Raw genomic sequence first — 57,671 nt, 5'->3', positions numbered from 1 at the left:
TGGGAACTTTGCCAAACCGTACGTGACCTTTGTATTCCTCATCAGGGGAGTGCGAACAGCGGCATTATTACTATCAGTATCGGCGGTATTATCTGTAAACCGACACCGGATACCCAACCAAACCAGTTGCTTGAATCAGCCGATCAATGCCTCTATAAAGCCAAGCGCGCTGGCAGAAACCGCGCCGAACTTAAGCGCTACAGTGTATACACCGAAGAAATAATGTAGTGTCAGTCAATCGCGATTCAAGGGCAGTCATTCACTGCCCTTTTCTTTTTATTTCATAACTTTATTCCATACCACCACATCTTAGTGACGCTTTTTCACGCTTTGTCTCTTAAATCAGAAACTCTGAATTTCCCAACTATGCAAACATGAGTCATCGATAAACCGCATGTGCAAGGGGTTCAGTATGGTGCCTGTCAAATCACCCAGACAAATTTGCCATATCGTCAGTTCGCTGAACGATACAGCGCAAAATGATCTGGTTTTTGCCAACATCCGTCAGTTTCCTCATCCTCACTATGAGCACACGTTGGTTGTTTTGAAGAAGTCAAAAGTGCAGCCGGTCAAACTGCCGCGTCAGGTCAGCTGTTTGGAATTGGCATTAAAAGGCTCATTGCCCCGCCGCCTTCGTACGTGCAATAAAGCGCTCACTGCGCTCAAACCGGATATTTGCCAAACCTATGGCGACACGACGTTTCCGATACAGTGGTTGGCACACCGTCTCGATATTCCAGTAAAACTGCATATTCACAGTAACAGTGGCAGCCATTGTGGTTTTTGGCGTGAGCTTCTGCGACCTTGGAAATACCGCTTACTCGCTCACTCGGCAGATTTTGTCATTACACCTGAAGATGAAAGCCTGAATTGGCTTGAGGAAAAGGTAGGACTGGAATCAGGTAAGGCGCACTTAATCCGCACAGGTATTGATAACCGTCATTACTGCCCGCCCCTACGCGAGATAGACCCCAACATCACTAATCATTTTATTGGGACAGTCCCTATCCCGACACAACGTTTTGTTATCGGTGTTCCGGTTTCCGGTTTCTGCAAATCGACCGTGCTGGCCTTTCTTGATGAATACATGGCAGCGAGAAAACAGTCACCGGCATTTGCCCGTGATTGTCTGCTGTTGTTGCTGGGCAATAGTCCAAACCTTCGTGCTTATCGTAACGTTTTGGACAGTTTCAAGATCACCGAGGAGAATGTTCGGTTTTATAGCCATCTTTCAGACAATGAGCGTTTCTATAGTCATATTGATGCTATTGTCAGCTTGAATGATGACACCCACACGCCGGTCTCTTTGCTGGAAGCGATGTCGATGGGACTCCCTGTGATCACCCATCGTTCTGACATTGACAATTCAGATGAGGAACATCCGCTTCGCTGGCAAGTAGCAAACAGCGAACCGCTGATTCAGCATCAGCTCCTCACCCTGTTTTCCGATAGTCATTTTCGCCTCAAACTCGGCCAGGCTTCCCGCGCTTATGTGATGAACAAACATAACCACCACGAACACAGAATCCGCTACCGAGCGCTCTACGAAATGGCTCAGCGTAGGGTTGTTCACGAAGAAGATGTGCCAGCAGCGCCTACGATCGCGCCCTCTCAACTCAATCGCTGAACGATCATCTTCAGGTTATTTGGGCATTTAACAACCTCGACGCATTCATTGTCGCAAATTCAAGAATATGTGAACTATTATTTAGTCAGGCTCGTGATTAAAGGCAGCGACTGACGATGAAAATTCTGGTTGTCGACGACATGACTTCCATGCGACATGTAATGCTGAACCTGCTTCGAAGCATTGGGTATTTGGATTTGGAGGAAGCCACCAACGGTTGGCAAGCCTTCCAAATGCTGCAAAAAACACCCTACGATTTACTGATCACTGACCTCAACATGCCAAAAATGGATGGCCGTGAGCTGCTGCAAGAAGTACGTGGCAACGAAAAGCTCGCCAAAACCCCCGTATTGATAGTCTCTTGCGAACAAGACAAAGATAAGGTGAAAGAGCTAATCCAACACGGCGTTAACGGCTTTGTGGTCAAGCCTTTCAATGGCGTCACCCTGCAGAAACAAATCAATCGCATCGAACGCCAACAGACGATGCAAAAAGAAAAAACAGACGAAAAGAAGAGTTGGATTAACGGAGAGTAAATGCTGCCTCCATTTCCAGCTCAATCGCACTGCATCGCCAATACTCAAATACCACTTCCTGCGCCACGCCCGACTCATCAACATTCACTTTGGTGATTTTTATTGCCGGAGAACCCGTGGTTGAGCGGGTAGCGAGTGCGACATCTTGGTCAAAAGTGGTCGACACAACACGGTACTTTGCCTCAGTGACCTTGAGTTGCCATTCGCTTTGATAAAGTTCAGACAAATCTCCCTCCAAAGCATGCTGCAACAGGTTAGGCACACGTTCTGCGCGAATCACATGTTCTGCATACATAACCGGCCTGCCGTCCAGGCTGTGGACTCTTTCAAATCTAAATACGTCAGAGAATGGAGGAAGGGACAGTGCCTCAGTGCTTTCTTTGTTCGCCATCATACTATCGCTAGAAAGCACTTCTGTAGTGGGTTTTCGCCCTAGAGACAAAGCGACTGATGAGAACTCATAAGGCTTGGACAGATTGATCACCAGAGGCCGCTGGGAAATAAACCAGCCGCGACGATCTTCGCGGAAAATCAGTCCATCCGCTTCCAGCAATGACAGTGCCTCTCTCAAGGTAACACGGGTTGTCTTGAATGCTTCTGCCAGCTTTCTTTCTGATGGGAGTTTAGTGCCAGCAGCAAGCTGGCCACTTTGAATTTGTTCGCGGATAGCGTCAGTGATTTTGATGTATTGCAAGTGCAGCCATTCGAAAGCAATCAGAGATAAACCTCAGCATACCTCACTAACCATGAGAATACAGCCAGTTATCCCCAAACGACCTGAAGATACGCTTACGAATACTTTGAAGTTAGCGCCAGCGAACACCCGCCAAAGAGATAATTTCCATACGCTCCAGCTCTCGCAGCAGATTACGGGCATATTCAGGTTCACAGACCGAGAGCGCTGACAGTGCAGCACCGAGTGGCAGTTTTTTTTCAAGCAAAGAAAGGAACACACTGGTAGCACTGTCGCAGACCATTACGTCGCCATTGGAAGGGCTGAAAAGTACCATCTGGTCGCCAGATTCGTAGCTACATACATCCAACGAGAATCCTTCTGCAAGACAGACTTCGACATCCGCTTTCAGCACCAGATTATTATCTATTAGCTCGGTCATTCTCATCGTTACTACTCCACTACATATACCCAAGCTATCTATCCAGACTCGAGATAATGCAGATAGCTTGGGTATAGTCACTTTGCATCACATTAGACGTCATCATGAGCAAGCGACAATTTAACTGTATATGCAGAAGACCTATTCCCGCAGGTCATTCAGGGGTATTTTTTGTCGGGTCGCAATATTGACACAAAGCAACGACCGCTGCACCACGAGGGCGCAGCGGGCTTTCCATTGCTTCATACAGCGTTAACGCTGGAGAGAGTATTTTTCGATGAGGGTATAGAGGGTCGGACGTGACACACCGAGTAGATTGGCGGTTTGAGACATGTTGCCTTCCGCTCGTGCCAACGCTCTTGTCACTGCATGGCGTTCAGCTTCTTCACGCACCTGACGAAGATTGAGCGGTAAACCGCTGTCTTTGCGGTGCTCCTTCGTCAAAGCAAGATCCATGGCTGTAATTTGAGTACCATCAGCCATGATCACAGCAGAGTGAACCTTGTTTTGAAGCTCTCTGACATTTCCCGGCCATGAATAAGACATCAGTGCTTCCACCGAATCTTCCGTAAAGCCTACCAAGTTGCGGTTCATGGTTTGATTGAACTGTAACAGGAACGTCTTAGCCAACAACAGGGTGTCGTCTTCCCTTTCGCGAAGTGGTGGGATGGTAATTGTCACTTCACCGAGTTGGTGGATCAGATCTTCGCGGAATTTGCGATCACCCGAGCGATGATTCAGATCCTGATGCGTCGCAGCGACCACTTTCACATCCACTGCAATGGCTCGCTGACCGGCGATTCTATCTACCATTCTCTCCTGCAAAAAGCGCAGAACTTTGGCTTGAATCGAAGGCGGCATATCCCCAATTTCGTCAAGAAAGAGTGTGCCGCCATTCGCCGCTTCGATTTTGCCAATTTTCACCTGACGGGAATCAAAATTACCTTTCTCTACACCAAAGAGTTCACTGTCGAGCAGATCTTCAGGTATCGACGCACAGTTGACGGTAATAAAAGGACCATTGCTTCGAGGGCTGCGATCATGAATCGCACGTGCCAGCAGCGCTTTACCCGTGCCGCTTTCACCATAAATCAGGGTATTCACTTCAGTGTTGGCGACGCGATCAACCATACGTAAGGTTTGTACCATTGGTGGACTGCCGCCAAGGATAGATTGTTGCTGACGCTCATAAGCCCTCAAACGCTCGACTTCATGCTCTAGCTTGGCAGTATGTCTCGCTCGCTTGACCATCATGCGAAGCAGTTCATCACTGAAGGGGCGTTCTATCACATCGGTTGCGCCGGCCTTGAGAGCAAGGATGGCATCGCCGTCATTTTCGCTGTTTACAATAACCAGAATTTTCGTTCGGGGAGCAAAAGCGTGGATTTCCCTAACCAAGTTAATCGCGACAGCATCACTGCTGCCCATTACGACCACAGAGGTCAGCATTTGATTCAGTGCCGTTGCCACGCTTTGCATGGGCGCAGCCACCACGGAGGTAATGTCCTCCAAAATTTGGCTAAGTTGTCGTTGAGACGTTGAATCGTCATCAATAATGAGCAGTGCGTCCTGACGTTTCGTGGTCAGGCTTGGTGCGGTATCAACCATGTATCTCCCCTTTGGGTATTCACACCGTGTATTGAACATGCCTCAGGCCATCAACGAGCGGAGACCCACCCGTTCCGGAAGCAACACGGAAATCCGTGTTTTTTGCCTTTTTGGCGTTACAGATCCAACGGATACCGGTAAAGATGTTGTTGTTTAGGGCACTGATTTTTCAGTCAACAACTGTCTTTTACCAACCGGAATCTTTAAAAGTCACGGTGCTTTCGAACGTACTTACGCAGCATTCACTAACCCAAATGAAGCAAGGCCCTGTCTCGCAATTCAATTTGCTGCGCGTCGATAAATCACGGCAATTCATGAAAACACACGGTGACGACACGTATTGAGGAAAATCAGTCAGGCGGGGGGAGCCAAGCTATTGTTATTAGGATCGGTTCAACGTCTCTTCGATACAGATTCAAATCCACAAGGACAGACATCGGGCGTCCCGAACTGTTTCTTTTCGCTCGTGAGTTACTCTAGCAGCGCGATTTGGAAACGTTTCCGATAAAGGTAGGAATTGCATTTAATTCTTATTTTGTAGGCACATTCTCTGAATTTAACAGGATAAATTGTGCTCGTACTGACATAAGTATTAGCCCCATTTTGTTCTCTCCCTTGTTGTTTTCCCCTGCTCCCCAATAGCTATCGCAGGGCGAGTTTTCAATCAAAATAGCCGGTGCAGTTTCTGTTAAAAGTTGACGCAAATTTGGGTGCTGCAAAAACTTCTCCATCACCACGAAATGCATGATGTCGTAACGCACAAGCGCCCAGTCCTTGCGGACATGAGCCTCCAGTTCACGGCTGAGTTTGAAAGCATCACATGGCGTTTTAGCGGATAAAATTTTCTGTTGTAAGGCCACATCAGCAAACTTTTGGGCGTGGTACGCGTGTTCGGTCGATGACCAGTGTTCACCATCAATGACAATAGATGCTGGAAAGAAATTAGACAGGAAGCCATATGACTCGTCAGGCTCATAAAAGCGAATTTCATTCACTGACATTTGGCGATACCTTTATTGACCTTGTTGAGATCATCTTAGTCAAAAGACTGAATTTTGGCTTAGTCAACAGATTGATTTTACGTTAAACCTCTGGAATTCAACCACCCATTTGCCTGCTTTGCGTAACTTCTGTCTTCCGGCTGACAGTTTTCTATCATAAGATTGTTTCATTAGCATGAAGGGAAAACGCGCTCGACGGAGTGAAAATATGAAATTGGCTGCCATGCTTGCCATTGCCATGATCTGTGCGGTGTTGTTTGTTCCTGTTCATGCCGTTATTCCTGTCAAAGGCGCGGACTGCAATGACTGGAATGCAAAGACCTTCTGGTTTGAGCCTTGGGGAAGCTCTGGTGTACATAAAGGCATCGACATTTTTGCCCAATCTGGAACCACGGTAATGTCTGCGACAACTGGCTTGGTGCTCTATACAGGTGAAGTGGCTAAAGGTGGCAAAGTGGTTGCCATTCTTGGGCCAAAATGGCGTTTACACTACTATGCACATTTGGATGAAATCGCGCCGGACACGTCAGGATGGCTGACACAAGGTGAATCGATTGGCACGGTCGGCAGCACGGGTAACGCCATTAACAAACCTGCTCATCTTCACTATTCCGTCATGTCACTGCTCCCTTATCCTTGGCTGTTCAGCACAGAAACTCAAGGTTGGAAGAAGATGTTTTATCTCGACCCAGCCGCCCAGTTTTCCCAGTGCGTCAGCGATTAATCAGAGAACCAAGTAACACGACTCCCTCTCGGATTTCCCTGAGAGAGCTATTACCGAAGCCAGCCACTAATGCTCGTTCTGTCGCTACTGACCGATGACTTTTATCTTCCTGATGGCAATAGTAATCCAACGTTCGAATGGTATATCCTTCCGCTTCAAACGCCGATTTAACCTCTACTGCTGTCGGTCCCCCTTTCCAGCTAAAGGTCACATGTAACCCCGCGGCCTGACTCAGTATCTCCACCTGATCGCCACAAGCATGGGTTAACAATTCGACAAAAAGCCTCTGTTTCTCCTGATAAAGGCTACGCATTTTACGGATATGTCTAAGGTAATCGCCTTCGGTAATAAAGGTCGCCAGCGCTTCTTCTATATGTATTGGAGTATCGCCACCAATAGCATCCTTAATTTGTAAGCATGATTCCACCAGAGCTTCCGGTACGACAAGGTAACCAACACGCACTGAAGGCAGAAACGCCTTACTGAATGTCCCGATATAAATCACCCGCGCATCTTCGCCATGCAATTGCGTCGCGAGCCCCTGAAGCGAAGGATAAGGTCGGTTGGCAAACTGGAATTCACTGTCGTAATCATCTTCGATGATCCAACGGGCTTTCTGGCTTGCCCACTCAATGCAGCGCATTCGCTGCGAAGTATTCAGGCTAGTGCCCATGGGATATTGATTGCTCGGCGTCAGGTAAACAGCTTGACCTTCGAACTGCTCAATCTTCTCGACATCCGCGCCGGACTTCGGCAAAACCGGCAGCTCCTCAATCTTCATTCTGCTTCGCTTAAGCACCTTCCGCATTTGCACATAGCCAGGGTTCTCCATCATCACGCTATCACCGGCCTTCAAAATGGCATTCGACGCGATGTAAAGCGCTTGCTGCGCGCCAGAGGTGACAATAATCCGATGCGCGGGTGCTGAAACAGATCGGCTGACAGAAAGGTATTCACTCAGGGCTTTTCTAAAAGTCAGGCTTCCCTGAATATCATTTTGCCCCGCAATGAAACTTCGCTGATATTGAAGCTGCATCGCTCTCGCCCATTTCTTGTAGGGGAAATGAACCAGATCAGGTACGCCCGGTGCAAAGGCACGGTTTCTTTTTTGGGTGTCGAAAGCTTCTGGTACTGCAGCCACTTCATCAGAGCGTGATGGTATGGTTGGTGACTGGCTATCTTCCGCCTGAAGGAATTGCTCAGGTGTCGAAACATTAACGAAGTAGCCCGCGCCACGTCGGCTTTCCAAATACCCTTCTGCTTTCAGCTGCTCATAAACCGCTGTCACCGTGTTTCGGCTCAACCCCAACTCCTGCGCCATAAAACGGGTAGCAGGAAGCCTGCCATGATGAGGCCAACGGCGATTCAGGATCTTTTCCTGAATCGCGGCATAAAGTGCGCTTTGCTTTGAACTTTTTTCACTGGCGAGCTGCAAATCACCAATGTCGATCGGCTGCATATTGGATCCATTAACTTATCTAAACTGGCTCTATTTGTAGAGCCATTTATCACTACACTACAGGAATGAACGACGAAGAAGCAATGAACAAACAAGGAAGACGTTTATGACGCTAGGCAACACCCAACGGACAACAGTAAAAAAAGCCGCTCACAAAGCAGTTAAAGACAAAGAAGCGCTTTACAGCATTATTGATGAATCCAAACTTGCCCACGTGGCTTTCAGTGATGAGCGCGGCCCAACAGTGATTCCTATGCTGGCATGGCGTGAAGGCGACAACATTTACATTCACGGCGCCAGAAACAGCAAGATGCTTAAACACTTGAAAAACGGCGCGGATTGCTGCGTGACTTTTACCATTCTGGATGCTTGGGTGTTAGCGCGTTCCGCTTTCCACCACAGCGCACATTACCGCTGTGCGATGGCATTTGGACGCTTTGAAGTCGTTGAAGATAACGCCAAAAAAGCGGCGGCTTTTGATGAGTTCCTGGAGCAAATCGCACCGGGAAGAAGCAAAGAAGCTCGTCCCGGTAATGAAAAGGAACTGACAGCAACAGAGCTTTTGGTCATGCCACTCGCTGAAGCTTCAGTCAAGATTGGCCGTCATGGCGTGAATGATGATTTGGCCGATATGAATTTACCCGTTTGGGCAGGAATTCTTCCTTTCCGCACAGTAGCAGGGCCTTTGGAGCCAACCGCTGATAATGGTGTCAACAAAACACCAGACTATTCATCTGCCTACCCGGGCAGATGGTGCGAATAAAAATTCATTCCCCAAGGGGCTTTGTCTCTTGGGGATTGTGTAGCTCCCTGATATATTGAATTTTCGTCTATCAGGAGAGGACAAGGATGAGCACATTCAATCGGGTAGCCATTGTTGGCGGTACCCACGGGAACGAATTCAGCGGTATTTATCTTCTTAAAAAGTGGCAGGAAAGCCCTGCACTTATCAGCCGCCCCACCTTTGAAACAGAAACCCTTTTTGGCAACCCAAATGCATTCCGCGATAACAAACGTTATCTGGATTGTGATTTGAACCGCCAGTTCATCCCTGCCGATCTTGCAAATCCAGAACTGGGTAATTACGAGCAAAGCCGAGCTAAAGCCATCAACCTTCAATTAGGGCCAAAAGGCAACGCCCGCACCGATCTCATCATCGACCTGCACAACACCACCAGCAACATGGGACCAACCCTGATACTGCTGAAAAACGATGCCTTCAATACTCAGCTCGCCGCTTACGTGGCCGAGCGCATGGACAATGCAGTGATTCTGTTTGAAGACCACTGTTCAATGGAAGAGCATTACTTCCTTTGTTCCATCGCTGATCAGGGCATCATTATTGAAGTGGGTCCTCAGCCGCAGTCTGTTATTCGTCAAGACGTACTGGAGTGGATGGATGATATGACACGCCACATCCTCGACTTTGTAGAGCTGTTTAATAAAGGCGAAGTCCCAACGCTACCAGAGACTGTTTCGGCATACCGCTATGTGGAAACCTTGAAGCTGCCTGAAAACGAACAGGGCGAACGTATCGGTATGGTGCATAAAAATGTGCAGGACGCTGACTTCACACCACTGCGAAATGGCGACCCTATCTTCACCAAGTTCGATGGCACAGAAGTGTATTGGGATGGCGACTACGAGGCCTACCCGCACTTTATCAATGAAGCCGCTTACTACGATAACAACCTTGCCATGTCGTTGGGTGAGAAGGTTGATATCCCTGTAATTAAATAATCGCAATACATATACCCAAACCAGCGGTTACCGATCAAAAACGCCCTCAAAATTGAGGGCGTTTCCATACAATTCAACCCTGCTTGTCAGGATTGGGTTTCCCCTGCAATCACTGAAGGGTCACCTTCGACCACCGGCATATCGCCGATTTCAGCCGAGCCTGAAACCTGTGTAGGCACTGGGACGCTGGGGTCTGCCAAGGTCAGGCTAGTGCACTGCCCTGTTGCGGATTGCATAGTCTGTTCAATCTCTCGCGCTTTGATCACATACTGGTTGGAACTTCCCATGGCAACGCCATCGTTGAGAGAAAATGCTGGCGTGTACTTGCCGCTATCCTGCTCATAAGGAACCCCCCAAAAGTCACCGTTTCCGCCATAGTTGAACAGGAACGTTTGTCCCGCGTATGTGCCCGCGGAGCCAGAGCGGTCATTGGCATTGCTGTGGGTGTAAGTGAACTGCAAAGGACGATCGAAACTCACCACATCCCCGCTACCATTTTTAACTGCCGAAAGCTGATTCCATGACTGGATACCCGTTTCCCAGACATAAAATTCAGTCACAATGGATGAGTCATAAATGTCATAAGGATTGGTTACCGTCGATGTCACCATAGGCCCGCTTCGCACGCCCCAACTGTGTGGCGTTGCATCTATATCGTTCTGTGTGAGTGAAGCGTTGTATCGGACAGGCTCAGAACTATTCACACTCACCAGTGTTAACGCATTACCACCAGAGGTACTGAAAGTGAAATTGTGCGGGCCACTCGTCGTTTCAAACGGGCTGCTGGCGCCACTCCAATTCACTAAATCACCACTATCCAATGTACCAATCGGACAGTTGTCATAACAGTACAGCGTGACTGAACCACCATTCAGCAGTTCACCTGAACCCGTTTCGCTTCCGTTAATAAAGCTTTGCTCGTAGTAGGTCAGCGACGTTTTCCCTTCCAGATACTTGACTTCGCCCCCCAATTGTTCGGAGTACATGTAGAGCGATTCATTTGTGGTAAGGGTAATTTGCACTGGGCTGATCGTCGCCACAGAAGGACCGTTCTCACCCCAGCTCAACTTACCGGTTTTATAAAAACCGTCTGAGCCTACACTATCCTGTGCAGCCGTGAGATAATTCACCACCCATTGGTCAAAAGAACCATCGCTAAAGACGGTGCTATCCCAATAGCCAAACTGAATACCTCTTGCTTGAGAAAGGCTGAGCGTTTTCACTTCATTTTTAATCAAACGCCCAGGCGCAGTCACATAGGTATAAGAGGTTTGCGCGCCGCCATCATTTCTAACAACGGTTTCGCCATTGGTCACAGCACCTTCAACTTCGGTCCAAAGGCCCCAGTAACCCACATATCCGTAGCTATCATAATTACTGTTATTAGCACTTGAATAGAGGATAGGAAAACCAGCATTTACCCTGACTTCGGCACCTGATGATGCGTTATATAAGTCATATCTATGCACGTAGCTGTCAAACTGGGTTCGGCTCAAACAGGTACCTGAATTGCTGCCGGACTTATAAGGTAAGCTGTCGAAATCTGACGCGTTTTGCAGCAAAACGTTATCGCTATTAAACGCCAAAGCATAAGCTCCCGATTGATCAGAGGAGGTCAGTGCCACACCTGTCGAACGATCACTACTCATCACCACACTGGCACTTTGCGTATAGCTGCTGGCACCCTGCTGGCTGGACTCATAAAGCGTAAAACCTATCGAACCAGGTTCGCTGTCCAAAGTGATTACTTCACCTCCACCTAATTGGTTGAGGTTGGTGAAATTGTCATAGAAATCAAAATTGAACGTAAACTGCCCGAAAGGGTTAGAATCAGAAGCCCCTTCGCTAATCACAGCCTGAAATTTTATCGCCTGATTACCGCCTCCCCCTTCCATTTCGGGGATCCACACGTTGACAATCAAGGGATCAAGATCAGAGGCCCGGGTGACGTTTGCTACCGCTTTCAAATAAGACGGTGTATTCGCAGCGCCAGATGACTGCCCTGACGAGCCGTCATCTTCTGAGTCAAAACAAGCTGCTTCATCCGCCAGTACTAAATAGGGACCCGCGTTGGCAAACTCCGTGACATTGAACTGCGCCGTGAAACAGAGAATGCTGTTTACCAATTCGATGGGTTGTAACGCCTCATTCCAAACATAAGATTTGGTCTGCGCGTTCGAGTAGTCTGTGCCAGCGTCGTTGAATGCTGCATGAGCAACACCCGAAGATAAAGCCATCGATGACAACAGCCATACAGTTTTAGTCATTTTCATTGGTCACGACCTCCAACTGTTGGGGAAGTTGTAAACTACTGGTAGAAGTCGCAGATCCTGCACCGTCGCTATCACTGCATCCCAAAAGACCGATAGAAAACAGGCATATACAGCCCAACTTTATTAACCCTTTCATTACACCCTCACCTCATCATCCGTTTCTAAAGAGATAAAAGTCTCAACTTCAAGACTTCATATACACATAGTTTTAGTGTGGAAAATAACCGTTGTCAGTTTTGTGCCTAAATCAAAGGTAAGGGACATATCCCATTGAAATCATTTACTTAAATCCGGTATGACGTACTGACAGAAAGAGGGAATTACGTTGAAAAATAAGGAGTTAAACGCAAGCTGAGACAAATTTCCGGTTGGATGCTCATAAATATATAATGTGACCCAAATCACTTATTCAACATTTTTGGTAATCAATAAGCAAAAACCGAAATAGAAACGTAGTGAATGTGATCTCGATCTGCTGAAGGGTGTTGAAGGTTCCCTAGACTGGAGCCAGAAACATTAACAGTAATGACACATAAATTAAAAAAATATTGCTGTTTTTCAATGCAAACACAGAGGGATACATTAATGAGCGAAGTTTTATTAGCAGTTTTTGCTGGTGCAATTGTTGGTTTTTTCTTTAGCGCCGTGAAGTTGCCTCTCCCCGCCCCACCAGTGATATCTGGAATCATGGGTATCGTTGGGATCTATCTTGGCGGCATGGCCTATCAAACAATTGTCACGAGATTCTTTTCATAGTCTCTCCCACATTCTTTACCCCAAGCGCAGAAATTTAATGCGCTGGAATTTCATATTTTATTTACGACGTAGAAAATTCGAGGAGGACTGGTGTCTACAGGGAAGCTACCGCCGGCGGCAGATGGATTACAACTCAACTTCTGTAAAACATTGGCGTGTCGAAACTTTGGATTGAGTGATGAGAAGTATTATTTGCTTCAAGATTCGGATCCGTCTCGTCCCGGTTTGGTGTGCCGAGAGTGTGGTGCCTTTCCTCCTCTCCTTAACAACAGGGGCGTTATTGAAGAACTGAGTCGTCTAAAACAGCAAGACTCAGGTAATCTCGCCGCGTGCAATACCGAAGGCTGTGAGGCATTTGGTAAGCCTGTGCTCACCCATCGTGAGCATTATCATGCGTTTGGTTACAGTGGTGAGCGTCAGCGCTACCGTTGTAAGCATTGCCAAGCGACTTTCGTGGATAAATGGTCGAATGCCAACCCTAAGTTGGATGTTCAGCAACGTCTGCTGGGATTGCTTTTCACCGGACATCCGGTTCGGGAGATTTGTAGAAAACTGCATATCAACCCAAAGACTTTTTACGATCACCTCGAGCAAATCGCTGCGCGCTGCCGAAATAAACTGGCAAGCGTGGACGCTCGATTCCTGCAATTATCGAAGGAAAACCCACTGGCTTCATCGCTCACGACGTTGCAGCCGCGCAGTGACAATGGCGTGATGTGGTTGACCACTGGTGATGCAGAACATGGCTACGTGTTGCTGCAAAATATCAACTACTCATCTGACGAAGAAAAGCCAGATGAAGTGGGTGATGTGTACGCTGAAAAAGCGAGGTTGATGCCGGATAATTTCATCCACTTCACAGACTCCTTTGAAGCGAATCCTGAAGGCTTACTGAATCAGGTCAACGAGAAGTACAAAGAAGTTCTTTCACGCAGCAATGTGGAAGACCTCTATACGCGACCAATACATGTTGATTACCCGTCAAAAGGTTGTTTGATTCGACCCCAGTACGCGGCGTATGCGCAGTATCTTCGTTTGAAAGAGTTGACTGAAGAGTGGCAAGACCTCACGGTCTATCTCCCTCAAGAGCCATTGCTACGCTCTGCGATCATCAGTGTGTTTAGGGAACGCCTTCAAGAGAAACAATGCCATCCAATCTACGTGGTGCAGAATGCGCATTGGCTGGAACACGATAGTGCCGATAACATCGACATTATGCTCTTGAGTTGGTGGCGTGACCGCTGGGCATTCACCCAGAAAGGACAAGCAGAGAAAGCCATCTGTCACTTAGGGAAAGAGACAGGTCTGGAAGCTGCTTGGTTGGAAAGAGCAACGACAACAGCACTGGAAGATTATCAGGATCGCTTTCACCTGCATTTTCGCTCCCTGATCGATGAGCCAAGACGTCGGTTGCGCCCAGGAGGCCTGCTTCCATTACTGGATATCTTCCGGGCATGGAACAACCTTTGCCATCAAAACAGCGAAGGGATTACCCCTGCGCAGGCTTTGGGACTGGCGCGCCACCCTTACACATTGGCGAATTTGTTAGCATAATCATTAGGGTGCGATAGGTTTATTTGGCTCTGCTTGCACCTCAATTGCTATGAAAAAACAAAAAAGCGAGCTTAAAGCTCGCTTTTTTGATGCATTCAAAACCGATTACTCGTCAGCTTCTGCTTCAGAGTAGTCTTCCGCTGCACCACCACGCGAAGTGGAGCACAGATTGTAAACGACATGCTTGTGGTTGATCTCTTTCAGGTACTTCAACCAGCACAGAGCATAGGCTGATTCAGCTGCACGACGACCATTCACTTCATCAACAAATTTCTGCTGCTCTTCGTCTTGTGGAACCATTGCACCTTCAAACAGTGCTTTCATGGTGCGTCCACAGGTTTCCAAAAGTTGTGCTTCTTTGATGGTGAAATAGCCTGATCGAGCAAAACCTTTTGGAAAATGCTTGTCATCAAAAAACTTTTGACCACTAAACATTATTTAGCTCCTTAACAAATTTGCGCAATATTCTTCATTAAACCATTAAGGTGTAAAGCAAAATATTGTTGATCTGACGATTAAGAAAATTAATTCTTACTGCGGTTTATAGCGGTGATTTCGTATTCTGTCGAGAGTTTAACGATAATTTCATGATGAATTTTGCACGTAACTTATCCGAGAAGTAGCCCTAGGTCGAGACCACCGAAAGTAAGCCTTTGTAACAATGTGAAAAATGTCAAAAATTAAGAAAAACTTTTATCAACTGCCCAGAAACGCTCACCAGTAGTGCAGAAAAATCTCACACAATAACTGGGCTCAACCTCACATATCTACTGCGATGTAGCGATGTCAGTTCACAGTCAGGAACAGAATCGCTTTCCTTTTTCATTAACCATAACATACTGATAAGATTCTTTTCGTAACAATCGAAATTTCTAATTGATGACAGCGAATTTTTTCGTTTTATTTAATCAATCTGCTGGATTTATGCTTGGGTGGAATTGGTGTCACAGTTATGCCAAGGAAACTTCATCAATAAGTCACATAACTTCGGCTATATTTGATGAGACAAAGGCTTAGCAAGAAACGCAATGTCCTTTGATGCAATGAAAATTATTCCGAAGTATTGTTAAACGAACAGGGTAAATAAAATGGCCAAGTGGGAACAGTGGCTGAAAAACGACACAAACCGTAAAGAGAAGTTTAATTCCAAATTCAATGACGAATTTGACGATCGACCTCAACGCGACAAGAAGGCTCGCCGCAAGGCAAAACCAAGCCGCTCATCTCAAGAGGATTACCCGTTCGATTGATGACAAAAAGCCAGCGTCTCAGCGCTGGCTTTGATATCTCTGGTGTTAACGTAACATCAGAAAAACATTTGGTAGGTGTACCCCGTCAGTATCGCCATGCCCAATACCACCGCCAAAAAGGCCAGAATCATCTGGTTGCGGAACATGGACTTGAGCATGATAACTTCAGTCAGGCTCGCTCCTGCACTACCAATAACCAGCGCCATTACCGTACCCACGCCCATGCCTTTTGCCATTAAGGGCGCACTCAGCAAAATCACAGCCTCTGCACGGATGTATAGCGGAATGCCTATCACAGCCGCCAAAGGTATTGCGAATGGGTTATCCTCGCCGGCAATAGAAGCAATCCATTCCGCAGGCATTGCACCGTAAATCAATGAACCCACACCAACACCGATGAAAATGTATGGCATCGCCGTTTTAAAGTCTTTCCACACGCCACGCCAAATCTTCAGCCACTTATTCTCTTCTACCTGTTTCGCACCACACGTGGTGCCACAACAGCTCTTTGCAGGTTCTTCATAAGTAGATGGTTTGAGGTACTTCTCGAAACCCAACTTTTCCAGCAGGTAACCCGCCACCACCGAAATAACCAGTGCCGAAGCGAAGTAGTACGCCGTGACTTCCAAACCAAAGGTCACTGCAAACAAGCCAATGATCATCGGGTTAAGCAAAGGGCTTGCGAACAGGAACACCATCATGGTGCCAAAGCCTGCCTGTGCGCGAATCAGACCTTTTAAGAAAGGAATTGTCGAGCACGAACAAAAAGGCGTGATGGCGCCTAAAAACGCAGCCATGACGTAACCTTTGCCGTTTTTGCTGCTCAGAATGCTGCGAATCTTTTCTGGCGGTATGTATTGCTGCAATACGCCAACCAGATAACTGATCACAAGGAACAGCACTGTGATTTCAGCGGCAAGGAAGGCAAACATGCCCAGCGTTGATTGGAGGGTCTCCATGGTCATCATTAATTTCTCTATATTTCTAGAATGTTAGAAATATAGAGTTTTGATTTCTCCTCTGCAAGATATTTCTGGTAATATCGAAATATTATTTTTATCCAGGAAGCACTATGGAACTCGAAACTGTCGCTAAGGCATTGAAAGAACTGGGACACCCAACCCGGTTAGCGATATTCAAGAGGCTGGTCAAAGGTGGGCATGCCGGTATCGCTGTGGGTGTGGTTCAGGAGGAATTGAACATTCCTGGCTCAACTCTTTCCCACCATTTGTCGAGTTTGGTGTCTGCTAACCTCATTGAGCAGCGGCGTGAAGGACGAACCCTTTTCTGTGTTCCCAAGTACGAGCAACTCGATGGTGTTTTATCCTTTTTGCGTGAAGAGTGCTGTGCGGACGAATCCCTCGACGAGACAAAGACTCGTGGGTAAAGAAAAAGCAGGGCGATTGCCCTGCTTCTGATTTGATTAGCTTTGCTTTTCCTGCCACTCGGCGTGTCTTTGTTCCACACGCTTTTTCACGTCTCGCCACTTTTCAGCGCTTTGCAGGTCGCGCACCGAGAACTGATGCTTCTTCGCCAGTGATGAAGCCTGCGGTACGTCAATGATTGGCAGGTTGTCTAAGGCCTCAATTGATGACTGGCGGTTGTTGCATAGCAGCAGCATATCACAGCCAGCAGCCAGTGCTTGCTGACAGCGCTCTGCCGGGCCGCCCATGACCGTCGCCCCTTCCATGCTCAAGTCATCAGAGAACACAATGCCTTTAAAGCCCAGTTGTTCCCTAAGCACTTTCTTCAGCCAGTAAGGCGACCCACTGGCTGGCACGTCATCATAGTGCGGATAGATAACATGCGCTGGCATCATAGCATCCAATACGCCTGCTTCGATTTGCGCGGTAAATATTGCCATGTCCTGTTCGAAAAGATTGTCACGCTCATCTTTCGGGCTTTCGAAATGTGAATCGGCAAGCACGGCACCATGGCCTGGGAAGTGTTTACCCGTTGTGGCCATACCCGCGTCTTTCATACCAGCCATAAACGCGGTTGAGAACTGGATTACCGTATCATTGTCCTCGCCGAATGCGCGGCTGCCAATCGCTTTGCAGTCAAAGCCACGATCCAACACCGGCGCAAAACTCAGGTCAATGTCATGGGCCATCAGTTCGGCAGCCATCAACCAGCCAGCTTCCTTCGCCAAAGTCAGGCCATCTTCCATCTGTGCGTAAGACTGCGCAGGTGGAATGATGGTGAAGTGCTCGCGAAATCGCTGAACACGGCCACCTTCCTGATCAACACCAATCAAAATAGGGCGTTTAGCCGCTTTACGAACGGACTCTGTCAGTGCTGCCAGCTGACGACTGTCGTGGTAATTACGAGCGAAAAGGATCAAGCCACCAACGCTTGGGTGTTGTAATAACTCACGCTCTTCCGCGTCCAGCTCACACCCTTCAAGATCAAGCCACAATGGCCCCATGGGTCACTCCTGTTTGAATTTCGTTTTAAGCTGGCAACATATTACGCTGACACGCACACTCTAGAAAGCCTGACACCAAATTTTGGTGCTGGGAATTGCAATCCTATGAGAAACTTAGCGATTGAAACCGTTAAAAAAGAGAGGCGAGTAAATCATGTACATCGGCATAATGTCTGGCACCAGTTTGGACGGTATTGATATGGTCGCCGCCTCTTTTTCTGACCAGAGCGTCACCTTGCATCATCAGGCTGAGTATCCCTTTCCTGAAACGCTCAAGGAAAAGCTCATCGCACTGAGCCAAGGCGTGCCAGTCACGCTGGAAGAAATTGGCACCATCGACCATTTCCTCGGTAAAACGTATGCCGAAGCGGTCAATCGCTTTCTAACCGAAAACTCGTTGAAATCAGAAGACATCACAGCCATTGGTTGTCATGGCCAGACGGTATTTCATAAACCCACAGGGCCAATGCCATTCACCATGCAGCTTGGCGATGCCAATATCATTGCAGCGCTGACAGGCATTACGACGGTTGCTGATTTCCGACGCAAAGACATGGCGCTCGGAGGTCAAGGCGCACCTCTTGTTCCTGCCTTTCACCAGTTTCTGTTTGGCACTGATTCCACCACCAAAGTGGTGCTGAACATTGGTGGCATCGCCAATATCTCAGTGCTTGCACCTAACCAAAGCGTCGTCGGTTTTGACACGGGGCCAGGCAACATGCTGATGGACAGTTGGATAAGCGAACACCAAGGCAAACCGTATGATAAAGACGGCGCTTGGGCGGCGAGTGGAGCCGTCAATCCGGCACTGCTGAATCAAATGCTCAGCGAAGGATATTTTGCTCAGCCTGCCCCAAAAAGCACAGGACGGGAGCTGTTCCATCGGGGATGGCTGGAGGCTCAACTCAACGCTTTCAATCAGCCATTGAGTCCTGAAGATGTACAAGCGACGCTACTCGCTTTCACGGTGCAATCTATCGCCAATGACGTGGCTCGCTATGGACAAGGTGAACTTCTGGTTTGTGGTGGTGGCGCCAGAAACAAAGCCTTGATGAAAGGCCTTCAAGTGGCATTACCTGATTGGCAGGTTATGACAACGGACGATAAGGGCGTTAATGGCGATTCGCTGGAAGCGTTGGCTTTTGCGTGGTTGGCACACCAAGCCTTAGAAGGAAAGCCGGGGAACTTACCCGATGTAACTGGCGCAAGCCGACTTTGCAGACTTGGCGCGATTTACTATCCCGATTAGGGCCTGTTGACCCTACCCCGGCTGGGTACCATACCTGTTAGGGCGTTTCACCGACACAGGCATATTCAGGCTGGTGCGCTTCAGATAAAGCAGGTATTGGCTGAAACTGAGTGGTCTCGAGTAGTGGTAACCCTGTGCGATATCGACACCGTAACGCTTCAATACCGAAGCGGTTTCCAAATCCTCCACCCCTTCAGCGACCACCATTAACCCAAGCGACTTTGCCATTTCCGTGGTCGCACGGACAATATTCTGTTTGCGAGGGCTATTAGTCAGTGAATTGATAAAGCTACGGTCAATCTTAAGCTCCGTAAACGGTAGCTGAGAAAGATAAGTCAATGACGAGTAGCCAGTGCCGTAATCATCAATCGAGACTTCAATGTCGTATTGGGACAGGCGATCAATCACTTCATGCAATCTGTCATAGTCTGACACCATGGTAGATTCTGTCAGCTCCAGTGACAGCGTACCCGTTGGTACATGGTATTGCTCTGCAATGTCCGCGATTTTGTCGACCAAATTAGGAATCGCGATATCAGATGCACTCACGTTAATAGAGAGGCGTCGGCTGAAACCCAGTTCGATCAGTTTGCTCTGCTGGTAGAACGCCCGTTTAATCACCCAAAGCGTCAAGTTGTTGATAAGCCCTACTTCTTCAGCCAGTTTCACAAACACTTCCGGTGACACCTGACCAAACTTGGGATGCTCCCAACGCAAAAGCACTTCTGAGCCATGTATGGACCCCGTGCGAAGATCAATCTGAGGCTGGTGATACAAATCCAGCTCGTCGTTTTCGATGGCGCGCTTCAAATCAGACACCAGCGACATATTCATGGTGCGGTTAAAGCTATTGAGCGAGTCATAAGCGTTGAATCGCTTGTCGGAAGGAGAAGTCTCCGCCACTGCCTGCATCGCTTTACGCAGCAACACATCTGTTGTCGCACCGTCTTTTGGAAACTCACTGGAACCTATCGTTCCTTGTGTGCGGATGCTGAGGTCGCTCAATTCGACGTAATGATCCACCTCATCCATCGCGCTCGACAGTAACAGATCGATCTTTTCCTTGTTGGTCGATAGAACCACAAAGCCAAACAACCCTTCTTTGATGCAGGCAATTCTGTGTTTGTCTCTATACCTCCCTTCCAGCACTTTAACAGCGTCACAGTTAAGCGCTGCATGTAAGCGGTTACACACTTCGCCAACAAAATACTGTTTTTGCTTCACGGACATGTAAGGAGAAAGAGAATTAAAGCGATCAATTTGGAAGCAGCAAAGCGTGAACTCATTATTGCGATCGATAAGTTGATCGACCACAAGCGACAAGACGTTCACGTTCGGCGAGGACGAGAGCGTGTCATGAGTGAGCTGATAAACAGACTCTTCTCTTTGTTGGCGAAAACGTTCGGCTAGCGCCATTGCCATCAACATGGCAGTCAGCACATGTCCCATCATAAAGGCATATCGGTTTGCCAACGTGTATTCAATATTTCCCGTGACCAGCAAAGGAGGAAAGACCCCGGCAATCACCAAAGGTATCCAAGAAAAAGTAAACATTGGGCTCCATTTCTTTGCCACGGCCCAACGTCGCCACACCAGCACACCAATCAGCGCATAAAAGACAGGTTGTATAGCAATCAAAAACGTCGCCGATACGTACTCAGGGATGACAAACGAAATCATCGTCAAACCCAACAGCACCATCAATGCGTAGTTCACAACCTGCCTCAACAGACTCTGTACTTTGTGAACACGCAAATAAAGATGCGCAAACAATAGAGAAAGTAAGAACAAACAGAACGTCAGTCCCACCGTGTTATTACTGAAGAAAATCTGTATTGCCGGAGGAAAAAGGTAAATTCCGAAACCATGAACTGCGCCCAGCAATACCATGCTCACACCAACATATCCGGCATAAACCAGATAGACCCGCTCTCGCAGTGAAACATATACAGCAAAGGTGTATACACCCACGGCCAACATGATCGCGGCAAAGCCCCCCCAAACTGTATGAAGAAGTTGGGTCAGAGTATGATAATCATGTTGCTCCATCAACCAGATTGGCATCGCTGGAAACCCTTCGGAGTAGACGTGCAAATACAACACCGAACGTTCAAAGCCGTCCATCATAAAGTTAACGGCAGGTGGCATGTCACCAAGGGTATAACCTCGCTCGATACTGTCACCCAATCGCCAGCGGTTAATCTCTTTGCCTTCGTGATTGAATTGGTAAATGTTGAGACGATCGATCATCGGCGTATCGAAATAAAGCGTGAGGTGGCGATGTTCAGATTCTAGATTCTGGACATCGACTTTTACCCAATAGGATTTACTCCCAAGCTCCCATGGGATCTGATTGGGATTCTCAACATAACGGAAGATAGCTGACTCATGGACATAACTGAGAATATGGCTGTTTGTGTTATCAATGAAGTAACCATAACTCACATCAACACTGTCCGGATTAGATGTCAGGGTCGGAAAAAGACCTGCAAAGCGAGAGCCACTGAGCATGCCGAGAATGACGACAAAAAGCGTCGCCGCAACCCACAACGTGCGGTTAGAGATTAGGGGCTGAAATTTCATTCATTCTCCCGGCTACATTGAATTCTTGATAGATAAGTGGAATTCGGGAAAGCAAGAGAGCTTCGTTCTAGTCATACGCCAACCAATGTGCAGCCCTTCTTATCATGTGAGGCTGCTGAAAATTCCTACAATGACATGTTTCAATCTAGATACGGATGACTACTTTTTCAAACATCAGGGTGCTTTAAAGCATAAATATTACTGATAATTTGCTGTTGAACGATGTAAGTGTGATTTTGAGCAAATGAATGACACTAGAACATTTGTTCACAGGGAGAAAACTTCGTAGACTCTGAGGCTGAATTTCCGCCGCAGGATGACGTCATGACCACGACACGAACGTTAAGCAGCAACTTTGAGAGCTTGCTTGACGACACTAACCTCCTCACTGAGATTGCCATTCTCTATTACCAACAGAATACGACGCAGGAAGAGATCTCAAAGAAATTTGGTATCAGCCGTGCCAAAGTCAGCCGTCTGCTGCGTCGTGCACGCGAAGAAGGCATCGTAGAAATTTCTGTTAAGTTCCACCCGGTGCACAGCGCACAACTGGAACAAAGGCTGATGGAAAAGTTCAGCCTCAAGCGCGCCCTGATTGCTCTTGATCAGCCAAGCGTTCAGGAGCAACGCAACCAAGTCGCGACGCTGGTTTCTTCCTTTATTGATGGTAACTTGCAAGAAGGTATGGTTGTCGCGGTAGGGCAAGGACAAAACGTCGCTGCCGTTGCAGATCATCCCGGCATTGTCTCTCATCGTAACGCCCGATTTGTATGTGCAATTGGTGGCACACATCGTAGCGGCGATATCATCAATGCAGACCATATCTGCCGCCGTCTCGCCAAGAAGTTTGGCGGCAGCAGCGAAACCCTCTATGCACCGGCTTATGTTGATACCCCGGAAATCCGTGATGTCTTCCTAAGTCACCCAAATATCAATGAGACGCTAAACCAGGCACGCAAAGCCGAATTTGCTTTGGTGGGTATCGGTGACATGGACGAGAACAGCCACATGGTGAAACTGGGCTGCTTCTCTGCGCGTGAATTCGTTGAAGCACGTGTGAACGATGGTATTGTCGGTGATATTGGTGGATTTGATTTCTTCAAACTGGATGGAAGCCGCGCCAACACCCTGATGCGTGACCGTGTTGTCGGGCTTGAAATGCGGGACTTGAGACTGATCCCAAATGTCATTGCCATGGCTAGTGAAAGTCGCAAAGCTTTGTCTATTCTCGGTGCATTGAAAACAGGCACGATAGATGTGCTGGCAACCAGCGCAAGCTGTGCCATGGCACTGCTGAACATGGTCGATAATGAAGGATGATTTTGACGCGCCAAAATCAACACTGGTCAAGGATCCAACAGCACATCAACAGATCTCGTCATAAGCAAACGTTTCTATGAGATCCCAGTGAGGTTTATCAGATCTGAGCGTTGACTTTATCGCACAAAAACACAAATATGACCCAATCATTTGCTCAGGTGTGTTGCATTTGTTCATTCAACGTCTACCCCGATGCTTTGAATGGCCAACAAAAGCACTTCTGAGCCCCCTACTAGATACAACAAAAGGTTTAAAAGATGAGCACTAAATTGGAACAATTACGCAAGCTCACAACCGTGGTTGCTGACACGGGTGATATCGATGCGATCGCCAAATACCAGCCGCAAGACGCGACAACAAACCCTTCTCTTATCCTGAAAGCTGCTGAAATCCCACAATATGCACCGCTGATTGAAGAAGCGATTGCCTACGCAAAAGCGAAAAGCCAAGACGTTGAACAACAACTGGCTGATGCGGGCGACCGTCTGGCAGTCAACATTGGTAAAGAAATCCTGAAAGTGATTCCTGGCCGCATCTCTACAGAAGTAGATGCCCGCCTTTCTTACGATTTCGAAGGCAGCGTAGCGAAAGCACGTAAACTGATCAGCATGTACAACGAAGCAGGTATCAGCAACGACCGCATCCTGATCAAGCTGGCGTCTACCTGGGAAGGTATCCGTGCTGCAGAAGTGCTGGAAAAAGAAGGCATCAACTGTAACCTGACTCTGCTGTTCTCTTTCGCACAGGCGCGTGCATGTGCTGAAGCGGGTGTATACCTGATCTCACCTTTCGTTGGTCGCATTATGGACTGGTACAAAGCGAAAGAAGGCCGTGATTTCGAAGCAGCAGAAGACCCAGGCGTATTGTCAGTATCCAGCATCTACAACTACTACAAAGAGCATGGCTACGAAACGGTGGTAATGGGTGCAAGCTTCCGCAACACAGGCGAAATTCTGGAACTGGCTGGCTGTGACCGTCTAACCATCAGCCCGCAACTGCTACAAGAGCTGTCTGACGCAGAAGGCGAAGTGGTTCAGAAACTACACGACGACGTGGAAGTGAAAGATCGCCCAGCACCAATGACTCATGCTGAGTTCCTGTGGGATCACAACCAAGATGCCATGGCAGTTGAAAAACTGGCCGAAGGTATCCGCAATTTCGCGGTTGACCAAGGCAAACTGGAAGACATGATTCGCGGTATGCTGTAACCGACAAAACAGAATTACTCAGAGCGGCTATTGCCGCTCTCTTATTTCCTATATCATTCGCTTGATTGAAATCCGCTCTGAACATAATTCAACAAGGTAAGCCCAAGATGGAACGTAAAACCCTTGCCAATGCGATCCGTGCTCTCAGCATGGACGGCGTACAACAAGCCAACTCTGGTCACCCAGGTGCCCCAATGGGCATGGCGGACATCGCCGAAGTCCTGTGGCGCGACCACATGAACCACAACCCACAAAACCCTGAGTGGGCAGACCGCGACCGCTTCGTGCTGTCAAACGGTCACGGCTCTATGCTGATTTACTCCCTGCTGCACCTGACCGGTTACGATCTGTCTATCGACGATCTGAAAAACTTCCGTCAACTGCACTCGAAAACCCCAGGCCACCCTGAGTATGGCTACGCGCCAGGTGTAGAAACAACTACTGGTCCTCTGGGTCAAGGCATCACCAACGCTGTGGGTATGGCGATTGCGGAAAGAGCACTGGCAGCTCAGTTCAACCGTGAAGGCCACGACATCGTTGACCACAACACTTATACGTTCCTGGGCGACGGCTGTCTGATGGAAGGTATCTCTCACGAAGCGTGTTCACTGGCAGGCACCCTGGGTCTGGGCAAACTGATCGCGTTCTGGGATGACAACGGCATCTCCATCGACGGTCACGTTGAAGGCTGGTTCACTGACGACACACCTAAGCGTTTCGAATCTTACGGCTGGCACGTTATCCCAGCCGTTGACGGCCACGACGCTGACGCGATTAACGCAGCCATTGAAGCGGCGAAAGCAGAAACCGGTCGTCCGACTCTGATTTGTACCAAAACCATCATCGGTTTCGGTTCACCAAACAAAGCGGGCTCCCACGACTGTCACGGTGCTCCTCTGGGCGCAGACGAAATCAAAGCGGCACGTGAGTTCCTGGGCTGGGAACACCCTGCGTTTGAAATTCCAGCTGACGTCTACGGTCAGTGGGACGCAAAAGAAGCAGGCGCAGCAAAAGAAGCGGCTTGGAACGAGAAGCTGGCTGCGTATGAAGCTGCACACCCAGAGCTGGCGGCAGAGTTCAAACGCCGTGTAAACGGCGACCTGCCTGCAGAGTGGGAAGAAAAAGCCAACCAAATCATTGCCGACCTGCAAGCGAACCCAGCGAATATTGCTTCACGTAAAGCATCTCAAAACGCGTTGGAAGCGTTTGGTGCGATGCTACCTGAATTCATGGGTGGCTCAGCTGACCTGGCGCCTTCAAACCTGACCATGTGGTCTGGCTCAAAAGCCCTGACCGGCGAAGATGCATCTGGCAACTACATCCACTACGGTGTACGCGAGTTCGGTATGACCGCGATCATCAACGGTATCGCCCTGCACGGTGGTTTCGTCCCATACGGTGCGACCTTCCTGATGTTCATGGAATATGCACGTAACGCGATGCGTATGGCAGCACTGATGAAAGTGCAGAACATTCAGGTTTACACTCACGACTCTATCGGTCTGGGTGAAGACGGCCCGACGCACCAGCCGGTTGAGCAAATCGCTTCCCTGCGCCTGACACCAAACATGAGCACATGGCGTCCATGTGATCAGGTAGAATCTGCAGTCGCGTGGAAACTGGCGATTGAGCGTAAAGACGGCCCAAGCTCGCTGATCTTCTCGCGTCAGAACCTAGCTCAACAAGAGCGTGACGCCGAGCAAGTGGCAAACATCGCCAAGGGTGGTTACATCCTGAAAGATTGTGTGGGCAAACCAGAGCTTATCCTGATTGCTACCGGTTCAGAAGTTGAACTGGCAGTTGAAGCAGCAGCACAGCTGACGGCAGAAGGCAAAGCGGTTCGCGTGGTGTCTATCCCATCGACTGACGTGTTCGACAAGCAAGATGCGGCATACCGTGAAGCGGTACTGCCATCAGACGTGACAGCACGTGTCGCTATCGAAGCAGGCATTGCGGACTTCTGGTACAAGTACGTGGGCTTTGACGGTCGCATCATCGGTATGCACACCTTCGGTGAATCTGCGCCGGCGGGTGAGCTGTTCAAGATGTTCGGCTTCACCACGGAAAACGTGGTTGAGACAGCAAAAGAACTGCTGGCATAAGCACCCAATCAACACTGAAAACCCGCCAACTGGCGGGTTTTTTATTGCCTATTTCTTTTATAAACACTCAATAACCAACTGAAATTATCAAGTACTTTCATACTGATACATTGCTTTAGCTCCCACTGAACAAACAAAACTTTCCCACCCTACAAATTTTTGTGCCTCGTCCCATTCGTATCGCCACCTTAGACTGGCAAAAAATCACGAACAAGGAGTGACAGCATGACAACGGACACCAAAACAGCCAGTCAGGAATACATTGAATGGAATGTGGATCTTTCTACGCCAATCACAATAAAAGGTGGCTCACTACCTTTCTCAGACACACCTATGGTCGGCGTAAAACGCATGATGTTTGAACGCCGAGGCGATGAAATTGCCCGACGCGCTACCTCTTGTGTCCGCTATGCACCAGGAAGCTCGTTCAAACCACACAGTCACCCGGGTGGTGAGGAATACATTGTGCTGGAAGGCACATTCTCTGACCAAAATGGCGACTTCACCAAAGGCTGGTATGTGCGCAACCCGGTTGGCTCAACTCACGCCCCTTTTACCAAGGAAGGTTGTGAGATCTTCGTGAAGCTTTCTCAAGTGCCTTCGACCGAACCGGACTACTTCTATCTCAACACCAACGAAGCTGATTGGACATCAGTGTCTGAGTACCATAAAACACTGCCTCTCTGGAATTCAGACCTCGAAGAAACCTCATTAAATCAGTTGAAAGCGGGTTATCAATCCACAGAAGAAACCTTCGACAAGGTCATTGAATACTTTGTTCTCTCTGGCAGTGCAACCATCAATGGTACTCAGTATGAACATCACTCTTGGATGCGCTTCCCCGCTAACACGCCTGTCACGATCGCTACCAATAGCGGCGCGATGATCTACAGAAAAATTGGTGCAGGCGAAGTACGCGTTTAACCCTTCTGCTCAACATATTCATAAAAAACAACAGCCGGAAAACCGGATAAGGAAAAGTCATGTCTTCGGAAAGCAAAATCGCGTTATACGAAACTACGGGTTTCCCGAACCCTGCACGCATTCGAGCAGCGTTGGCTGAAAAAGGATCCTTGAATCAGGTAGAGTTTATCGAGGTTGACGTTATGAACCTTGAACACCGAACCGAAGCGTTTTACGCAATAAACCCTTTGGGAACAGTACCTGTACTTCGTACGCTGGAAGGTGAATATCTTTCAGAGTCTACCGCTATTACCGAGTACATAGATGCTTTGTTTGATGGACCATCTCTCACAGGTAAAACCCCACTTGAGCGTGGCATGATTCACATGATGCAGCGCCGAGCCGAATCCATGGTAATGGATGCTGTGGGTGCCTACTTCCACCATGCTACAGCAGGTTTGGGTCCTGCACTCGAAACTTATCAGTGCAGTGAATGGGGCAATCATCAGAAGCAACGTGCACTAGCCGGTTTTTCGTACTTCAATCAACATCTGGAGCACCACTTGTACGTGGCTGCAGATACATTCTCGATGGCTGATATCACCTTGTTCTACGGTCTCGCATTTGCCGAATTTGCGGGTATTGAAGTCCCAGCGGAACTCACCAACCTAATCGGTTGGAGACAAACCATGTCAGAGCGCGCTTGCTTTTCTGCAAGCTGAAGGAGGTGCGCCATGAAAGTACAACCATTCTTTCATGCTGAGACCGGCTCACTGACGTATGTGGTCTCTGACAGTGGCCTAGCTCTCATCATTGACCCGGTTCTTGACTACAACAATGGCGATATATCGCATTCACACATCGATCACGTACTCGATTACATCAAGAGAAAAGGGCTTGAACTGCGTTACGTCCTAGATACACATATCCATGCAGACCATCTATCGGCATCGCAGTATGTGAAGGCTGCCACAGGCGCAAAAACCGTCATTAGCCACCGGATACGAGAAGTGTTTAATCAATGGAAAAGCAAGTTCGGCTTGGGCAATCTGGCGAACTTTGATTTTCTGGTCAATGGAACCTCAAAAATTCATTTTGGGTCCAAAGTGATCGAAGTGATTGAAACGCCGGGCCACACTCCAGCCTGTGTCACTTACAAAATCGACGACAACGTGTTCGTCGGTGATACACTTTTCGCACCAGATAAAGGGACGTCAAGAGTGGACTTCCCCGGCGGTAGCGCACAGGATTTGTACAACTCCATTCGAAAACTCTATGAACTGCCAAGTGGAACAAACGTTTACCTGTGCCATGATTACCCGCCCCTTGGATCATCACCTACCATGTGCGTGAAGATGGACTGGCAAAAACGCAGGAATATCATGCTCAACCAAAATACCACCATGGGAGAGTATGTTTTTGCAAGAAGCAAAAGGGACGAATCGCTAAAAGTCCCCAAACTATTGAACGTTGCAGTACCGTTTAACCTAACGTTTCAGCTACCAGAGAAATAACCAATAAAAGGGCCGTTTAATAAACGGCCCTTTTTTAGTTTTTATTCGCTCACAGAAGAAAGCAACCAGTCCCTGAAGGACCTAAACTTTCTGTCGTTATCACCCTCTTCATTTTTCCAAACCAGAAAATAGCAAAAGCGAGAGCGAAACTGATATGAGTCACGATCAAAAGGACAAATTAACTCACCTGAAGCCAATTCATCCTCAATCAGTCTACTACGCCCTAAAGCGAGACCATTTCCTCGGCGAGCTAACTCAATAACACTGGCGAAGTCATTGATTTTCAGACCATGTAACTTCGCTGGCAGTGGCGCTCCAACATTATCCGACCATTCCTGCCACGAGGGATACCCACTGCTAGCCGGAACCGAATAATCATGTAAAAGAGGAATACCCTCAAATTCATCAGGTGGTGATCGCTCAAGTCCATATTTTTTGGCAAATTCTGGCGTACACACGGGGAAAATATCTTCGAACATTAAGAGCTGGGCACATAATCCATCCCATTGCCCCAATCCGTAACGTACACCAATATCGATGCCCCTTTCGGCATAGTCCACCAAAGCGACATCAGTTTCGACCTGAATATCGCAATCTTCCTTTTCTAACTGGAAAGCATTGATACGGGAGAGCAGCCATTTCGAGGCAATGGAAGGACTGGCCGAAATCGTGATGGTGTTTTCTTCCGGCTCATCGAAGAGATTACTCAGACCACGGGTGATTAAATCAAAACCACGGTGAATATCGGGGAAAGCGCGTAATGCTTCTTCTGTCAGAGTTAACCTCGTTGAACCCGAGGTCGCACGATTAAACAATCTGATATCAAGCCAGTCTTCAAGTTGCCTGACTTGCTGTCCCACCGCAGCAGGTGTCACATTAAGTTCTTGCGCAGCACCTGCAAAGCTGTGATGCCTTGCGGCAGCTTCAAAGGCTCTAATACCATTAAGATAGGCAATCCTGTTTACCTTGCCTCTAAAAGACTTCTTTTTCGATGCGTCCATCATCAACCCTCAATTGCTCCCACAACATTCCGCGCTTCCACTCAATTGCCACCAAATTTTCGCTCTAAAGCTGATACCAAAAACAGGAGACATCCGAACGCTATAATAATTTGAACAATTTATTCACTTAGTTTAGTAACGAACCCAAGGTTCGTTTCGAAAATTTCCAACACTCATTTGTTTATAAATCAATACACCAATAAATTAGGGAACTAATACTAAATTTCTATACAAGTATCATTAAGCGACTTAGTTCGATACTCATTCCAGTCATAACGAAAAATTCCAACATGAAAGACCGACTAGCCAAAGTCATCCTTTTAATTGATTAATGCGATAGAAAAGAAAGCACTTTCTATCATTGACATACAAACACATTTTAAACACAGAAAAACAAAACCGTTTTAGCCACCTCTAAAGGTAGAGGGATAAACTATAGAGACATTCAAACAAAACACAATCCAACGTTACTCATACTTATTTAATTTATAAGCATTACTCTAGATTCATCAATGATTACTAATAAATACAAAATACCAGCTTAGCAATAACCAAAAAATTCGAGGAAGACAAATATCAACTACAATATCAATATCTTAACCTTCAGTATCAATAGCGAGAAATTTTCAACTAAGGACAATTCACAAAACCAACACCCTCAAACCAACTTTTATCACTAGTTCTTTTTTGGTCATTATTTAAAATTCATTTCATCGAGCCAGTAAAATGACTTTTTAGTGAGACTCGTACTTCCATACTCGCTGATGTATCTTGAGTGTCTGCGCCTCTGAAGACCAGTTATCTGGATTGCATTTAACCATAATTAATTTGGGTGTATCTAATCTGGGAAATGGAAATTTATATGATCATCAAAGGATTTGAAGGAAACGATACAATAACGGGCACGCGGGAGATGAAGACATTTATGGGTATGATTTAATATAAGACTAGTTGAATTTAACTCCATCTAGCACAGAGGAGGCGAGTGCACAGTTATTGGTGGTGGTAACGAAGCGAGTTGGTTACGCGCTTAGCATGAAAGCAGCACTGTCATCGGCGGTAAGCATCACGATGACACCGCTTATATTGGCACTATTTAGCAAATAGCCAAACGACCTGAAGACTGAGGATTCAGCGAGTTTACTAGGGCTGTGATCGCGGCTTCTTTGTAGGGCGTTGTTTCCTAAATCAATGGACTAATCAACGGTATTGCAATCAGATCATCAGAACCTGAAAATGAGTGACGATGATGGGCAAAGCCAAGTACAAAATCAGCAACTGGAAACAATACTACAAGGCATAGATTAGCAGCGGCTTGATAACCTTTTAGGTTGATGAGGCTGCTATCCAGAATTGGCACTACAAAAAACACCATGTCAAACGAGGCGGAGGCTTTACGTTTGCCGATGCTGCCATTGAAACGGCCCTCATGATTAAAGGCATTTTCAAGCTCCCTCTACGCGCTCTTCAAGGCTTTCTCGACTCGATATTTGTCCTGATGGATGTGCCACTGAAATCGCCGTCTTACAACTGCATTCGCAAACGGGCAAAGACCGTTGAAGTTCAATATAGTCCACTCAGTCGTGGACCTGTGGCGCATGTCGTTATTGATGCTACAGGTTTAAAAGTATTCGGGGAGGGTGAATGGAAAATGCGCAAGCACGGTTAAGAAAAGCGACGAGTTTGGCAAAAGATACACCTGGCGATTGACGCAGGTACGCATGAGGTCATTTCTGTTGTCGTCAGCTGGGAATCAGTAGGCGACAAAGAAGCACTGCCGACATTACTCAACCCTTTGCGCCGGAAGATAGGGCAAGTCAGCGGCGGCGTTGCCTACGACACGAAATCCTGTCCTCAGGTGCTGAGGAGGAAAGCGTTCAAGCCCACAATCCCTCCGCGGAGCAACGCTGGGCTATGGGAAGATGGACATCCTCGCAACGATGCGGTTCATGCATTGAAAGCGGGAGCACTGAGTCAATGGAAACGTGAAAACGACTGTCATCAACGCTCATTATCAGAAACGGCCATGTATCGATACAAGCAGTTGCTCAGCCCAAAACTGGCGCTACGCGATTACAATGCACAAGTCGGCGAAGCGTTGGCAAACGTCAAAGCGATGAACAAAGTCATAAGACTAGGTATGCCTAAGAGTTACCGAGTTGAGTGACCGATATAGCTCTAAGTAGATCAGTACGTTAAGTGACTGATGTGATCAACAAGACCCTTAATTTCACTCACCTAACCACATACCTTTAAATCCAAAAAAGTCACAAAAAACAGGGTTCATGCTATTTTAATACTAAAAGCTAGCACTTTAACCATTCTTACTTTTTTGAACTATAAAGATCACACTCAGAGTTAATATTTCACACCATAAAAATAACCATACTGCCCATGATAACTGACCTCATAAGATAACTTCACGCTAGATAAATAGACTCACTATTTATACCAGTTAATGTCATAAGATAATCCTATACCAGATATAACAAATACTTAATAAACAAACATGGGTAAAGTTAAATTATCTAATCTTAGGGATAATTACATTAGTGGCACCTTATTAAAAAGATACTAATGAATTTGTATTTTAATTAAAAGTACTACTTTTGGATGAGAGGGCATTTCGGCATAGTTTTTCTTTATAGTGAGGAAATTTCTGTTCACTACACTAGAAAACCAATGAATAGGTTAGCTTTGAAATATAACGCCATATCCAGTTCGTATACAAAACCATACTTTCAATGACAATTCGCGGAGTAGGCTTGAAAATAAAAAGCCAAAAAGGGAGATAAGAATTAGAACGCCAAACATTCATTATCAAATATTAGTGTACCTATATATTTTTAATCTTTTTAAACCTGTAGATTGTAAATGGAGCGAACAAACAATGTACTCACCATCTTTTAAAGGACTTAAATCAGGAAAGATTTTCGCAGGAGCTTTACTCGCCTGCTTTTCAACTCTCTCCTACTCGGGCAGCCATAGTATCACTTGGGACAACGTGGGTGATCCACTTTGGAATCAAAGTGTACATGCACTTGGTTTAGGTCACCTCTTTCCTCGAGAAGGTGGCTGGGCAGCCTCTGATATTTCGTCAAGATCCGACAAAAGTGCCTCGCTTAGTCAACGTGTTTCAACTCAAGACGGCACTTGGCTTAAAGGTAAGCGTCACCGCGCCTTTGATCTTTATCTAGAAAGCGATATTACCCCCACCGACTCCGACGCAAAGGGTGATTTGATACAAGCGCTTATGGGTAATGAAAATACTGACGGTAAAAATTATTGTAAAGCATTTCTTGACCTTCCAGGCGGTCTAGATGGAGTGTGGAATGGCGGTTGGGCAGGACATTCGGCCGGCGTTTCTCTTGGTGGAGGTACGAATCCGTCAACGTCGCTTAGCGTATTCGTGGCTACAGAATGTGATTCTGTGCACAATGGCTATGGGTTCAACGTTGCTGTAGGTGCCTCTCTATCAAATCCCTTCTTGGACACAATTGAATTGATGCAATTTCCAAGTCCCATCAAGTTCACTTTTAATACTGGCGTAGGCGCTAATATAAAAGCCTCAATGGGAGGTGGTTATACTGGTTGGTTTAACTCCGTTCCTCACCCTATTTATATCAACAACAGATGGCGGAGTCCAGAATATGTATACAACGCTGTCTCCTTAAATGGATGGCAAAATTTTACGGTTAATGTAGGGGTTGGTATCGGACTGACACTTAACTTAACGGGGACATTAAATACTGTTTCAGCATCGAAACCATTACGGATTGAAGGTGGTCTAACCAGAGATAATAATCCTAATAACTGGAAGTTTTATGTTCATACCAAAGGGAAATCATCAGCTACAGCAAAAGGTGGTAACTGGGCGGGTTCAGTCAAGCTGGGTGTACCACCTTGGACTATCACACTTTGGAGGGGGACTATAGCTAGTTGGAGTGGTTATAAACTTTGGGAAAGAGTTTGGTTAGATGAATTCGTCAAAGGAAAAATTGTTATAGATCCAAATAACCCACGCAACTCACGATTGGCCAGTGTTCGAAAAATGTAATATGAGGCTAAGCCTTGATATACGATTTACAAGGTGCCGTTAATTCGGCACCTTTCTAGAGGTATGAGCATGAAAATAAAAGCCATTCTCCCAGTTATCGTTCTATTCCTTATCGCCGTAAGCTTTACGTATTTAAGTCTGGAAGGCGAACAAAACCAGGAACCAATAGAAATATCTGAAACTTCAGACGTTAAAATGAATGATAGCTTTGTTTCGTCATCTAATGAAAAGCCGACGAGTACGCAGCAGCCTGAACTTCATAACAAAAATTCACCTCCAAAGTTTGTTGGATATATCGTTAATTTGAAAAATACAGCAAAGTTTGATTTTGGTAAGGAAAGTGACTCACCACCTACTGAGGCAAAACTCTCTTTTGAGGTTATTTTCGAAAACCAAGACATTGGAAAGCGCAAAAGACGGGGGATATTAAGGAACTTTATGGTATCCACTCCCGACAAGGGAACTTTACCGACTGACGAAAATGAAATAGGTTTCCTTTACGCATACAAAGCACCACAACTTTACACACAAATAGATATGCTTGGACTTTCAAGCGAACATCCCTTAGGTTCTGCGGCATTTTATGTATCAAACCTCTCTTATAGTTCAAACGATGAGCCAGTAACCATCAAAGAGGCATCACGTTCAGCTGTTTATCAATATCAACTTGATCGCGATTCTAACAGAGTCACCCGACGGCTATTAGATATCCTATACACCAATCAGTTCGAGTTAGGTTCGATAGTAGACGACATCAAAGACTCATGGTCAGGTCAAATAGGTGACGATGGCTTTCTAACAGAAGCTAACGTGAATTTGTCCATGCAAGGGGACATTTCTCTGGACCTGTCACATAACTCATCTTCTGTCGCGGAAAACAATAAAATAAAGATTGGCATGACCATCGTAGGCAGCTACCAAAGATTCGACCCTGGACATGTCGAATTTAAAAATGAGCTGTTTGCATTTAATGCTAACGCACGATTCAATTCAGATTTAGAATCCTATGCTGCCAAAGACGATATTTCTAATGATGAGCAGTACTACGAGGCGCTCAATGTGTTATCAGACTCACTTTCCTATACAGAGTCTGTCCGTGTAGGGCAGTATCTTCTTAACTTCAAAACATTGTCAGAAATAAAATCAATGTTAAGTGATGAAGCACTTTCTCCATTGGAGCGACAAGCCATATTAATGGCAATACAAGATGCTAACCAACCCGAGTCCGAGCAATACCTTGGGAATATCATCAACGATTCAGATGTTCCATACAGATATAGAGCTGCAGGTATGGTTAACCTAGCACACCTCGAGGGAGCGACAGATATCGCGATGGAAGCATTCAAAGAAGTTATCAAACGGAATGATTCTCCGATGCTTAGCGAGACTGCTATGTTCAACATTGGCAATCTCGCAAATAAGCAAACGGCTTTGCGTCAAAGTGGTATTGATATGGTTTCGGCGGTATTACAAAGCAATGCCTCGTCGAATAGAGAGCGGCTCATAGCACTCAAATCCGCCGCCAATATTGATGATGATGTATTCACCCCCACATTCATAAAGTCGATGGATTCAGATCATCCTTTTGAGCGCAATGCGGCCGTAGAGGGTGCGCTGTATCGTCCTGATGGAAGAGCTGATGCTGTTGAGCATCTTCTGAACGAGGAAAAAACTGTCGTTCTGACAACAGCCTCTCGTTTTTTCAGCACACATGAAATGACGTTTATTGAGCAAGGCCAGTTTTACAACCGTCTGGTCAAAGAAGAATCGGACAATAAGCAGTCAGCATTGGCGACTATTCTGCTTGCAAATGAAAAGCAAAGGCCTCAAATGATATCAAAATTAGAGGAGCTTGCTCAAAATACAAATAAACCAGGTCTTACCAAAATTTTAGACACCTACCAGCAGCAAACTTTAAGAGAATCAACGTCTCCTAATGTTGGAGGATAAACAAGCTTCACAACATAGTCTGAAAAACACATAAACTCAGTGATCCCCCAATCAATCAAAAGTGATAAATTTCATCACCTAAAGAGGATTGGGGGATATTCTAAAAGCCGTTCGTATTTCTCCTCACCGATAAAATGCCTATTTTCTCACTCACACAAGAAATACTACGCCACTGACTTACCAATACTGCCTCGCTCAACGCCAGCATTACGTTAGCATCTAATACGTTAAAGCTGTATTGATGGAGAGCGCAATGACAACATCAAAAGGAAAACCCCTAGCAGTGATCGCCGGTTACGGCGAGGGGCTGGGTGAGGCGATTAAAAACACTTTCGAAAGCGATGGTTTCCAAGTAGTCACCATCAGCCGTTCAAATGGGATGATCATTGCAGACACAACAGATGCAAATGAAATCAGCCGTGCATTTGCACAGATTGATGCACTCTATGGCACCCCAGAAGTCGTGATTTGCAATACTGCCATGCTGACTATCGAGCGCTTCTTCTCAACGACAGCGACGCGCTTTGAGGAAACTTGGCGAGCGTCAGTAATGAGTGTTTTCAACATCGCCCAGGCTGTCATTCCAATGATGATTAAACAAGGTGGTGGCACACTACTGGTCACGGGTGCAACAGCAGGTATCCGCGGAAGTAAAAACTTCAGCGCATTTTCATCTGCAAAATTCGCACTGCGCGGACTTACTCAATCTCTGGCCAGAGAATTCCAACCACAATGCATCCATGTTTCCCATGTTGTCGTTGATGGTATTTTGTGGTCTCCCAAAAGTCGTGAGCGTTTCCCTGCCCTTCGACGCGAGACCGCTATCCAGCCGGCTGATGCGGCGAGTGTTTATCTTAGCCTGACCAAGCAGTCTGCCAGTGCCTGGACGCAGGAAATAGATATTAGACCCTACAGCGAAGTGTTTTGATCAGGGAGGTAGACGATGAACAGGCACCCTCAAACCGTGATAGTAGGCGGTGGTTTAAGCGGGCTGTATGCAGCCTATTTGCTCGAACAGCAACATCAGGATTACCTACTATTGGAAGCACGCGAGCGCTTTGGTGGGCGTATCGTTTCTGCATCACCAGGCTCACAGGCAGCCACAGTCGATCTGGGTCCCTCCTGGTTCTGGCCGAACATAAACCCGCGAATTTCTGGATTAGCCGAAGCGCTCAACATTCCCAGCTATAAGCAACATGGTGACGGGCACTATCTTGTCGAAAAAGCCCGCGGTGCGCCACCACAGGCGATCAATGTCGGCTATGACATTATGCCTGACACCTATCGCCTTGAAGGCGGAATGCAAGCAATGGTCGAAGGCTTACTGGAAAAGCTTCCAGCGGAAAAACGGATTGCAAGCAGCAAGCTGACAGAAGTTTCACTGAACAATGGCACTTACACCCTGAGCTATGAGAGGTCGGGTGAGACCAGAACGCTGCAAACACAAAACATTATTTTTGCGATGCCACTGAGATTGATTGCACGCACAGTGAGTTTTAATCCGTCATTGAGCCCTGCTCTGATGAATACTTTTGACGGCACAGAAACCTGGATGGCAGCGCATGCTAAAGCCGTATTTATCTATGACAAACCTTTCTGGCGCGACAATGGGTTTTCGGGTTCAGCTTCAAGCAATGTAGGGCCTTTAGTAGAAATCCATGATGCTTCGCCGGAGTTAAATGGTCAGCCCGTATATGGCGCAATCATGGGCTTTATGGGCATTAACGCCGCAGCGCGGAAAACCGCAGGCGATGAGACATTGAAAAAACTCATTCAACAGCAACTTGTCAGGTTGTTTGGGCCAGATGCGGCAAACCCGATTTCAATTCAGTATGTGGATTGGTTTCAGGAAAAGTACACGGCCACGAACGATGACATGGCTGTGATGCATGGTTTGTATGGCTTTACCCAACAAGATGAGAATCACCCAAACATTTTCTTTGCTGGAACCGAAGCCTCCCGCGCTTATGGCGGGTATCTGGAAGGCGCTTTAGACTCTGCCAACAAGGCAGTTGAAGCACTAATGACAAAATCCCTTCAGTTTTCCTGAAGGGATTCGGTTAGATTCCGCTACTAAATATACCGATAGGGTCGCAACCATAACGGTTGCTTCCTTTGGTGCCACGTAACAAGGTAAACACCAGAAACACCAAAGGACCCACAACAGGCACGACAACAACCAACCACCACCAACCTGACTTGTTGATGTCGTGAAGGCGTCTAACCGTCACAGTAATCAAGGGGATCAGGGTAATAGCAAACCAAAGTGGTGCAGCGTAAAAGTCCGTTAGCTGGAACGCATGCACCCCAACCTCAGCAACATCAATCCCGACGCAGAGAGCCAACACTATATTTTGAATGAGGAAGAATCCCCAAAACTCTCGTCGTCTAGCCCTGCCTGAAAACTTCGCGTAATTCCAAAACGCGGCAAACAGCCATTTCATTCGAGTATATCCTTACTTCTCTTAGGCTTATTCGAATTTTTGTTGTACAGCCATGACTATACCCAAACAACCTGAAACTCAGAGATACCGAGGCCAACTACAGGTAGCTTGGGTATTGCTTTTTAAACGCGGGTTTAAACTACCAAAAGCTTTTCCTTTGTAGGTGAACTCACTACACAGAAATGTTGTTCCACACTTTATTTACGTAGTGATTGTCATTTTTGAGGCGTATTTCTCAGCCATAAAAAGTCACAAACTTTAATGAAACTCTTCAAACTCAACCTTCAGAGAGCCTCAGTTCGTCATTACTCAATGCCTCCAAAAAACCGCAACCCTCGCAACTTTCAATGCTTTGAATCCTGAAATCGCGCCTTTTCAATATATCCAGTTGAATCAGAATGAACTCAAATGTATATTGCGAACGATTTTGATAACCATTTTCATTTATGAAAAGGAGCAATAAATGAAAACCTTATTCCAGGCTGCATTGCTTTCTCTTGTGACCACCTCAGCAATGGCTACAGAATCGGTTGTTATTGAACACCGTATGGGAAAAACTGAAATTCAAGGCGTACCAGAGCGCGTAGTTGTCATTGGTCTGGGATCGCTAGATGCAATCAATGCACTGGGTATTGACCCTGTTGCGGTATCCAAAACCCTTCCACAGGTTCCTGCTTACCTAGAAAAATACAAAGACGACAAGTATGCCAACGTGGGTAGCCTGTTTGAGCCAAACTTCGAGGAAATCTACAACCAGAACCCAGACATCATCATTGTCGGCCCACGCAGTTCACCAAGCTTCGACGAGCTATCAAAAATTGCGCCCACCGTTGTATTTGCCGCAGACAGTTCAAAAGGTTATTGGAACGCGACTCAAGAGCAATGGCGCAACTTGGGTAAAGTGTTTGGCAAAGAAGAGCTGGTTGAAGAAAAAATCGCAGCCATGGATAAAGAGTTCAAAGCCATTAACAGTTACAACCAGACAAATGGTGTCGATGCCCTCACCATCATGAGTGCTGGTGGCAAGCTCTCTTCGTTCGGTGCTGATTCTCGCTTTTCTGCTATCTACACAGATTTTGGTTTTAACGAGTCTGTAAAAGGCATCAAAGCGTCAAACCACGGCGATATGATCTCGTTTGAATTTATTCGCGAGTCTGACCCTAAAACCCTTCTGGTCATTGACCGTGACACTCTGATCAATCCTGCTGAAAGCGAAACCCGCGAGCAGTTTGATAACGACCTGATCAAAGCGACACAGGCATACCAGAACAACAAGATGACCTATCTCGACTTGAATGCTTGGTACCTGTCTATGTCAGGCATCACTGCGACCGAGCAAATGATTTCTGACATCAAAAACAGCGTTGATCTATAAGCGACAGCCCTAGGGTCTGTTGACCCTAAGAAACTGAGGTATACCTTGTTAAAGCTATTGTTTCTTCTGGGCTTGCTGAGTCTGGCATCCCTATTTGTCGGTGTCAGCGAGTTGTCTCCTGCCCTTTTGTTGGCAGGAGATAGCCAAGCGCTCGAACTTCTCTTCACCAGCCGCCTTCCCCGTTTGCTGTCCATCGTGCTCGCCGGTGCAGGCTTGAGCATTGCAGGTCTGGTGATGCAGCAAATCAGCCAAAACCGGTTTGCTGCGCCTTCCACTACAGGCACCATTGAATGTGCCATGCTCGGCTATATGCTTAGCCTTGTGTTTTTCGGCAATGGTAATCAACTCTGGCTGATTTTTTCCGTTTCCATTTTTGGCACCTTGTTGTTTGTTACCCTTATCCAACGCATCCAATTCCGTAACGCTGTATTTGTACCGCTAATTGGTATTATCTACGGCAGTATCATCAGCTCATGCGCCACGTTCCTCGCCTACAAGTATGATGCCCTGCAAATGCTAAGCAGTTGGACAGTCGCCAACTTTGCCAGCATTTTGAAAGGTGATTATGAGCTTCTCTATATCGCCCTGCCGATTGCAGCCTTCACTTATGCCTACGCCGCCCGGATTTCCGCTGTCGGCATGGGACGTGATTTTGCGGTTGGTCTTGGCCTGAGTTACCGACAGGTGTTAGTGATTGGCGTGATGCTGGTCTCCATTCTTTCGGCGAGTGTCGTGATGATTGTGGGCGCCCTACCCTTTATAGGTTTGCTTGTGCCTAACCTTGTCAGCATTTTCTATGGCGACAACCTTCGCAAGAACATTTCCCGCGTGGCGATTGTCGGCGCGCTTCTAGTACTTGCCTGCGACATTGTCAGCCGCTTAATCATCTTCCCGTACGAAATTCCGGTTTCTATGCTGGTGAGTATTTTGGGTGGATTGGCCTTTATCTATCTCATTACCAAAGGGCCAAAAAATGTCTGATACCAAGAAAATGTGGGCAATGGCTATTACGGCCCTTGTCTTTGCCGCTCTGTTTATCTGCATTGGACTCACGGCCACGAACTATGGGTATTTCCTGTCTCGTCGTGTCCCGAAAGTGCTCGCAATGGTGCTGGCAGGTATCGCGGTTGCTCAGTCGTCGTTGGTATTCCAAACCATCACCCACAACCGCATTCTCACACCAAGCATTATGGGGTTTGATTCCCTGTATGTGCTGACACAGACACTGCTGGTTGCTGTGTTTGGTGGCTTCAGCTTTTTCCTGATCAACACCTACATTAACTTCGCGATTGCTGTGTCCGTGATGGTGGGGTTCTCGTTGCTGTTGTTTGGCTTCTACTTTGGCAAGGAAGGCCGCAACCTGATTGTGTTGCTCTTGATTGGCCTGATCCTCGGGCAGGTATTTTCAAGCAGCGCCTCGTTTTTCACCATGCTGATGGACCCGAACGAGTTTCTGGTGGTGCAAAGCAAGATGTTTGCGAGCTTTAACAACATCAAGATTGAGCTGGTGTATTTGTGCCTGCCACTCTTGCTGGCCGCCAGCTTCCTGCTCTACCGCATGCACCGGACATTAGATGTGTTTTGGCTGGATAAGGACAACGCCATCAGTCTGGGTGTTGATGTGCAGAAAACCACACGTAAAGCGCTCATTCTCTCCGCCATCCTCATCGCCATGTCGACCGCATTGATTGGCCCTGTCATGTTCTTTGGCCTTTTGGTCACGAACCTGACCCGAGAACTGTTCCGCTCCTATGAGCACCGCGTTTTACTGGTGGGCTGTTCATTGATGTCCATTTGCACCTTGTTGGTCGGCCAATGGGTGGTAGAAAACCTGTTTAAGTTTGATACCACGCTAAGTGTTGTCGTGAATTTCGCCGGAGGACTCTACTTCCTCTGGATGCTGCTGAAGAACCGAGTTGTTTAACATGATCACCTTAAAAAACCTGACCAAAGCTTTTGGTAAACAACGCGTCGTAGATGAAGCCTGCGGCGAATTCGAGAAGGGTAAAGTGACCGCCATCATAGGTCCAAATGGCGCGGGAAAAAGTACCCTGCTTTCTATGGCAAGCCGCCTCGTTACTCCCGATGGTGGTCATGTAGTGATAGATGGCAAAGCCATCGCCGAATGGGATACCGGTGAGCTGGCAAAACGTCTTGCCGTGCTTCGTCAGGCGAATTCAATCACCATGCGCTTTACCGTGCGCGAGCTAGTCTCGTTCGGGCGCTTTCCTTACTCAAAGGGAAACCTGACCACCGAAGACAATAAAGTCATCGATAAAGCCATTGATTATCTGGATTTGAAGTCTTTGGAAAACCGTTATCTCGATGAGCTAAGTGGAGGTCAACGGCAGCTGGCGTTTATTGCCATGGTGATCGCGCAGGACACAGACTATGTGTTCCTTGATGAGCCTTTGAATAACCTTGATATCCGCCATTCATTGAGCATCATGCGAACCATTCAACGTTTGGCGCACGAAATGGGGAAGGCCGTGGTTATCGTCATCCACGATATCAACTTCGCTGCCTGTTATGCTGACCACATTATCGCGATGAAGCAAGGCAAAATCGCCACCAATGCTGTGGTTGATGAAGTGATTCAAGAAGCGGTTTTGGAAAACATCTACGACACGCCATTTACCATCGTTGAGGCAAATGGCAAGCGAATGTGTTTGTATTACTAGGGTCGAGCAACCTTAGAGTAGATATAAAAAGAAACCCGCTATCAGGCGGGTTTCTTTTTCATTTATCGATTTTACGCGAACTGCTTTCTACGCAGCTCTCGCGAAAGACCCATGTAAAGACTCACACACATCACCAGCAGGAATACCGCAAATGGCAGACCTGTAGAGATAGTTGCCGCCTGAAGTGCACCCAAGCCGCCGCCCATCAGAAGAGCAATTGCCGCCAGACCTTCGATGGTACACCAGAAGATACGCTGCGAAACCGGCGCATCAATCTTGCCACCCGCTGTAATCGTATCGATAACCAGTGAACCGGAATCTGACGAAGTCACGAAGAAGATGATGGTCAGCACCATGCCGAAGAAGCTGATCACTGCAGTGAACGGTAAAGCTTCAAACATCTTGTAGATAGAAAGCTCAGGCTGCCAGTTACCATTGGTAATCAGGTTAACCACACCCATGTAACCGCCATCCATTTGGTCCAGCGCGGTTGTACCAAAAGTGGTCATCCAGACAATACATACGATAGTTGGCGCAATCAGCACAGCCAAAATGAACTCACGAACGGTACGGCCGCGTGATACACGCGCGATGAACATACCAACGAATGGTGACCAGGATACCCACCACGCCCAGTAGAAAGTCGTCCAACCGTGGTAGAAGCCAGAATCTTCACGGCCCACCCAGTTAGACAACGCAGGCAACCAGCTGAGGTAATCAACCGTGTTGCTGACAATGCCCGAGAAGATAAGTGCCGTTGGACCCACCACCATCACGAATACCATCAGCATGGCTGCCATCACCATATTGATTTCACTTAAGCGCTTCACGCCGCCATCCATACCACGATATACCGATACGAGAGCAGCAATGGTGATGGCCAGAATCAGGATGGACTTGGTTTCAATGCCTGAATCGATACCGAACAGGTAGTTAAGGCCTGCAGCAATCTGGTTTGCGCCGATACCGAGGGACGTTGCCAAACCGAACAAGGTCGCCAATACCGCCATGATATCGATGATGTGTCCCCACAGACCCCAAACACGATCGCCAAGCAGCGGATAAAACGCTGAACGCAACGTTAGCGGGAGATCTTTGTTGTAGTGGAAGAATGCCAGTGCCAGACCGACAACGGCGTAGATTGCCCACGCATGGAAACCCCAGTGGAATATCGCAGCCGCAGTACCAATGCTTCGTGCGTCATCAGAACCCGCTTCTAACCCCAAAGGAGGTGTTAGAGTGTGGTTCATTGGCTCTAGCACACCGTAGAACATCAGGCCGATGCCTACGCCAGCCGAGAAGAGCATTGCGAACCATGCTGGGTACGAGTAATCCGGCGTTGCTTCTTCGCCACCCAATCGAATTTTTCCGACAGGTAGGATTGCCAGCACTAAACAGAAGATGAGAAAAAGGTTGGCTGAAATCACGAAGAACCAGTCGAAGGATTGGGTAATGGCGGGGCGAAGCCAACCGAAGAAGTCGGCTGCCTGGTCGCGGAATATCAGCACACCCAGCACAAATACCACCACCATGATAGCGGAGATAGGGAAGACGGGGTTATGGAAATCTAACCCCAGGAAGTTCACGTTGTCCTGACCTACCTGATAGTCCGTGTTGTATAGGTCGTCATCATTTTTGTTTACTGTTGTCGTAGGCTCTGTCATAGCATTACCTTTTGAAACGCCCTGCTTCATCTATGAAGGAGAACGGATAGAGAAAATTGCCATCTGGACATAAGACCAGAGGGCCTGAGGACAAGGTGTGTTGCTACTAGGTCGGTGTATGCTCACCGATCCAACAAATGCAGAACTAACACCCCTGTTAAGATGGGCTTAATTGAACAGGGAGAGAGTTAAAGCTCTCCAAAAACATTTTTTGGCGCGTGACCTTATTTATTCGACCTGCAAAAATGACTAATCGAACATTGGGGCAAAAGCGTAACATGGCCAGTTCCAAGACAAGCCACTCAATATAGAGAAAGAAAGCAAAAGCCGCCGTAATCTTCTTAGCTATATCGAGAAAAAAGGTCTCATCTTTAGCTATCTGGTAGCTTAAAAAATGAAGGGCTCGTCTTTGTTATCTCTGTCACTTTGCATCGCGAGACAAAGGTGCTGAGCAAATCCTGATAACGCTGCAGGATTGGCGGAGCACCTTCCAACGCCATACTAAGCTGGCCAGATTTCGCCAAAGACAAATCCCCACTAACAGGCGCATCCACCAAAACCAAATCCGGTGGGGCTTTTTCCCGAAGGGCGTCCCAACGGACATTCTGAAAAGGACTCAATTCAAACCAGATATCCAACCCTTCAGCATTGTGGAGAATGCCGTTCTCTCCTAACGCTTCGGCCATCACATCTTCCGGCCCCGGCAACAGGCTGAACAAAATCGTACATCGCTCAGCAATAGAAGCGGTGTTGACCCCTTCTCTCGCACCCGAGGCTTTGAGCCTTGCCATTGCTTCCCGCTGAGTCGCATCAAACACATACAAGCGACAGCCGTGGGTTTGACACCAAGTCAAAATACGCTGAGCAACGGGCTCTCCCAATTTGCCCAACCCGATAAAGCCAATATCCATGAATGGCACCTTCATATCGGTGATTGTGGTTTATTAGCAGAAACCAGATTACCTAGGGTGATTTGCGGTATCGCGTACGTCGATTGAGCTGTTTGCGACATTGCAGAAAATGAAAAGATTGGGGAGAGAGAAACGTAGAAAACAAAAGCGCCTGCAGGATGCAGGCGCTTTGTCTATGAACAATCAATCGATTAACCGCTTAACGTACCGGTATTGGTTGTGTCAGTGCGTTCGCCCGACTTAGGGTCTGGACCAAAACGGTTGCTGCCTTTGGTGCCATCGAAGGCATTCAGCACCAGCAATGCAATCACACCAAACGGCAAGATACCAATCAATGCCCACCAGCCCACACGATCCGTGTCATGCAGACGACGCACTGTAACCGCCAATGTCGGAATAAATACCGCAATCGCATACACGGTTCCCGCCGTGCCAATACCGATATCAGGGTTAAATGTGCCCAATGCCTGATCCACAAATGCAAGAGCAAAAGTGAACAGCATGTTGAACGCCAAAAACATCCAATATTCTTTGCGGCGCGCGCGGCCTTTGAAGTTCGCGTATTGTTTCAACACGCCGATATACCAATTCATGGTTCTCTCCGAGTAACAAGCCAGCGGAAATAACTACCCTCTGGCAAAAAGATCAGCGCTTATTTTAACAAAATATCCAACCCATTGAACAATCTGACACAGTGAGTAAAGGCACATTGCTGACGCTGAGTTGTTGCATGTTGGTTAACAAGCTGACTAACTGAATGACTCAGAGGGATTTTGAGCACATACACATGGCAAGTAACCAACAAAGCTCACCGCTGGCCTGGCTGCCTATTCTGCTCGCCGTTATCGCGACGATAAGTTGGGCTGGTAACATTACGCTGGCAAAGCTGGTCAACGAATCCATTCCGCCAATTGGTCTCGCCTTCTGGCGCTGGACGGTTGCCTCGCTGGTTCTGGCTCCTTTTGTGTTGCGCCCAATGCGTGAACAATGGCCATTGTTCAAAGCCAATGCATCCTTGATGGTGCTTTTGGCGCTCTTCGGTGTCGCGGGTTATAACACACTGGTATACATTGCATTGGAAAACACCCTATCCACCAACGTGGTGATCCTGCAATCTTCCTCACCATTGTGGATTCTCTTGGTGCAGTTTCTGCTCTTTCGCCAACTCACGACCATAAAGCAGACTTTCGCTATTTCCGTGTCCGCCATTGGCGTGCTGCTCATTATCACCAAAGGTCAACTGGTGACTGATTTCTCTATCGGCAACAGTGAGCTTATCGCCCTGTTCGCAATTCTGGTTTGGGCGACCTATTCCGTACTGGTGCAAAAACTCCCTGAATCACTCAAGGGCTTACCTATGCTGGGTTACACCGTCTTTCTCGGCAACATGATGCTACTGCCGTTTTATCTTGGCGAATCGCTGTTGTTCGAACCCATGCCAATGACTAAGGAAAGTTTGGCTATCTCTCTCTACACCGGTATTTTCGCATCCGGTATCGCCTTTTTTTGTTGGAATGCAGCAGTACAGAGAATGGGAGCAGCAACCACTGGGCAATTCATGCATTTGATTCCGGTATTTGGGCTGATTTTTTCGATGCTATTTCTTGGTGAAAGGTTGGAGAGTTATCACTGGCTGGGAATAGGTTTTATCGTGACGGGTATCGTCGTTGCAAATCTCTCAGTCAACCGCAATCTAGTAGACACAAAAAAAGCGCCCTAGCAAAGGGCGTATCATTTATATGGATAGAAAAACTGAGAGTAAAAATTTACATGCTCTCAAACAACAATGCCGAGATGGGTTAGTAGTGGAGTCTCGGCATCGCAAAGAGAAACAAAGCAGAAGAATCTTGAATAAAGAGCTTGCGCCTTTTTGAAAACAAGGAAGTTTCCAAAAAAGTGGCGACAAGGATAAAGAACAAACTGAACCTTAAATAGAGGATATTTTAGGGATAGCTTGTTCGGAAAGTTCGAACAATAGGGATGTTATGAAACTGCAGTACCTGAAAGGACTCACGATATTCGCAACAGTGGCAGACCAAGGTAGCTTCTCTGCTGCTGCAAAACACCTAGGTGTTAACCGCTCCGCTGTCAGTGAGCAAATACTAAAGCTGGAAACTTCTTTGGGTGTCCGCCTCATTCAAAGAACAACACGACAGTTGTCCCTGACGGTAGATGGGCATGCGCTATATCCGTCCGCAAAAGCCATCGCACAAGGATTGACAGAAGCTGAATCAAGTCTCAATCACAACAAACCGGAAGGAACCATAAGGATCACAGCACCCCATGACTTTGCTACAACCTGGCTTCTTCCAAAGATTTATATTTTCAAAAAGCTACACCCTCAAATACAGCTAGACTACATTCTCTCTTTCGACAAAATTGATATCGTCAAAGAAGGGATCGATCTGGCACTTCGCGTGTCCCACATTGAAGAAGAAGGCTACATAGCCAGGCCCTTGTTTCCGGATAAGATTGGCCTGTACTGTTCACCAGCACTCATCAACGAAATGGGTCAAACACCAACCATTGATAATATTTCTTCTTTTCCTTGGATACTTTATGGTGCTTTGGCACCCAATAATGTCATTCCTCTTTCCAATGGTTCTTGTAATATCTCGCTGCAACCTGAAATTTTTGACAAAACCAACTCACCGACTCTTATGAGGGAGATCATTCTTGATGGCAAGGCCGTCGGGTTTCAGCGAGAAAGGGCAATGGTCGAAAAAGTAAAAACAGGAGAAGTAGTTCATATTTTGCCTGAATGGTACGAGCGGGACATTTGCTGTCACCTGCTTTATCCATCCAGAAAGAATCTGTCTCTGAGAACGCGGCTTTTTATTGAGTATCTCTTGGAGTATGCAGAGTAACAGCGTTTCGCTATAGTATCGGGCTCTCTGCCAGTAAGTAATATATGTATGTTGTTTATTTCTCATAACGTTTCTATCCCTGACGACGAGATTGATATTTCGTATATCCGCGCGCAAGGCGCTGGTGGACAGAACGTCAACAAAGTCTCCTCTGCTGTGCATCTTCGCTTTGATGTGCAGGCATCGTCGCTGCCAGATTTTTACAAAGAACGTTTGCTGGCACTGAAAGACAGCCGCCTGACCAAAGACGGTGTCATCGTGCTCAAAGCTCAGCAGTTCAGAACACAAGAGAAGAATCGTGAAGATGCACTGCAGCGTCTTCAGGAACTGATCAAAAGTGTCGCTATTGTGCAAAAAGCGCGCCGAGCTACCAAGCCGACCAAGTCTTCGCAAAGAAAGCGCGTGGATAGTAAAACCCAACGCGGTAAGACCAAATCACTTCGCGGCAAAGTGCAGTTCTGATCCTCCCGGCTTCTCCTAACTCATTGGCCTAATGTCACATTACTCGGTCCATTCCTGACGCTGAGCTTGTTTGCAGTGACGTCTTGTTGTGCAATCAAAGCACAACAAAAAAGGAGGACCACAAAGTGGCCAACGTAGACTTAAAGGAATACCCGCTCTCACAAACACAAGCCATCGTCTGGAACGACATGGACGCCCTGCAACACATCAACAACACCGTATATTTCCGCTACTTTGAGGATGTTCGCGTCGTCATGCTTGAAGAGCTCAAAGTGTTCGACTTCGTCAAAAGCCACAACATTGGCCCTGTCGTCGCTTCAACACGGTGCGATTACCGCGCGCCACTGGTTTACCCAGACACTATCACCACGGTTTCCTGGGTAGAGAACATTCAGGAAAAGCGCTACACCATGAAATATGAGATCCACAGCCATAGCCAACAACGCTGTGTCGCAGAAGGAGAAGCGCTCATCGTGTATTGCGATTTCAATACGGGGAAAAGCTGCCCTATTCCCGCTGAAACGCTGGAAGGACTTCAAGCTTATGTGGGTGGTCAATGACCGCAAACTCCCTCACGCTTTCCGCACTGCGCTCTGGCTTTGAAAGCCGGAGCGTATCTCCGCTGGATATCTCTCTCTCACATGGCCAACATCTGTTGATACACGGCCCTTCAGGCTGTGGCAAAAGCAGCCTGCTCAAAGTGATTTGTGGATTGTTGCCTGCTTCAGAAGGAAGTATTCAATGGGACTCAAAGAGCGTTACTCTGGAATCACTGTCCTGGTGGCGCGCGCAGGTTAATTACCTGCCACAGGATCCGGTCATGGGTGGTGACACTATCGAAGCGGTGTTGATGCTGCCTTGGTCAATGCAGGCGACCACACTGAGCAAGCCAGATCCCGCTAAATGCCAAGAAGTGTTGAGATCGCTCTCGCTCCAACATGCACTCAGTGCCGGGATTTCCTCACTCTCAGGTGGCGAAAAACAGCGCCTTGCCATCGCTCGCGCACTTCTATTAGAACGCCCAATCTGGCTAATGGATGAACCCACGTCAGCGCTAGATGGCAATAGCCGCGATATCGTGATGTCACTATTGAAGGCTAAAGACATTGTTGCAGTCTCGGTCTCCCACGACCCAGTTTGGATTGCAGCAGCAGATGTCGAATTTGATATGGGAGTCGCATCATGAATGGCGCGCTCGACATCAGCGCTTGGGCGCTGGCTGGCCTTTACTGTGTTTTTCTGATCCCACTACTGCTTTTTCAACGCTGGCGATTAGGGCTCAGCAAAAGCCTGATCACTTCTGTGGTAAGGATGACCTTGCAGCTCGCGCTGGTTGGCCTTTATCTTCAAACCCTGTTTAACTTTGCCAGCTTCTGGCTTAACACGGCTTGGCTTCTGGTGATGATACTGGTGGCAAGCTGGACTATCTGCAAACAATCCGACACACCATGGCGCAAAATGTTGCCCGCCGTGCTGAGCGGGCAATTGGTTTCCCTTGGCGTTGTGCTGCCACTGTTGATGCTCGGGGTGATTCAAACTTCTCCGTGGTGGCAGGCACAGTACCTAATCCCTGTGGCGGGGATGTTGCTCGGCAATATGCTGTCTGCCAATGTATTGGCGATTGAGCGTTTGCATTCCAGCATGAAACAGCGCCACGCGGAATATCAGTTTTATGTTGCCCTTGGCGCGAAAGAGCCGGGTAAGCCATTTCTGAAAGAAGCGTTTTCTGCCGCCCTGAGACCGCCATTGGCTGCCATGAGCACTTTAGGTATTGTCAGCCTACCCGGAATGATGACAGGGCAAATTCTGGGTGGTACAGAGCCTTTGCTGGCGGTGAAATATCAACTGGTGATTATGGTGGCCATTTTCATCACAGTCACTCTGTCAGTCGCCACCACGCTCAAACTGAGTAGTCTGCGACTCACTGATAGCTATGGAAGACTAAACCAATAGCCACATCGCAGAAAGCCAGAAAGCAAAAAGCCCGACCAAATGGTCGGGCTTTCGTTATTCAGTAAGCCGTCGATTATGACACTGACAGTACCAAGCCTGGCAGCACAACAAACACTGCGGTCAGGTAGGCCACTACAGCCAGTTTGGTTTTCGCCGCGTAGTCGGCCAGTAGTTCTGCTGCTTTCAGCGGCAGTTCACGCAGGAACGGAATACCGAAGATAACCAGAATACCCAGCACGTTGAATGACAGGTGAACAAGTGCAATCTGCAGAGCGAATACTGCGTTGCCACCCGTTACCGCGGTTGCTGCCAGCAGTGCAGTAATACAAGTACCAATGTTCGCACCCAAGGTGAATGGATAAACCTGACGCACGCTCAGTACGTTAGTACCCACCAGTGGAACCACAAGGCTTGTCGTTGTTGAAGAAGACTGAACCAGAATGGTCACCAGCGTACCCGACGCGATGCTGTGAATTGGACCACGGCCGATTGCGCCGTTCAGTACTTCACGCGCTTTACCTACCATCAGTTTCTTCATCAGTTTGCCCATCACAGTGATAGAAACAACCACCAGAAGAATACCGAACAGAACCAGCGCTACACCGCCAAACGAACCAGGGAAGATTTCGAAGACTGACTTAGCACCACTCACAACCGGCTTAGTCAAAGGCTTGATGAAGTTCAGGCCTTTCAGGCTGAGGTTGTCAGCTTGCATCAGTGGGGATACCAGCCAAGCGGAGATTTTCGCCAGGAAGCCAGTCATCATTTCCAGAGGAAGGAAAATCGCTACCGCAAACAGGTTGAAGAAGTCGTGTACGGTTGCGCAAGCAAATGCGCGACGGAATTCATCTTTGCAGCGTGCGTGACCCAAACTCACCAAGGTGTTCGTAACCGTGGTACCGATGTTTGCGCCCATCACCATTGGGATTGCCATTGCAACTGGCAGACCACCAGCAACAAGACCAACGATAATCGCGGTGACTGTACTTGAAGATTGAATGAGAGCGGTACCGACGATACCAATCATCAAACCTGCAACAGGGTTAGAGGCAAACTCGAAAAGCTCTTTTGCCTGCTCACCTACAGCCCATTTGAAGCCACTGCCGATCATAGATACGGAAACCAGCAGAAGATACAACATACCAATGAGTGTTGCCCATTGCATTGCACGTTTTGGATTCGCGGACTGAGGTCCTTGTAGCGCATCAGACTGGATGCTCATAACTCACTTCCTGATAGTAATGATTTCAGTTCGAAGTGGATGCTATGAATTAAATATTACAGAAATATGAATCCAAGATTGCGACGGCACTTTTTTTACTCTTTTTGCGTTCAAAATATGACCAAACAGAAATTTCCCGAATGGCTAGCAGAAAAATCTTTCATGACAAGCCATAAAGATGTTTCGAACTGTTACTATTTCTCTCCACAATGTGACCGCAAAACAACGCCTATAAAGTCAGGCTTGCTGCCTTAACTTTCATCAATGGGAATTTACTTTACAAAGACCTAGATAGGCGGAATTTTCCTCCACACTATCTTTGGCTGATTTGGGATTCTACTAAAGCCATCAGTTTGGGCGACACTGGTGTCACTGAACTAGGAAACGTGGCAACCACTTCACCCTTTGCGCTGATAAGGTACTTGTAGAAATTCCATCTCGGTTCCACCCCTGCCTGCTTACTGATTTCTGCAAACACTGGGTTGGCGTTGCTTCCTTTTACAGGGCTTCTCGCCATCATCGGAAACGTCACGCCATAATCGAGGTAACAGACTTTCGCGGAACGCTCTTCGTTGCCTCTGTCTTGGTTAAAGTCATTGGACGGAAAACCAATCACACTGAAGCCTTCGTCTTTATATTTTTGATAGAGCACTTCTAATTGCTCAAACTGCGGCGTATATCCGCATTGACTAGCCGTGTTCACCACCAGCAAGGTTTTGCCTTTGAAGGTCTCGCAAAGGTCGACTGTCTCGTTAGAGTTAAGCTTTCGCTGCGAGCCGTTGAGAATATCTGGACAACTTTTTGCTATTGCTGGGGCGCTGAGAGCCAGCGTGATAACGGCAGTGGTGAGCATTTTCATTGGAAAACCTTTTGGAATGATTGGCGACAATTAGCATTACCCAAACCAGAGAAAAAAGATCAGATCATCGCGCCAGAACACAAAAATGCTTCCTTCTCTTGTTCCTTTCTCATTCTCATCGGAGCCTTCTCAAAGAACAGCCGCATTGATTTGGCTGCTACCCGGCTCAGAGATAACGTCGAAAAATACTCACAATGATAAGGACGTTCCCATGAGAATTTTGCTTGTTACCGCACTATTTCTGACCACCTTCTCTGGTTTTGCCGCAGAGAAAGGGAAAACAGAACACCTACTGGAAAACGACGCAGTGATGGCCGTGCGCCATACCTATCCGCCAGGTTCAGAATCTGGGATGCATGGACATGATTACCCTTACCGGGTCGTTTATGTTTTAGAAGGCGGCACTGCAGAACTTGTACCAGATGATGCGAGCAAACCAACCCGCACCATCGAATTTAAGGAAGGAATGACACTCTATGTACCTGCTGCCACTCACAATGTGAGGAATGTAGGAGCAACGCCAATTAGGCTGCTCGAAATTGAACTGAAACGCTAAGCCTAAAAAATCAGCGTCGGGATCATGTTTTACAGGCGCTGATACGTCTCACATTTAATAATCACTTTTCCAATAAACGACTTCTCTCCCTGTATTCACATCTACTAACTCGCCGGTTAACCCTATGTTTTTCATGGGTACTCAGTCCGTTTTTCTCACTATCAAGTCACAAAGCATACAAACGAGTCACAAGTAAAATATATCGATTCATTTTGTATCAATATAACCAGATGCTTGCCAATTCCATAAAGTTAATAAAATGATAAATAATGTATCGTTTTAATTAAAAACAGGACGAGGTTGCCCAGATGGGGTGGCCAACAATGAGGACCAAGGCAATGAGAAGTAATTGGTTAAAGGGAAGAAAAACATGGACTGCTGTGCTTTTAGGTGCAGCTATGGCGTCAGTCGTTGCGACACCAGCATTGGCCCAGGAAAAGATTCGCTGGAAAGTTCAGGCAGTATTTGGCACCCACTTACCCGCACTGGGCGACCCCATTACTCAGGTCGCAGAACAGGTGGATAAAGCCACTGATGGCAATATCAAATTCAAAATCTATGAACCAGGCAAACTGGTCCCGCCTTTTGGTATTACTGAGGCCATCAAAAACAAGCAGATAGATGCCGGCTACACCTGGTTAGGTTACGACCAAGGCAAAATCCCCGCTGCCGCTTTATTTGCCGCGGTGCCTTTTGGCATGGAGCCATGGGAATACGCGACTTGGTGGTACGAGGGTGAAGGCAAGCAGTTAGCTGAAGAACTCTACGGTAAACACGGTGTTCATCCTGTGCTGTGTAGCGTGATCGGTCCGGAAACGGCGGGCTGGTTTACCAAAGAGATGAACTCACTCGACGATTTCAAAGGGCTCAAAATCCGCTTCGCAGGTATTGGCGGTAAAGTCCTGCAAAAAGCGGGCGCTTCTGTCACTGTTCTGCCAGGTGGCGAGATATTCCCGGCGCTGGAAAAAGGCGCGATTGATGCATCTGAGTTCTCCATGCCTGCTATCGATAGCTTGATGGGCTTCGACAAAATCGCCAAGAACAATTATTTCCCCGGTTGGCACCAGACCTTCACAGCCTCCCACCTCGTGATTAACAAGGATGTCTGGAATGCACTGGATGAATCCACGAAAGCCACCATCGACATGGCATGCACCGCAGGCACATTCCGTGCCCTCACCCGCGGTGAGTCGCTGCAAGGTGAAGTGCTCGCGGGCTTTGAAGAAAAAGGGGTTACAGCCCGCACCCTCAACCCCGAACTGCTGCAATCCCTGCATTCGCTTTCCACCGAAGTGATGCAGGAAATTGCAGATTCAGATCCTGACTTCAAACGCATCTACGCTTCCCAACAGAAGTTCCTCGGCAACTACAAACTCTGGAAACAGATGGCTTACCTGCCAAGGGATTTCGAGTAATTCATCAACTGGGATGACCTAACCGCTCCCCCGCCACATGCGCTGGGGAGCCCCTTTTGGGCAAGGATGCGCTATGCAAAACAATAATCAAAGCTCTGCCTCACAAGACACCGAAGCACTGCCAGAAACCCGACTCTCGCGCGCGCTTGATGGCTTCTTACTTCGCCTGGGTAACGCATTTTCCTGGGTATGGGTGGTGCTTATGTTGGTCATTATTATCAATGTGGCGATGCGCTACCTACTGGGTGAAGGCCGCATCGAATTTGAAGAACTGCAGTGGCACCTTTACGCACTTGGCTGGTTGGTTGGCCTCTCATATTGCATGGTCACCGACAGCCATGTCCGGGTTGATTTGCTGCGCGAGCGCTTTTCACTCAGAACCCAAGCCAAAATCGAACTGCTTGGCCTCATCATTCTGCTGATGCCATTTCTGGTGCTGGTGTTCTGGTATGCGATTCCCTTCTTTCTTTACTCATGGGAGCTCGGCGAAGTCTCTACCGCACCGGGTGGATTGCCTTATCGATGGGCGATGAAAGCAGTCTTGCTCCTTGCTTTCGGGCTGCTTGCGTTCGCCACCCTATCCAAAGTCAGCCGCATCTGCGCTTTGCTGTTTTCCAATAGTTCTAACACACCCAAAGCTGATGTTGACAATGAGCGAGAGGAGTCATCGTCATGGAAGTGAATGAAATTCTCGTCCTCATCATGTTCGGGATGTTTATCCTGCTGCTGTTTACCGGCTTCCCGGTCGCTTGGGTGCTTTGCGGCATCTCATTGGTATTCGTGCCTGTCGCCATGTTGGCAGATGAATGGTTCGATGCCTTTATCGGAATCGACTGGAATTACGCCTCACTGGTCGTCCCAAGAATGTGGGACATCATGACCAACTGGGTATTGGTCGCCCTGCCCATGTTCATTTTTATGGGCCTGATGCTGGACAGATCCGGGACAGCCGAAGATCTAATGGGCAATCTGGTGCGTCTTTTTGGTCGCGTACGAGGTGGACTGGCAGTCACAGTTACCTTTGTCGGGCTCTTGCTTGCAGCGTCCACCGGGATCATCGGCGCATCTGTCGTATTGCTGGCAGTGCTGGGAATGCCAATGATGATGCGTGATGGCTACAGCAAGGAGTTGGCCTGTGGCACAGTCGCATCAACCGGCACGCTCGGGATTTTGGTTCCCCCCAGCATAATGCTGGTGATGATGGGCGATCGCATTGGCGTATCTGTTGGCGAGCTGTTCCTTGGCGCAGTGTTTCCCGGGCTAATGCTCGCGGGCTTTTACGTTACCTACATCCTTTCTCTGGGTTACCTCCGTGCTGATATCGCACCAGTATCCAAAGACGCCGAGCCTATCAGCCTGAAAGTCATTTTCAGTGCGCTAAGTGCAGCCTTGCCGACTGCTGCGCTTATCATTGCAGTGCTTGGCTCTATCTTTATGGGTATTGCGACACCAACAGAAGCCTCCGGTGTTGGCGCGTTGGGAGCAACGATTTTGGCCTTCGCCCGTGGAAAGCTGACGCTCGAGGTTGTCCGCGAAGTGGGTAGGGAAACCACCAAAACCACGGCATTTATCTTTGCGTTGATTATCTGTGCGACCGCGTTTTCTCTGATCCTACGCGGATTGGGTGGTGATGAACTGATAGAGAAAGCTCTTACCAGTCTGCCGTTCGAACCCAGCGGCATCGTCATTGCCATTCTGGTCGTGACTTTTATTCTCGGCTTCTTCCTCGACTGGATTGAACTCACCCTCATCATTTTGCCTTTGGTGGCACCGGTGGTCAGTGCGTTGGGCTTTGATCTGGTGTGGTTCGCGGTGCTGTTTGCGGTTTGCCTGCAAACGTCTTTTCTGACGCCGCCTGTCGGCTTCGCCCTTTTCTACCTAAAAGGCGTTGTGCCTAAAGGTATTCACCTCATCCATATCTATCGTGGTGTGGTGCCTTTCATTCTGTTGCAGCTACTCGGTCTCGCGATCGTGTTTTGGATGCCATCCATCGTGACCTGGCTACCCAAGGTGGTCTATTCGCCCTGATTTATCGCTTTTACCCAAGAAAGTTATTTGTGACTGGTTCACATATTGATTCACAAGGAGTCGTTATGTCTCATTCGATTATTCTTCCGCGCCTGATGGAAATTGGCGACGGTGCATTACAAAAGCTACCGGATATGATGCGTGCGCTTGGCTGCCATCGTCCCATCATCATTACTGATAAAACCATGGTAACACTGGGACAGGCCGCGAAAGTGGAAAGTCTGCTGCAACAGAAAGAGATTCAATCCACGGTCTTTGATGACACCATTCCTGAACCCACTGATGCTTCCATCGCGGCAGGTGTTAACGCCATCAGCACTGGAAACTATGATTGCCTCATTGCATTGGGTGGCGGCAGCGTGATTGACAGTGCCAAAGCCATGGCTGTATTGGCTGGTTCTGGGGGTGAAATGCGTGATTACCGTTTCCCACGCATTGTGTCAGAAACGGCATTACCACTGGTGGCGATCCCAACCACGGCCGGAACTGGGTCAGAAGTCACTCGTTTCACCATCATCACGGATGCAGAGAACGATGAGAAAATGCTCTGCGTCGGCCCCTCATTTATGCCGACCGCAGCGTTGGTGGATGCCGAGCTTACCCATACCTTGCCCACGCGAATGACCGCAGATACAGGCATTGATGCTCTGACCCACGCGATCGAGTCTTACGTTAGCCGAAAAGGCAATGCTTTCAGCGACTACCACGCCAGAGAAGCGATGCGCTTAATTGCGCCTAATCTCCGGCGCGCTTGCCAGAACGGTAATGACTTTCAGGCGCGAGCTGACATGATGCTGGGCGCAACCCTAGCAGGCATCGCCTTTTCAAATGCCTCAGTAGCTTTAGTGCATGGTATGAGCCGTCCCATTGGTGCGTTATTCCATGTGCCCCACGGCCTTTCAAACGCCATGTTGCTGCCTTCTGTCACCGCTTTTTCTTTACCCGCAGCGCCAGAGCGCTACGCCGATTGTGCAAAAGCCATGGGCGTTGCTGACCCACAGGATGACACTGACTTTGCATGTCAAAAATTGCTCGACGAGTTGCACGCACTCAACCGCGACTTGGATGTACCAACGCCAGAAGGCTTTGGCATCGACAGAACCGCCTTTTTTACCAGCATGGACACCATGGCTAAGCAGGCGATGGCGTCAGGTTCACCCGCCAACAACCCGAGATTACCTAGCCATAAAGAGATGGTCGATATTTACAGCCAGCTTTGGCAGTAAGCCCAAGTACCTTATCCACTAAAGGGAGTTAAACATGAACACGATTGGAC

The 57,671-nt window shown here is 47.7% G+C and carries 54 protein-coding genes and 1 pseudogene (2 of these 55 cut by a window edge); 38 read left to right on the top strand and 17 right to left on the bottom strand.

Annotated elements, in window-relative coordinates; translation table 11 throughout:
* The 3 genes from D515_RS10735 to D515_RS10725 form a co-directional block, all read left to right on the top strand.
* Positions 1–228, top strand: the end of a protein-coding gene (locus D515_RS10735; protein WP_002538380.1) for a diguanylate cyclase domain-containing protein. 1,620 nt of this gene lie to the left of the window's left edge; the window shows 228 of its 1,848 coding nt (coding positions 1,621–1,848); its start codon lies beyond the left edge, outside the window; the stop codon is at positions 226–228.
* 184 nt (positions 229–412) lie between these two features.
* Positions 413–1,627 (top strand): glycosyltransferase family 4 protein, encoded by a 1,215-nt coding sequence (locus D515_RS10730; protein WP_152442366.1) that lies wholly within the window; start codon positions 413–415, stop codon positions 1,625–1,627.
* 116 nt (positions 1,628–1,743) lie between these two features.
* On the top strand, positions 1,744–2,163 hold the full coding sequence (locus D515_RS10725; RefSeq protein ID WP_002538377.1) for a response regulator: 420 nt from the start codon (positions 1,744–1,746) through the stop codon (positions 2,161–2,163).
* On the opposite strand, the gene D515_RS10720 is transcribed toward D515_RS10725, so the two are convergent.
* From D515_RS10720 to D515_RS10700, 4 genes are all read right to left on the bottom strand, one after another.
* A complete protein-coding gene (locus D515_RS10720) occupies positions 2,150–2,857 on the bottom strand; it encodes a UTRA domain-containing protein (protein ID WP_002538374.1) in 708 nt (235 codons plus the stop codon). The two genes, D515_RS10725 and D515_RS10720, sit on opposite strands and share 14 nt — an antisense overlap.
* A gap of 112 nt (positions 2,858–2,969) precedes the next feature.
* Entirely contained in the window at positions 2,970–3,278 is a 309-nt protein-coding gene (locus D515_RS10715) for a hypothetical protein (protein WP_239643967.1), read from the bottom strand.
* A 252-nt stretch (positions 3,279–3,530) separates the two neighbouring features.
* Positions 3,531–4,886, bottom strand: a complete 1,356-nt coding sequence (locus D515_RS10710; RefSeq protein ID WP_002538372.1) for a sigma-54-dependent Fis family transcriptional regulator — start codon at positions 4,884–4,886, stop codon at positions 3,531–3,533.
* 530 nt (positions 4,887–5,416) lie between these two features.
* Positions 5,417–5,887, bottom strand: a complete 471-nt coding sequence (locus tag D515_RS10700; RefSeq protein ID WP_002538370.1) for an NADAR family protein — start codon at positions 5,885–5,887, stop codon at positions 5,417–5,419.
* A 208-nt stretch (positions 5,888–6,095) separates the two neighbouring features.
* On the opposite strand from D515_RS10700, the gene D515_RS10695 reads away from it, so the two are divergent.
* Positions 6,096–6,611, top strand: a complete 516-nt coding sequence (locus D515_RS10695) for a M23 family metallopeptidase (RefSeq protein ID WP_002538369.1) — start codon at positions 6,096–6,098, stop codon at positions 6,609–6,611.
* On the opposite strand, the gene pdxR is transcribed toward D515_RS10695, so the two are convergent.
* The gene (pdxR, locus tag D515_RS10690; RefSeq protein WP_002538368.1) at positions 6,601–8,070 is read right to left on the bottom strand and encodes a MocR-like pyridoxine biosynthesis transcription factor PdxR; all 1,470 of its coding nucleotides are present in this window, start codon (positions 8,068–8,070) and stop codon (positions 6,601–6,603) included. The genes D515_RS10695 and pdxR overlap by 11 nt on opposite strands.
* Positions 8,071–8,176: 106 nt before the next feature.
* Here pdxR and D515_RS10685 point away from each other — a divergent pair, with 106 nt between their 5' ends.
* Positions 8,177–8,833: a pyridoxamine 5'-phosphate oxidase family protein gene (locus D515_RS10685; protein WP_002538367.1), complete on the top strand. Its 657-nt coding sequence runs from the start codon at positions 8,177–8,179 to the stop codon at positions 8,831–8,833.
* An 86-nt stretch (positions 8,834–8,919) separates the two neighbouring features.
* Positions 8,920–9,810 carry an aspartoacylase gene (locus tag D515_RS10680; protein WP_002538366.1) on the top strand — a complete coding sequence of 297 codons (891 nt, stop codon included), beginning with the start codon at positions 8,920–8,922 and terminating at the stop codon, positions 9,808–9,810.
* Between the two features lie 86 nt (positions 9,811–9,896).
* Here the strand turns inward: D515_RS10680 and D515_RS10675 are convergent, their stop codons facing one another.
* Complete coding sequence (locus D515_RS10675; RefSeq protein ID WP_002538365.1) at positions 9,897–12,083, bottom strand: hypothetical protein; 2,187 nt, start codon at positions 12,081–12,083, stop codon at positions 9,897–9,899.
* A 585-nt stretch (positions 12,084–12,668) separates the two neighbouring features.
* On the opposite strand from D515_RS10675, the gene D515_RS10670 reads away from it, so the two are divergent.
* Both D515_RS10670 and D515_RS10665 read left to right on the top strand, forming a co-directional pair.
* Positions 12,669–12,839 carry a XapX domain-containing protein gene (locus tag D515_RS10670; RefSeq protein WP_002538364.1) on the top strand — a complete coding sequence of 57 codons (171 nt, stop codon included), beginning with the start codon at positions 12,669–12,671 and terminating at the stop codon, positions 12,837–12,839.
* Between the two features lie 90 nt (positions 12,840–12,929).
* Positions 12,930–14,393: a hypothetical protein gene (locus D515_RS10665; RefSeq protein ID WP_002538363.1), complete on the top strand. Its 1,464-nt coding sequence runs from the start codon at positions 12,930–12,932 to the stop codon at positions 14,391–14,393.
* Positions 14,394–14,498: 105 nt separating this feature from the next.
* Here the strand turns inward: D515_RS10665 and D515_RS10660 are convergent, their stop codons facing one another.
* A complete protein-coding gene (locus D515_RS10660; RefSeq protein WP_002538362.1) occupies positions 14,499–14,828 on the bottom strand; it encodes a MaoP family protein in 330 nt (109 codons plus the stop codon).
* A gap of 653 nt (positions 14,829–15,481) precedes the next feature.
* On the opposite strand from D515_RS10660, the gene D515_RS26015 reads away from it, so the two are divergent.
* Positions 15,482–15,643, top strand: coding sequence for a hypothetical protein (locus tag D515_RS26015; RefSeq protein WP_002538360.1), 162 nt, complete (start codon positions 15,482–15,484; stop codon positions 15,641–15,643).
* Positions 15,644–15,699: 56 nt separating this feature from the next.
* Here the strand turns inward: D515_RS26015 and D515_RS10655 are convergent, their stop codons facing one another.
* On the bottom strand, positions 15,700–16,611 hold the full coding sequence (locus D515_RS10655) for a permease (protein ID WP_002538359.1): 912 nt from the start codon (positions 16,609–16,611) through the stop codon (positions 15,700–15,702).
* Between the two features lie 104 nt (positions 16,612–16,715).
* Here D515_RS10655 and D515_RS10650 point away from each other — a divergent pair, with 104 nt between their 5' ends.
* Positions 16,716–17,030, top strand: coding sequence for an ArsR/SmtB family transcription factor (locus tag D515_RS10650; protein WP_002538358.1), 315 nt, complete (start codon positions 16,716–16,718; stop codon positions 17,028–17,030).
* 36 nt (positions 17,031–17,066) lie between these two features.
* Here the strand turns inward: D515_RS10650 and nagZ are convergent, their stop codons facing one another.
* Positions 17,067–18,071, bottom strand: coding sequence for a beta-N-acetylhexosaminidase (gene nagZ / locus D515_RS10645; protein ID WP_002538357.1), 1,005 nt, complete (start codon positions 18,069–18,071; stop codon positions 17,067–17,069).
* 154 nt (positions 18,072–18,225) lie between these two features.
* On the opposite strand from nagZ, the gene D515_RS10640 reads away from it, so the two are divergent.
* Positions 18,226–19,320, top strand: a complete 1,095-nt coding sequence (locus tag D515_RS10640) for an anhydro-N-acetylmuramic acid kinase (RefSeq protein ID WP_002538356.1) — start codon at positions 18,226–18,228, stop codon at positions 19,318–19,320.
* A 12-nt stretch (positions 19,321–19,332) separates the two neighbouring features.
* Here D515_RS10640 and D515_RS10635 read toward each other — a convergent pair whose 3' ends face one another.
* Positions 19,333–21,903 carry an EAL domain-containing protein gene (locus D515_RS10635; protein ID WP_002538355.1) on the bottom strand — a complete coding sequence of 857 codons (2,571 nt, stop codon included), beginning with the start codon at positions 21,901–21,903 and terminating at the stop codon, positions 19,333–19,335.
* A 324-nt stretch (positions 21,904–22,227) separates the two neighbouring features.
* Between D515_RS10635 and D515_RS10630 the strand changes: the two genes are divergently transcribed.
* From D515_RS10630 to D515_RS10605, 6 genes are all read left to right on the top strand, one after another.
* Positions 22,228–23,223 carry a sugar-binding transcriptional regulator gene (locus tag D515_RS10630; RefSeq protein ID WP_002538354.1) on the top strand — a complete coding sequence of 332 codons (996 nt, stop codon included), beginning with the start codon at positions 22,228–22,230 and terminating at the stop codon, positions 23,221–23,223.
* Between the two features lie 257 nt (positions 23,224–23,480).
* A complete protein-coding gene (tal, locus tag D515_RS10625) occupies positions 23,481–24,431 on the top strand; it encodes a transaldolase (RefSeq protein WP_002538353.1) in 951 nt (316 codons plus the stop codon).
* A gap of 107 nt (positions 24,432–24,538) precedes the next feature.
* Positions 24,539–26,533 (top strand): transketolase, encoded by a 1,995-nt coding sequence (gene tkt, locus D515_RS10620; protein WP_002538352.1) that lies wholly within the window; start codon positions 24,539–24,541, stop codon positions 26,531–26,533.
* Between the two features lie 225 nt (positions 26,534–26,758).
* Positions 26,759–27,457 (top strand): cupin domain-containing protein, encoded by a 699-nt coding sequence (locus tag D515_RS10615; protein WP_002538351.1) that lies wholly within the window; start codon positions 26,759–26,761, stop codon positions 27,455–27,457.
* A 59-nt stretch (positions 27,458–27,516) separates the two neighbouring features.
* Positions 27,517–28,158 carry a glutathione S-transferase family protein gene (locus D515_RS10610; protein WP_002538350.1) on the top strand — a complete coding sequence of 214 codons (642 nt, stop codon included), beginning with the start codon at positions 27,517–27,519 and terminating at the stop codon, positions 28,156–28,158.
* A gap of 12 nt (positions 28,159–28,170) precedes the next feature.
* Positions 28,171–28,950, top strand: coding sequence for an MBL fold metallo-hydrolase (locus tag D515_RS10605; RefSeq protein WP_002538349.1), 780 nt, complete (start codon positions 28,171–28,173; stop codon positions 28,948–28,950).
* 41 nt (positions 28,951–28,991) lie between these two features.
* Here the strand turns inward: D515_RS10605 and D515_RS10600 are convergent, their stop codons facing one another.
* Positions 28,992–29,954, bottom strand: coding sequence for a LysR substrate-binding domain-containing protein (locus tag D515_RS10600; protein ID WP_039849894.1), 963 nt, complete (start codon positions 29,952–29,954; stop codon positions 28,992–28,994).
* 1,300 nt (positions 29,955–31,254) lie between these two features.
* Between D515_RS10600 and D515_RS25270 the strand changes: the two are divergent.
* The 5 genes and pseudogenes from D515_RS25270 (at position 31,255) to D515_RS10570 (ending at position 38,008) form a co-directional block, all read left to right on the top strand.
* Positions 31,255–32,118: pseudogene (locus D515_RS25270) on the top strand (IS5 family transposase).
* A 723-nt stretch (positions 32,119–32,841) separates the two neighbouring features.
* Positions 32,842–34,008, top strand: coding sequence for a hypothetical protein (locus tag D515_RS10585; RefSeq protein ID WP_002538346.1), 1,167 nt, complete (start codon positions 32,842–32,844; stop codon positions 34,006–34,008).
* A gap of 69 nt (positions 34,009–34,077) precedes the next feature.
* A complete protein-coding gene (locus D515_RS10580) occupies positions 34,078–35,958 on the top strand; it encodes a hypothetical protein (RefSeq protein WP_002538345.1) in 1,881 nt (626 codons plus the stop codon).
* A 253-nt stretch (positions 35,959–36,211) separates the two neighbouring features.
* Positions 36,212–36,886, top strand: a complete 675-nt coding sequence (locus D515_RS10575) for an SDR family NAD(P)-dependent oxidoreductase (RefSeq protein ID WP_002538344.1) — start codon at positions 36,212–36,214, stop codon at positions 36,884–36,886.
* A 15-nt stretch (positions 36,887–36,901) separates the two neighbouring features.
* On the top strand, positions 36,902–38,008 hold the full coding sequence (locus D515_RS10570) for a flavin monoamine oxidase family protein (RefSeq protein WP_002538343.1): 1,107 nt from the start codon (positions 36,902–36,904) through the stop codon (positions 38,006–38,008).
* 10 nt (positions 38,009–38,018) lie between these two features.
* Here D515_RS10570 and D515_RS10565 read toward each other — a convergent pair whose 3' ends face one another.
* Positions 38,019–38,402, bottom strand: a complete 384-nt coding sequence (locus D515_RS10565; RefSeq protein WP_002538342.1) for a DUF805 domain-containing protein — start codon at positions 38,400–38,402, stop codon at positions 38,019–38,021.
* Between the two features lie 463 nt (positions 38,403–38,865).
* Between D515_RS10565 and D515_RS10560 the strand changes: the two genes are divergently transcribed.
* Genes D515_RS10560 through vctC form a run of 4 tightly spaced genes read left to right on the top strand, consistent with a single transcriptional unit; the run spans position 38,866 to position 42,458 of the window.
* Positions 38,866–39,777 (top strand): siderophore ABC transporter substrate-binding protein, encoded by a 912-nt coding sequence (locus D515_RS10560; protein ID WP_002538341.1) that lies wholly within the window; start codon positions 38,866–38,868, stop codon positions 39,775–39,777.
* 45 nt (positions 39,778–39,822) lie between these two features.
* Positions 39,823–40,758 carry an ABC transporter permease gene (locus D515_RS10555; protein WP_002538339.1) on the top strand — a complete coding sequence of 312 codons (936 nt, stop codon included), beginning with the start codon at positions 39,823–39,825 and terminating at the stop codon, positions 40,756–40,758.
* Positions 40,751–41,701: an iron chelate uptake ABC transporter family permease subunit gene (locus tag D515_RS10550; RefSeq protein WP_002538337.1), complete on the top strand. Its 951-nt coding sequence runs from the start codon at positions 40,751–40,753 to the stop codon at positions 41,699–41,701. Before D515_RS10555 ends, D515_RS10550 begins: the two co-directional genes overlap by 8 nt.
* Position 41,702: 1 nt before the next feature.
* Positions 41,703–42,458 carry an iron chelate ABC transporter ATP-binding protein VctC gene (gene vctC / locus D515_RS10545; RefSeq protein WP_002538335.1) on the top strand — a complete coding sequence of 252 codons (756 nt, stop codon included), beginning with the start codon at positions 41,703–41,705 and terminating at the stop codon, positions 42,456–42,458.
* A gap of 71 nt (positions 42,459–42,529) precedes the next feature.
* Here the strand turns inward: vctC and D515_RS10540 are convergent, their stop codons facing one another.
* The 3 genes from D515_RS10540 to D515_RS10530 all read right to left on the bottom strand — a co-directional run bounded on the left by D515_RS10540 (position 42,530) and on the right by D515_RS10530 (position 45,626).
* On the bottom strand, positions 42,530–44,122 hold the full coding sequence (locus tag D515_RS10540; protein WP_002538334.1) for a BCCT family transporter: 1,593 nt from the start codon (positions 44,120–44,122) through the stop codon (positions 42,530–42,532).
* A 371-nt stretch (positions 44,123–44,493) separates the two neighbouring features.
* Positions 44,494–45,033: an NAD(P)-binding domain-containing protein gene (locus D515_RS10535; RefSeq protein WP_002538333.1), complete on the bottom strand. Its 540-nt coding sequence runs from the start codon at positions 45,031–45,033 to the stop codon at positions 44,494–44,496.
* A 191-nt stretch (positions 45,034–45,224) separates the two neighbouring features.
* Complete coding sequence (locus tag D515_RS10530; RefSeq protein WP_002538331.1) at positions 45,225–45,626, bottom strand: DUF805 domain-containing protein; 402 nt, start codon at positions 45,624–45,626, stop codon at positions 45,225–45,227.
* A gap of 194 nt (positions 45,627–45,820) precedes the next feature.
* Here D515_RS10530 and D515_RS10525 point away from each other — a divergent pair, with 194 nt between their 5' ends.
* The 6 genes from D515_RS10525 (at position 45,821) to D515_RS10500 (ending at position 50,315) form a co-directional block, all read left to right on the top strand.
* Positions 45,821–46,753: a DMT family transporter gene (locus D515_RS10525; RefSeq protein WP_002538330.1), complete on the top strand. Its 933-nt coding sequence runs from the start codon at positions 45,821–45,823 to the stop codon at positions 46,751–46,753.
* A gap of 265 nt (positions 46,754–47,018) precedes the next feature.
* Complete coding sequence (locus tag D515_RS10520; protein ID WP_002538328.1) at positions 47,019–47,900, top strand: LysR family transcriptional regulator; 882 nt, start codon at positions 47,019–47,021, stop codon at positions 47,898–47,900.
* Between the two features lie 48 nt (positions 47,901–47,948).
* A complete protein-coding gene (gene arfB / locus D515_RS10515; RefSeq protein WP_002538327.1) occupies positions 47,949–48,362 on the top strand; it encodes an alternative ribosome rescue aminoacyl-tRNA hydrolase ArfB in 414 nt (137 codons plus the stop codon).
* 125 nt (positions 48,363–48,487) lie between these two features.
* Positions 48,488–48,922 (top strand): acyl-CoA thioesterase, encoded by a 435-nt coding sequence (locus D515_RS10510; RefSeq protein ID WP_002538325.1) that lies wholly within the window; start codon positions 48,488–48,490, stop codon positions 48,920–48,922.
* On the top strand, positions 48,919–49,548 hold the full coding sequence (locus D515_RS10505) for an ABC transporter ATP-binding protein (RefSeq protein ID WP_002538324.1): 630 nt from the start codon (positions 48,919–48,921) through the stop codon (positions 49,546–49,548). The genes D515_RS10510 and D515_RS10505 overlap by 4 nt, the downstream gene beginning before the upstream one ends.
* Positions 49,545–50,315: an ABC transporter permease gene (locus D515_RS10500; protein ID WP_002538323.1), complete on the top strand. Its 771-nt coding sequence runs from the start codon at positions 49,545–49,547 to the stop codon at positions 50,313–50,315. The genes D515_RS10505 and D515_RS10500 overlap by 4 nt, the downstream gene beginning before the upstream one ends.
* A 73-nt stretch (positions 50,316–50,388) precedes the next feature.
* Here the strand turns inward: D515_RS10500 and D515_RS10495 are convergent, their stop codons facing one another.
* Together D515_RS10495 and D515_RS10490 are read right to left on the bottom strand one after the other, a co-directional pair.
* Complete coding sequence (locus D515_RS10495) at positions 50,389–51,537, bottom strand: Na/Pi symporter (RefSeq protein ID WP_002538322.1); 1,149 nt, start codon at positions 51,535–51,537, stop codon at positions 50,389–50,391.
* Positions 51,538–51,850: 313 nt separating this feature from the next.
* On the bottom strand, positions 51,851–52,396 hold the full coding sequence (locus tag D515_RS10490; RefSeq protein ID WP_002538320.1) for a glutathione peroxidase: 546 nt from the start codon (positions 52,394–52,396) through the stop codon (positions 51,851–51,853).
* Positions 52,397–52,607: 211 nt separating this feature from the next.
* Here D515_RS10490 and D515_RS10485 point away from each other — a divergent pair, with 211 nt between their 5' ends.
* The 6 genes from D515_RS10485 to D515_RS10460 all read left to right on the top strand — a co-directional run.
* The gene (locus D515_RS10485) at positions 52,608–52,952 is read left to right on the top strand and encodes a cupin domain-containing protein (protein WP_002538319.1); all 345 of its coding nucleotides are present in this window, start codon (positions 52,608–52,610) and stop codon (positions 52,950–52,952) included.
* Between the two features lie 398 nt (positions 52,953–53,350).
* Positions 53,351–54,367, top strand: coding sequence for a TRAP transporter substrate-binding protein (locus D515_RS10480; RefSeq protein WP_239643966.1), 1,017 nt, complete (start codon positions 53,351–53,353; stop codon positions 54,365–54,367).
* Between the two features lie 73 nt (positions 54,368–54,440).
* Positions 54,441–55,049 carry a TRAP transporter small permease subunit gene (locus tag D515_RS10475; protein WP_002538316.1) on the top strand — a complete coding sequence of 203 codons (609 nt, stop codon included), beginning with the start codon at positions 54,441–54,443 and terminating at the stop codon, positions 55,047–55,049.
* Positions 55,040–56,395 (top strand): TRAP transporter large permease, encoded by a 1,356-nt coding sequence (locus D515_RS10470; RefSeq protein WP_002538315.1) that lies wholly within the window; start codon positions 55,040–55,042, stop codon positions 56,393–56,395. The genes D515_RS10475 and D515_RS10470 overlap by 10 nt, the downstream gene beginning before the upstream one ends.
* A 65-nt stretch (positions 56,396–56,460) precedes the next feature.
* Positions 56,461–57,621: an iron-containing alcohol dehydrogenase gene (locus D515_RS10465; protein ID WP_002538313.1), complete on the top strand. Its 1,161-nt coding sequence runs from the start codon at positions 56,461–56,463 to the stop codon at positions 57,619–57,621.
* Positions 57,622–57,655: 34 nt separating this feature from the next.
* Positions 57,656–57,671, top strand: the 5' portion of a protein-coding gene (locus D515_RS10460; protein WP_002538311.1) for a CoA-acylating methylmalonate-semialdehyde dehydrogenase. 1,481 nt of this gene lie beyond the right edge of the window; 16 of the gene's 1,497 nt are visible here — the first part of the coding sequence; its start codon is at positions 57,656–57,658; its stop codon lies off the right edge, out of view.

It is taken from the genome of Grimontia indica, from assembly GCF_000333895.2.
Lineage (GTDB): Bacteria > Pseudomonadota > Gammaproteobacteria > Enterobacterales > Vibrionaceae > Enterovibrio > Enterovibrio indicus.
Note: the sequence above shows the minus strand (reverse complement) of the source record. Positions and strands in the feature narration are given on the sequence as shown.

What these genes read in the sequence shown, in the direction of transcription:
- D515_RS10730 (WP_152442366.1), top strand. Translation starts at nt 413, where the DNA reads ATGGTGCCTGTCAAATCACCCAGACAAATTTGCCATATCGTCAGTTCG.
- D515_RS10725 (WP_002538377.1), top strand. Translation starts at nt 1,744, where the DNA reads ATGAAAATTCTGGTTGTCGACGACATGACTTCCATGCGACATGTAATG.
- D515_RS10715 (WP_239643967.1), bottom strand. Translation starts at nt 3,278, where the DNA reads ATGACCGAGCTAATAGATAATAATCTGGTGCTGAAAGCGGATGTCGAA.
- D515_RS10710 (WP_002538372.1), bottom strand. Translation starts at nt 4,886, where the DNA reads ATGGTTGATACCGCACCAAGCCTGACCACGAAACGTCAGGACGCACTG.
- D515_RS10700 (WP_002538370.1), bottom strand. Translation starts at nt 5,887, where the DNA reads ATGTCAGTGAATGAAATTCGCTTTTATGAGCCTGACGAGTCATATGGC.
- D515_RS10695 (WP_002538369.1), top strand. Translation starts at nt 6,096, where the DNA reads ATGAAATTGGCTGCCATGCTTGCCATTGCCATGATCTGTGCGGTGTTG.
- pdxR (WP_002538368.1), bottom strand. Translation starts at nt 8,070, where the DNA reads ATGCAGCCGATCGACATTGGTGATTTGCAGCTCGCCAGTGAAAAAAGT.
- D515_RS10685 (WP_002538367.1), top strand. Translation starts at nt 8,177, where the DNA reads ATGACGCTAGGCAACACCCAACGGACAACAGTAAAAAAAGCCGCTCAC.
- D515_RS10680 (WP_002538366.1), top strand. Translation starts at nt 8,920, where the DNA reads ATGAGCACATTCAATCGGGTAGCCATTGTTGGCGGTACCCACGGGAAC.
- D515_RS10675 (WP_002538365.1), bottom strand. Translation starts at nt 12,083, where the DNA reads ATGAAAATGACTAAAACTGTATGGCTGTTGTCATCGATGGCTTTATCT.
- D515_RS10670 (WP_002538364.1), top strand. Translation starts at nt 12,669, where the DNA reads ATGAGCGAAGTTTTATTAGCAGTTTTTGCTGGTGCAATTGTTGGTTTT.
- D515_RS10660 (WP_002538362.1), bottom strand. Translation starts at nt 14,828, where the DNA reads ATGTTTAGTGGTCAAAAGTTTTTTGATGACAAGCATTTTCCAAAAGGT.
- D515_RS26015 (WP_002538360.1), top strand. Translation starts at nt 15,482, where the DNA reads ATGGCCAAGTGGGAACAGTGGCTGAAAAACGACACAAACCGTAAAGAG.
- D515_RS10655 (WP_002538359.1), bottom strand. Translation starts at nt 16,611, where the DNA reads ATGATGACCATGGAGACCCTCCAATCAACGCTGGGCATGTTTGCCTTC.
- D515_RS10650 (WP_002538358.1), top strand. Translation starts at nt 16,716, where the DNA reads ATGGAACTCGAAACTGTCGCTAAGGCATTGAAAGAACTGGGACACCCA.
- nagZ (WP_002538357.1), bottom strand. Translation starts at nt 18,071, where the DNA reads ATGGGGCCATTGTGGCTTGATCTTGAAGGGTGTGAGCTGGACGCGGAA.
- D515_RS10640 (WP_002538356.1), top strand. Translation starts at nt 18,226, where the DNA reads ATGTACATCGGCATAATGTCTGGCACCAGTTTGGACGGTATTGATATG.
- D515_RS10635 (WP_002538355.1), bottom strand. Translation starts at nt 21,903, where the DNA reads ATGAAATTTCAGCCCCTAATCTCTAACCGCACGTTGTGGGTTGCGGCG.
- D515_RS10630 (WP_002538354.1), top strand. Translation starts at nt 22,228, where the DNA reads ATGACCACGACACGAACGTTAAGCAGCAACTTTGAGAGCTTGCTTGAC.
- tal (WP_002538353.1), top strand. Translation starts at nt 23,481, where the DNA reads ATGAGCACTAAATTGGAACAATTACGCAAGCTCACAACCGTGGTTGCT.
- tkt (WP_002538352.1), top strand. Translation starts at nt 24,539, where the DNA reads ATGGAACGTAAAACCCTTGCCAATGCGATCCGTGCTCTCAGCATGGAC.
- D515_RS10615 (WP_002538351.1), top strand. Translation starts at nt 26,759, where the DNA reads ATGACAACGGACACCAAAACAGCCAGTCAGGAATACATTGAATGGAAT.
- D515_RS10610 (WP_002538350.1), top strand. Translation starts at nt 27,517, where the DNA reads ATGTCTTCGGAAAGCAAAATCGCGTTATACGAAACTACGGGTTTCCCG.
- D515_RS10605 (WP_002538349.1), top strand. Translation starts at nt 28,171, where the DNA reads ATGAAAGTACAACCATTCTTTCATGCTGAGACCGGCTCACTGACGTAT.
- D515_RS10600 (WP_039849894.1), bottom strand. Translation starts at nt 29,954, where the DNA reads ATGATGGACGCATCGAAAAAGAAGTCTTTTAGAGGCAAGGTAAACAGG.
- D515_RS10585 (WP_002538346.1), top strand. Translation starts at nt 32,842, where the DNA reads ATGTACTCACCATCTTTTAAAGGACTTAAATCAGGAAAGATTTTCGCA.
- D515_RS10580 (WP_002538345.1), top strand. Translation starts at nt 34,078, where the DNA reads ATGAAAATAAAAGCCATTCTCCCAGTTATCGTTCTATTCCTTATCGCC.
- D515_RS10575 (WP_002538344.1), top strand. Translation starts at nt 36,212, where the DNA reads ATGACAACATCAAAAGGAAAACCCCTAGCAGTGATCGCCGGTTACGGC.
- D515_RS10570 (WP_002538343.1), top strand. Translation starts at nt 36,902, where the DNA reads ATGAACAGGCACCCTCAAACCGTGATAGTAGGCGGTGGTTTAAGCGGG.
- D515_RS10565 (WP_002538342.1), bottom strand. Translation starts at nt 38,402, where the DNA reads ATGAAATGGCTGTTTGCCGCGTTTTGGAATTACGCGAAGTTTTCAGGC.
- D515_RS10560 (WP_002538341.1), top strand. Translation starts at nt 38,866, where the DNA reads ATGAAAACCTTATTCCAGGCTGCATTGCTTTCTCTTGTGACCACCTCA.
- D515_RS10550 (WP_002538337.1), top strand. Translation starts at nt 40,751, where the DNA reads ATGTCTGATACCAAGAAAATGTGGGCAATGGCTATTACGGCCCTTGTC.
- vctC (WP_002538335.1), top strand. Translation starts at nt 41,703, where the DNA reads ATGATCACCTTAAAAAACCTGACCAAAGCTTTTGGTAAACAACGCGTC.
- D515_RS10540 (WP_002538334.1), bottom strand. Translation starts at nt 44,122, where the DNA reads ATGACAGAGCCTACGACAACAGTAAACAAAAATGATGACGACCTATAC.
- D515_RS10535 (WP_002538333.1), bottom strand. Translation starts at nt 45,033, where the DNA reads ATGGATATTGGCTTTATCGGGTTGGGCAAATTGGGAGAGCCCGTTGCT.
- D515_RS10530 (WP_002538331.1), bottom strand. Translation starts at nt 45,626, where the DNA reads ATGAATTGGTATATCGGCGTGTTGAAACAATACGCGAACTTCAAAGGC.
- D515_RS10525 (WP_002538330.1), top strand. Translation starts at nt 45,821, where the DNA reads ATGGCAAGTAACCAACAAAGCTCACCGCTGGCCTGGCTGCCTATTCTG.
- D515_RS10520 (WP_002538328.1), top strand. Translation starts at nt 47,019, where the DNA reads ATGAAACTGCAGTACCTGAAAGGACTCACGATATTCGCAACAGTGGCA.
- arfB (WP_002538327.1), top strand. Translation starts at nt 47,949, where the DNA reads ATGTTGTTTATTTCTCATAACGTTTCTATCCCTGACGACGAGATTGAT.
- D515_RS10505 (WP_002538324.1), top strand. Translation starts at nt 48,919, where the DNA reads ATGACCGCAAACTCCCTCACGCTTTCCGCACTGCGCTCTGGCTTTGAA.
- D515_RS10500 (WP_002538323.1), top strand. Translation starts at nt 49,545, where the DNA reads ATGAATGGCGCGCTCGACATCAGCGCTTGGGCGCTGGCTGGCCTTTAC.
- D515_RS10495 (WP_002538322.1), bottom strand. Translation starts at nt 51,537, where the DNA reads ATGAGCATCCAGTCTGATGCGCTACAAGGACCTCAGTCCGCGAATCCA.
- D515_RS10490 (WP_002538320.1), bottom strand. Translation starts at nt 52,396, where the DNA reads ATGAAAATGCTCACCACTGCCGTTATCACGCTGGCTCTCAGCGCCCCA.
- D515_RS10485 (WP_002538319.1), top strand. Translation starts at nt 52,608, where the DNA reads ATGAGAATTTTGCTTGTTACCGCACTATTTCTGACCACCTTCTCTGGT.
- D515_RS10480 (WP_239643966.1), top strand. Translation starts at nt 53,351, where the DNA reads ATGGCGTCAGTCGTTGCGACACCAGCATTGGCCCAGGAAAAGATTCGC.
- D515_RS10475 (WP_002538316.1), top strand. Translation starts at nt 54,441, where the DNA reads ATGCAAAACAATAATCAAAGCTCTGCCTCACAAGACACCGAAGCACTG.
- D515_RS10470 (WP_002538315.1), top strand. Translation starts at nt 55,040, where the DNA reads ATGGAAGTGAATGAAATTCTCGTCCTCATCATGTTCGGGATGTTTATC.
- D515_RS10465 (WP_002538313.1), top strand. Translation starts at nt 56,461, where the DNA reads ATGTCTCATTCGATTATTCTTCCGCGCCTGATGGAAATTGGCGACGGT.